Origin of the sequence: Pseudomonas sp. C11 (genome assembly GCF_034683865.1) — a bacterium.
Classification (GTDB): domain Bacteria; phylum Pseudomonadota; class Gammaproteobacteria; order Pseudomonadales; family Pseudomonadaceae; genus Aquipseudomonas.
Window position 1 is genome coordinate 230,687 of record NZ_JAWIIP010000008.1, and the last position, 55,016, is coordinate 285,702.

The 55,016-nt window shown below is 61.7% G+C and carries 65 protein-coding genes and 1 riboswitch (2 of these 66 running past the window's edge); of the genes, 11 read left to right on the top strand and 54 right to left on the bottom strand.

All coding sequences use genetic code 11. From position 1 onward, the window contains the following. Positions 1-2,206, top strand: partial view of a methyl-accepting chemotaxis protein gene (locus tag VC352_RS14800; RefSeq protein WP_322980318.1) — the 3' portion only. The gene continues 20 nt to the left of window position 1, outside the view; only the last 2,206 of its 2,226 coding nucleotides appear in the window; the start codon falls outside the window, past its left edge; its stop codon occupies positions 2,204-2,206. 192 nt (positions 2,207-2,398) lie between these two features. Here VC352_RS14800 and VC352_RS14805 read toward each other — a convergent pair whose 3' ends face one another. The 12 genes from VC352_RS14805 to nrdR all read right to left on the bottom strand — a co-directional run bounded on the left by VC352_RS14805 (position 2,399) and on the right by nrdR (position 11,527). After that, positions 2,399-2,812, bottom strand: coding sequence for an MFS transporter (locus tag VC352_RS14805; RefSeq protein ID WP_322980319.1), 414 nt, complete (start codon positions 2,810-2,812; stop codon positions 2,399-2,401). Beyond that, positions 2,809-3,429, bottom strand: a complete 621-nt coding sequence (gene ribA, locus VC352_RS14810) for a GTP cyclohydrolase II (RefSeq protein WP_322980320.1) — start codon at positions 3,427-3,429, stop codon at positions 2,809-2,811. The genes VC352_RS14805 and ribA overlap by 4 nt, the downstream gene beginning before the upstream one ends. A 110-nt stretch (positions 3,430-3,539) precedes the next feature. After that, entirely contained in the window at positions 3,540-4,181 is a 642-nt protein-coding gene (locus tag VC352_RS14815; RefSeq protein WP_322980321.1) for a TIGR02281 family clan AA aspartic protease, read from the bottom strand. Positions 4,182-4,198: 17 nt separating this feature from the next. Beyond that, a complete protein-coding gene (locus tag VC352_RS14820; RefSeq protein WP_322980322.1) occupies positions 4,199-4,918 on the bottom strand; it encodes an ABC transporter substrate-binding protein in 720 nt (239 codons plus the stop codon). A gap of 3 nt (positions 4,919-4,921) precedes the next feature. Beyond that, the gene (locus VC352_RS14825; protein ID WP_322980323.1) at positions 4,922-5,449 is read right to left on the bottom strand and encodes a phosphatidylglycerophosphatase A; all 528 of its coding nucleotides are present in this window, start codon (positions 5,447-5,449) and stop codon (positions 4,922-4,924) included. 15 nt (positions 5,450-5,464) lie between these two features. Further along, positions 5,465-6,418 carry a thiamine-phosphate kinase gene (thiL, locus tag VC352_RS14830; RefSeq protein ID WP_322980324.1) on the bottom strand — a complete coding sequence of 318 codons (954 nt, stop codon included), beginning with the start codon at positions 6,416-6,418 and terminating at the stop codon, positions 5,465-5,467. A 30-nt stretch (positions 6,419-6,448) separates the two neighbouring features. Further along, positions 6,449-6,928 (bottom strand): transcription antitermination factor NusB, encoded by a 480-nt coding sequence (nusB, locus tag VC352_RS14835; protein WP_322980325.1) that lies wholly within the window; start codon positions 6,926-6,928, stop codon positions 6,449-6,451. Next, positions 6,925-7,401, bottom strand: a complete 477-nt coding sequence (gene ribE / locus VC352_RS14840) for a 6,7-dimethyl-8-ribityllumazine synthase (protein WP_074858119.1) — start codon at positions 7,399-7,401, stop codon at positions 6,925-6,927. Before ribE ends, nusB begins: the two co-directional genes overlap by 4 nt. Before the next feature lie 315 nt (positions 7,402-7,716). Further along, a complete protein-coding gene (ribBA, locus tag VC352_RS14845; protein WP_322980326.1) occupies positions 7,717-8,796 on the bottom strand; it encodes a bifunctional 3,4-dihydroxy-2-butanone-4-phosphate synthase/GTP cyclohydrolase II in 1,080 nt (359 codons plus the stop codon). Between the two features lie 12 nt (positions 8,797-8,808). After that, positions 8,809-9,471, bottom strand: a complete 663-nt coding sequence (locus VC352_RS14850; protein WP_322980327.1) for a riboflavin synthase — start codon at positions 9,469-9,471, stop codon at positions 8,809-8,811. Positions 9,472-9,595: 124 nt separating this feature from the next. Further along, a riboswitch (FMN riboswitch) is annotated at positions 9,596-9,750 on the bottom strand. Positions 9,751-9,944: 194 nt separating this feature from the next. Then, complete coding sequence (ribD, locus tag VC352_RS14855; RefSeq protein WP_322980328.1) at positions 9,945-11,063, bottom strand: bifunctional diaminohydroxyphosphoribosylaminopyrimidine deaminase/5-amino-6-(5-phosphoribosylamino)uracil reductase RibD; 1,119 nt, start codon at positions 11,061-11,063, stop codon at positions 9,945-9,947. Continuing rightward, the gene (gene nrdR, locus VC352_RS14860; RefSeq protein ID WP_003243991.1) at positions 11,060-11,527 is read right to left on the bottom strand and encodes a transcriptional regulator NrdR; all 468 of its coding nucleotides are present in this window, start codon (positions 11,525-11,527) and stop codon (positions 11,060-11,062) included. Before nrdR ends, ribD begins: the two co-directional genes overlap by 4 nt. 259 nt (positions 11,528-11,786) lie before the next feature. Between nrdR and VC352_RS14865 the strand changes: the two genes are divergently transcribed. From VC352_RS14865 to trxA, 3 genes are read left to right on the top strand one after another with little or no spacing between them, the layout of a single operon-like run. Then, the gene (locus tag VC352_RS14865) at positions 11,787-12,212 is read left to right on the top strand and encodes a YbaY family lipoprotein (RefSeq protein WP_322980329.1); all 426 of its coding nucleotides are present in this window, start codon (positions 11,787-11,789) and stop codon (positions 12,210-12,212) included. Further along, complete coding sequence (locus tag VC352_RS14870; protein ID WP_322980330.1) at positions 12,209-12,868, top strand: class I SAM-dependent methyltransferase; 660 nt, start codon at positions 12,209-12,211, stop codon at positions 12,866-12,868. Before VC352_RS14865 ends, VC352_RS14870 begins: the two co-directional genes overlap by 4 nt. Positions 12,869-12,922: 54 nt before the next feature. Then, positions 12,923-13,795, top strand: a complete 873-nt coding sequence (trxA, locus tag VC352_RS14875; RefSeq protein WP_322980331.1) for a thioredoxin — start codon at positions 12,923-12,925, stop codon at positions 13,793-13,795. Between the two features lie 199 nt (positions 13,796-13,994). Here trxA and VC352_RS14880 read toward each other — a convergent pair whose 3' ends face one another. After that, positions 13,995-14,345, bottom strand: a complete 351-nt coding sequence (locus VC352_RS14880) for a hypothetical protein (RefSeq protein ID WP_322980332.1) — start codon at positions 14,343-14,345, stop codon at positions 13,995-13,997. 124 nt (positions 14,346-14,469) lie between these two features. On the opposite strand from VC352_RS14880, the gene VC352_RS14885 reads away from it, so the two are divergent. The 5 genes from VC352_RS14885 to VC352_RS14905 all read left to right on the top strand — a co-directional run bounded on the left by VC352_RS14885 (position 14,470) and on the right by VC352_RS14905 (position 18,566). Continuing rightward, positions 14,470-15,060 carry a DUF2796 domain-containing protein gene (locus VC352_RS14885; RefSeq protein WP_322980333.1) on the top strand — a complete coding sequence of 197 codons (591 nt, stop codon included), beginning with the start codon at positions 14,470-14,472 and terminating at the stop codon, positions 15,058-15,060. Between the two features lie 123 nt (positions 15,061-15,183). Next, positions 15,184-15,891: an ABC transporter ATP-binding protein gene (locus tag VC352_RS14890; protein ID WP_322980334.1), complete on the top strand. Its 708-nt coding sequence runs from the start codon at positions 15,184-15,186 to the stop codon at positions 15,889-15,891. Between the two features lies 1 nt (position 15,892). After that, positions 15,893-17,158: an ABC transporter permease gene (locus tag VC352_RS14895; RefSeq protein ID WP_322980335.1), complete on the top strand. Its 1,266-nt coding sequence runs from the start codon at positions 15,893-15,895 to the stop codon at positions 17,156-17,158. Positions 17,159-17,215: 57 nt separating this feature from the next. Further along, positions 17,216-17,737: a DUF3299 domain-containing protein gene (locus tag VC352_RS14900; protein ID WP_322980336.1), complete on the top strand. Its 522-nt coding sequence runs from the start codon at positions 17,216-17,218 to the stop codon at positions 17,735-17,737. Between the two features lie 136 nt (positions 17,738-17,873). Beyond that, positions 17,874-18,566, top strand: a complete 693-nt coding sequence (locus VC352_RS14905; RefSeq protein WP_322980337.1) for an OmpW/AlkL family protein — start codon at positions 17,874-17,876, stop codon at positions 18,564-18,566. 64 nt (positions 18,567-18,630) lie between these two features. Here the strand turns inward: VC352_RS14905 and VC352_RS14910 are convergent, their stop codons facing one another. From VC352_RS14910 to VC352_RS14920, 3 genes are all read right to left on the bottom strand, one after another. Next, positions 18,631-19,554 carry an NAD-dependent epimerase/dehydratase family protein gene (locus tag VC352_RS14910; protein WP_322980338.1) on the bottom strand — a complete coding sequence of 308 codons (924 nt, stop codon included), beginning with the start codon at positions 19,552-19,554 and terminating at the stop codon, positions 18,631-18,633. After that, positions 19,547-20,431 (bottom strand): sugar nucleotide-binding protein, encoded by an 885-nt coding sequence (locus VC352_RS14915; RefSeq protein WP_322980339.1) that lies wholly within the window; start codon positions 20,429-20,431, stop codon positions 19,547-19,549. Before VC352_RS14915 ends, VC352_RS14910 begins: the two co-directional genes overlap by 8 nt. Positions 20,432-20,516: 85 nt before the next feature. Continuing rightward, positions 20,517-20,930 carry a helix-turn-helix domain-containing protein gene (locus tag VC352_RS14920; protein ID WP_322980340.1) on the bottom strand — a complete coding sequence of 138 codons (414 nt, stop codon included), beginning with the start codon at positions 20,928-20,930 and terminating at the stop codon, positions 20,517-20,519. A gap of 105 nt (positions 20,931-21,035) precedes the next feature. On the opposite strand from VC352_RS14920, the gene gstA reads away from it, so the two are divergent. Then, positions 21,036-21,641 carry a glutathione transferase GstA gene (gene gstA, locus VC352_RS14925; RefSeq protein WP_322980341.1) on the top strand — a complete coding sequence of 202 codons (606 nt, stop codon included), beginning with the start codon at positions 21,036-21,038 and terminating at the stop codon, positions 21,639-21,641. A 53-nt stretch (positions 21,642-21,694) separates the two neighbouring features. Here the strand turns inward: gstA and ssb are convergent, their stop codons facing one another. Together ssb and VC352_RS14935 are read right to left on the bottom strand one after the other, a co-directional pair. Next, a complete protein-coding gene (ssb, locus tag VC352_RS14930; RefSeq protein WP_159973752.1) occupies positions 21,695-22,195 on the bottom strand; it encodes a single-stranded DNA-binding protein in 501 nt (166 codons plus the stop codon). Positions 22,196-22,207: 12 nt separating this feature from the next. Next, positions 22,208-23,602: an MFS transporter gene (locus VC352_RS14935; protein WP_322980342.1), complete on the bottom strand. Its 1,395-nt coding sequence runs from the start codon at positions 23,600-23,602 to the stop codon at positions 22,208-22,210. Positions 23,603-23,893: 291 nt separating this feature from the next. On the opposite strand from VC352_RS14935, the gene uvrA reads away from it, so the two are divergent. Further along, positions 23,894-26,728, top strand: a complete 2,835-nt coding sequence (gene uvrA, locus VC352_RS14940; protein ID WP_322980343.1) for an excinuclease ABC subunit UvrA — start codon at positions 23,894-23,896, stop codon at positions 26,726-26,728. A gap of 46 nt (positions 26,729-26,774) precedes the next feature. Here uvrA and bfr read toward each other — a convergent pair whose 3' ends face one another. The 36 genes from bfr to rpoB all read right to left on the bottom strand — a co-directional run. Beyond that, entirely contained in the window at positions 26,775-27,239 is a 465-nt protein-coding gene (gene bfr, locus VC352_RS14945; protein WP_322980344.1) for a bacterioferritin, read from the bottom strand. 135 nt (positions 27,240-27,374) lie between these two features. Next, complete coding sequence (katG, locus tag VC352_RS14950; protein ID WP_322980345.1) at positions 27,375-29,525, bottom strand: catalase/peroxidase HPI; 2,151 nt, start codon at positions 29,523-29,525, stop codon at positions 27,375-27,377. 250 nt (positions 29,526-29,775) lie between these two features. Beyond that, on the bottom strand, positions 29,776-30,162 hold the full coding sequence (rplQ, locus tag VC352_RS14955) for a 50S ribosomal protein L17 (RefSeq protein WP_003243945.1): 387 nt from the start codon (positions 30,160-30,162) through the stop codon (positions 29,776-29,778). 44 nt (positions 30,163-30,206) lie between these two features. Next, positions 30,207-31,208, bottom strand: coding sequence for a DNA-directed RNA polymerase subunit alpha (locus VC352_RS14960; RefSeq protein ID WP_159973757.1), 1,002 nt, complete (start codon positions 31,206-31,208; stop codon positions 30,207-30,209). Between the two features lie 22 nt (positions 31,209-31,230). After that, complete coding sequence (gene rpsD / locus VC352_RS14965) at positions 31,231-31,851, bottom strand: 30S ribosomal protein S4 (protein WP_322980346.1); 621 nt, start codon at positions 31,849-31,851, stop codon at positions 31,231-31,233. 17 nt (positions 31,852-31,868) lie between these two features. Then, entirely contained in the window at positions 31,869-32,258 is a 390-nt protein-coding gene (gene rpsK / locus VC352_RS14970) for a 30S ribosomal protein S11 (protein WP_003243933.1), read from the bottom strand. Between the two features lie 30 nt (positions 32,259-32,288). Further along, complete coding sequence (gene rpsM / locus VC352_RS14975) at positions 32,289-32,645, bottom strand: 30S ribosomal protein S13 (protein WP_003463275.1); 357 nt, start codon at positions 32,643-32,645, stop codon at positions 32,289-32,291. A 133-nt stretch (positions 32,646-32,778) separates the two neighbouring features. After that, on the bottom strand, positions 32,779-32,895 hold the full coding sequence (rpmJ, locus tag VC352_RS14980; RefSeq protein WP_011531897.1) for a 50S ribosomal protein L36: 117 nt from the start codon (positions 32,893-32,895) through the stop codon (positions 32,779-32,781). A 28-nt stretch (positions 32,896-32,923) separates the two neighbouring features. Then, the gene (gene secY, locus VC352_RS14985; protein WP_322980347.1) at positions 32,924-34,252 is read right to left on the bottom strand and encodes a preprotein translocase subunit SecY; all 1,329 of its coding nucleotides are present in this window, start codon (positions 34,250-34,252) and stop codon (positions 32,924-32,926) included. Next, on the bottom strand, positions 34,253-34,684 hold the full coding sequence (rplO, locus tag VC352_RS14990) for a 50S ribosomal protein L15 (RefSeq protein WP_017675610.1): 432 nt from the start codon (positions 34,682-34,684) through the stop codon (positions 34,253-34,255). A gap of 2 nt (positions 34,685-34,686) precedes the next feature. After that, the gene (gene rpmD, locus VC352_RS14995) at positions 34,687-34,866 is read right to left on the bottom strand and encodes a 50S ribosomal protein L30 (RefSeq protein WP_159973761.1); all 180 of its coding nucleotides are present in this window, start codon (positions 34,864-34,866) and stop codon (positions 34,687-34,689) included. A 2-nt stretch (positions 34,867-34,868) separates the two neighbouring features. Further along, positions 34,869-35,369 (bottom strand): 30S ribosomal protein S5, encoded by a 501-nt coding sequence (rpsE, locus tag VC352_RS15000; protein WP_268181171.1) that lies wholly within the window; start codon positions 35,367-35,369, stop codon positions 34,869-34,871. A gap of 3 nt (positions 35,370-35,372) precedes the next feature. Then, positions 35,373-35,723: a 50S ribosomal protein L18 gene (gene rplR, locus VC352_RS15005; RefSeq protein ID WP_268181169.1), complete on the bottom strand. Its 351-nt coding sequence runs from the start codon at positions 35,721-35,723 to the stop codon at positions 35,373-35,375. Between the two features lie 11 nt (positions 35,724-35,734). Next, positions 35,735-36,268 carry a 50S ribosomal protein L6 gene (gene rplF / locus VC352_RS15010; RefSeq protein ID WP_197855601.1) on the bottom strand — a complete coding sequence of 178 codons (534 nt, stop codon included), beginning with the start codon at positions 36,266-36,268 and terminating at the stop codon, positions 35,735-35,737. 13 nt (positions 36,269-36,281) lie between these two features. Further along, a complete protein-coding gene (gene rpsH / locus VC352_RS15015) occupies positions 36,282-36,674 on the bottom strand; it encodes a 30S ribosomal protein S8 (RefSeq protein ID WP_003243915.1) in 393 nt (130 codons plus the stop codon). A gap of 186 nt (positions 36,675-36,860) precedes the next feature. Continuing rightward, positions 36,861-37,166: a 30S ribosomal protein S14 gene (rpsN, locus tag VC352_RS15020; protein WP_003463288.1), complete on the bottom strand. Its 306-nt coding sequence runs from the start codon at positions 37,164-37,166 to the stop codon at positions 36,861-36,863. Between the two features lie 15 nt (positions 37,167-37,181). Then, positions 37,182-37,721, bottom strand: a complete 540-nt coding sequence (gene rplE, locus VC352_RS15025) for a 50S ribosomal protein L5 (protein ID WP_003243911.1) — start codon at positions 37,719-37,721, stop codon at positions 37,182-37,184. A gap of 19 nt (positions 37,722-37,740) precedes the next feature. Next, the gene (gene rplX, locus VC352_RS15030) at positions 37,741-38,055 is read right to left on the bottom strand and encodes a 50S ribosomal protein L24 (protein ID WP_003463290.1); all 315 of its coding nucleotides are present in this window, start codon (positions 38,053-38,055) and stop codon (positions 37,741-37,743) included. 11 nt (positions 38,056-38,066) lie between these two features. Then, positions 38,067-38,435 carry a 50S ribosomal protein L14 gene (gene rplN, locus VC352_RS15035; RefSeq protein WP_003243907.1) on the bottom strand — a complete coding sequence of 123 codons (369 nt, stop codon included), beginning with the start codon at positions 38,433-38,435 and terminating at the stop codon, positions 38,067-38,069. Between the two features lie 23 nt (positions 38,436-38,458). After that, on the bottom strand, positions 38,459-38,725 hold the full coding sequence (gene rpsQ / locus VC352_RS15040; protein ID WP_159973766.1) for a 30S ribosomal protein S17: 267 nt from the start codon (positions 38,723-38,725) through the stop codon (positions 38,459-38,461). Positions 38,726-38,727: 2 nt separating this feature from the next. Next, positions 38,728-38,919 carry a 50S ribosomal protein L29 gene (gene rpmC, locus VC352_RS15045; RefSeq protein ID WP_003243902.1) on the bottom strand — a complete coding sequence of 64 codons (192 nt, stop codon included), beginning with the start codon at positions 38,917-38,919 and terminating at the stop codon, positions 38,728-38,730. After that, positions 38,919-39,332: a 50S ribosomal protein L16 gene (gene rplP, locus VC352_RS15050; protein ID WP_003243901.1), complete on the bottom strand. Its 414-nt coding sequence runs from the start codon at positions 39,330-39,332 to the stop codon at positions 38,919-38,921. Before rplP ends, rpmC begins: the two co-directional genes overlap by 1 nt. A 12-nt stretch (positions 39,333-39,344) precedes the next feature. Continuing rightward, on the bottom strand, positions 39,345-40,031 hold the full coding sequence (rpsC, locus tag VC352_RS15055; protein WP_322980348.1) for a 30S ribosomal protein S3: 687 nt from the start codon (positions 40,029-40,031) through the stop codon (positions 39,345-39,347). Positions 40,032-40,044: 13 nt separating this feature from the next. Continuing rightward, entirely contained in the window at positions 40,045-40,377 is a 333-nt protein-coding gene (gene rplV, locus VC352_RS15060; protein WP_003103908.1) for a 50S ribosomal protein L22, read from the bottom strand. Between the two features lie 11 nt (positions 40,378-40,388). Further along, positions 40,389-40,664, bottom strand: coding sequence for a 30S ribosomal protein S19 (rpsS, locus tag VC352_RS15065; RefSeq protein ID WP_003243896.1), 276 nt, complete (start codon positions 40,662-40,664; stop codon positions 40,389-40,391). A 16-nt stretch (positions 40,665-40,680) separates the two neighbouring features. Then, entirely contained in the window at positions 40,681-41,505 is an 825-nt protein-coding gene (gene rplB / locus VC352_RS15070) for a 50S ribosomal protein L2 (RefSeq protein WP_322980349.1), read from the bottom strand. A gap of 14 nt (positions 41,506-41,519) precedes the next feature. Next, positions 41,520-41,819 carry a 50S ribosomal protein L23 gene (gene rplW, locus VC352_RS15075; RefSeq protein ID WP_021444331.1) on the bottom strand — a complete coding sequence of 100 codons (300 nt, stop codon included), beginning with the start codon at positions 41,817-41,819 and terminating at the stop codon, positions 41,520-41,522. Next, complete coding sequence (gene rplD / locus VC352_RS15080; RefSeq protein ID WP_159973771.1) at positions 41,816-42,418, bottom strand: 50S ribosomal protein L4; 603 nt, start codon at positions 42,416-42,418, stop codon at positions 41,816-41,818. The genes rplW and rplD overlap by 4 nt, the downstream gene beginning before the upstream one ends. Before the next feature lie 14 nt (positions 42,419-42,432). Next, complete coding sequence (rplC, locus tag VC352_RS15085) at positions 42,433-43,062, bottom strand: 50S ribosomal protein L3 (protein WP_179574589.1); 630 nt, start codon at positions 43,060-43,062, stop codon at positions 42,433-42,435. Positions 43,063-43,145: 83 nt separating this feature from the next. After that, the gene (rpsJ, locus tag VC352_RS15090) at positions 43,146-43,457 is read right to left on the bottom strand and encodes a 30S ribosomal protein S10 (protein WP_003243886.1); all 312 of its coding nucleotides are present in this window, start codon (positions 43,455-43,457) and stop codon (positions 43,146-43,148) included. 155 nt (positions 43,458-43,612) lie between these two features. Further along, a complete protein-coding gene (gene tuf / locus VC352_RS15095) occupies positions 43,613-44,806 on the bottom strand; it encodes an elongation factor Tu (RefSeq protein WP_322980350.1) in 1,194 nt (397 codons plus the stop codon). Between the two features lie 30 nt (positions 44,807-44,836). Continuing rightward, positions 44,837-46,984, bottom strand: coding sequence for an elongation factor G (gene fusA / locus VC352_RS15100; protein ID WP_322980351.1), 2,148 nt, complete (start codon positions 46,982-46,984; stop codon positions 44,837-44,839). A gap of 30 nt (positions 46,985-47,014) precedes the next feature. Then, a complete protein-coding gene (rpsG, locus tag VC352_RS15105) occupies positions 47,015-47,485 on the bottom strand; it encodes a 30S ribosomal protein S7 (protein ID WP_003246741.1) in 471 nt (156 codons plus the stop codon). Between the two features lie 103 nt (positions 47,486-47,588). Then, positions 47,589-47,960: a 30S ribosomal protein S12 gene (gene rpsL, locus VC352_RS15110; protein WP_159973776.1), complete on the bottom strand. Its 372-nt coding sequence runs from the start codon at positions 47,958-47,960 to the stop codon at positions 47,589-47,591. A 154-nt stretch (positions 47,961-48,114) separates the two neighbouring features. Beyond that, complete coding sequence (gene rpoC / locus VC352_RS15115; protein WP_322980352.1) at positions 48,115-52,314, bottom strand: DNA-directed RNA polymerase subunit beta'; 4,200 nt, start codon at positions 52,312-52,314, stop codon at positions 48,115-48,117. 63 nt (positions 52,315-52,377) lie between these two features. Next, positions 52,378-55,016, bottom strand: partial view of a DNA-directed RNA polymerase subunit beta gene (gene rpoB, locus VC352_RS15120; RefSeq protein WP_322980353.1) — the 3' portion only. 1,435 nt of this gene lie beyond the right edge of the window; only the last 2,639 of its 4,074 coding nucleotides appear in the window; the start codon falls outside the window, past its right edge — the gene reads right to left on this strand; its stop codon occupies positions 52,378-52,380.

Here is a 55,016-nt window from a genome sequence, read left to right on the forward strand (position 1 = left end):
GATGAACTTTCACGGCAGCGAACGACGCTGGCTGCCGTGGTTCGGCAAGACCGGCAAGCTGGCCATGCGCTGGTCTTGCCTGCTCAATGCCGGGCAGGCCGCGCAGGTCGAGAAGACCTTCAGCGGCCTGGCCAGAAGCCGCGTCGAACTTCTGGAAAACTGGGCGCGCCAGCACTGGCAGGCCCTGGAGCTGATCGCCGAGGGGCTGGTGGCAAGCTGGCCCAGCGCCAACCCGGAGCACCTCGAGCAGGCACGCCGCCACATGCCGGAAATCGCCGAGCTGTTCGTGGTCGATGCCAGTGGCATCATCCTCGCTTCCACCCATGCGCCACAGCAGGGCAAGCGCCATGACGCCAAGGCGCTCGCCGCCGGCCTGGAAGCACCGTTTCTGCTCGGTCCGTACATCGACCCGCTCACCGCACAATTGCCGCCCACCACCTCGCAGTTCCACGACGCCGTGACGCTCATGTTCCATCAGCCTCTGCAACAGGCCGGCAAGCGCTTGGGTTGCCTCTGTGCGCGCATTCCCAACGACGTGATGAGCGACCTGATCCAGCGTGAAGCCGGCCATGTCTACCGCGACTCCGGCGACAACTACCTGTTCATGGTGGACAGCCGCTACGACCCGCAGATTGCCACCGGCACGGCGTTGTCGCGCTCACGTTTCGAGGACGCCACCTTCAGCGGCGGCGACAACCTGAAACAGGGCATTCGCACCCCGTTCGGCACAGTTAAGGTGCAGAAACACACCGAATTCGAACTGCGCTTCACCGCTCCCGCCACCGGCGAGTTGCACCCGGGCGTGCGCGAGACCATCCGCCAGGGCAGCAATCTGTTCGTGCTCTACCCGGGCTACCCGGACTACCGCCACGTCCCGGTGATCGGTGCCGGCCAGACCCTGCAGATGCCCGGCTCGCCCGACACCTGGGGCCTGATGTGCGAAGGCGATCTGGAAGAGGTCTACCGCCAGCGCAGCCTCAGCTACAGCCTGTTCAGCCACCTGCTGCTGGGCCTGCTGGTACTGCTTGGCTTGCAATGGGAACTGCAGCAATGGCTACCGGCCTATTCCAGCGTGCTAGGGCTGGCCTGCACCGCACTGATGCTGCTGGCCTTCTGGACGTTCAGCCTGCGCCCACGCACGCGCAAGCTGCAGGCACTCTCCGAGTTTTTCCTCGACACCGCCGAATGCGGCGCCCCCCTGAGCAACCGTTTGCCTCTGCAGCGTTTCGCCAACGACGAGACCGGCGCTCTGGCCGGCTGGGTCAACAGCTTCGTCGACAAGATGGATCAGACCATGCAGGGCATCGTCGCGGCCGGCAGCGCCCTGCAACGCACCTCGGACAGCCTCGGAAAGACGTCCATGGCGGCCAGCCAATATGCGGCCCAGGGCCAGGCGGCCGCAGTCACCGCTGCGCGCGCCATGGTCGAGGTAAACCACAACATCGGTGAAGCCACGGAGCACATCCTCGACAGCGAGCGCGCCTCGCGCCTGGCCATGGAGATGACCCAACAGGGCAGCGCGGCGGTGCTGCAGAACGCACAGGATGTCGCGCAACTGGCCGAGCGCATCGAACACTCCAGCGTCGCCCTGCAAGCACTCAACCGGCAGACCGAGGAGGTGCAGCACATCAGCGAATCGATCCGCAGCATCGCCGACCAGACCAACCTGCTGGCCCTCAATGCGGCCATCGAGGCGGCACGGGCCGGCGACAGCGGACGTGGCTTCGCCGTGGTCGCCGATGAAGTACGCAACCTGGCCCAGCGCACGGCTCAGGCCACCCAGGAAATCGCCAGCACGCTCAGTGGCGTGCGTCAGCAGACGCTGGAAACCATGCACAGCATGCAGACCTGCCAGGAGGCCGCCCGCCGCAGCGTTGACCGTTCCGACGAAGCCAATACCGCCCTGGCGCGTATCCACAGTGAAGTGGAGGGGATGCAGCGGCGCCTTGGCCAGCTCAGCCAGAGCATGCAGGCGCAACTGGCGCAGGCCCGCGCAGTGAGCGAACAGGCCCAGGCCATCACCGGCGCCGCCGAGCGCAGCAGCCAGAGCGCCGCCGACACTTTGCAGACGGCCCAGGCGCTGGCGCAACTGGTGCTCGATCTGCACAAGACCGCCAGCCGCCTCAGCCGCCAGGAGCGCCCGCGCGAAAGCCCGGGCGTGCGCATGCGCTCGGCCAACGTACAGCCGGCACTGGTGATGCGTTAGGGCACCTCTAAAAACGTAGGCGAGGTAGCCAGCGCAATACCGATGGCGGCCCCACAAAAACAGGCGAAAAACGCTCGGAGTCGCGTTCGACTTTACGCGCTGTAAATGAGCATTTTGACTGGGCTCGCACGCGAGCCTGTTTCTAACGCAGCGATGGCAACGCAGGTAGTTTTTAGAAGTGCCCGTTAGGGCTTAGGCGAGCTGGCGAGGAATGCGGTAAAGCAGGTGGATGACGACGCTGGAGAAGGTCAGCAGCACCAGCGGTACCGCTTCGAGGCCGGCGAAGACCGCCAGCGCGGCGATCCAGGCCGGAGCGGCGGCGCCGAGCAGCGCGCGCAGGCGCACGCGGTCGAGTTCCAGCCAGGCTGCCGGCTCATCGGCCGTATCGAGCGCCTTGCCCGTGGCGATCAGGGCACGCTTGTAGGCATGGAACAGGGGCAGGCTGATGAACATCGAGGCCATGCCGGCGACGAACAGTGGCATGGCCAGCACACTGCGCTCGCCATCGCCGAACAACAGGTTGAAGACCAGCACCGGGGCCACGGCAACAAGCAGTTGCCGCCACCAGGCCAGAGCCAGGCGGCGCTTGACCTGAGCCCGCGTCACACGGCCTCCTCAGCCTCGCCCTGGTGCAGGTTGCCGAGCATGTGCCCGAGCTTGCCGGCCTTGGTCGCGAGGTATCTGCGATTGTGCGGGTTCTGTCCCACCTGCAAGGGTTTGCGCTCGGCCACACACAGGCCGAAGCCTTCCAGGGCCTTCACCTTGCGCGGATTGTTGGTCATCAGCTTGAGGCTGTTGATGCCCAGGTGCTCGAGCATGGGCAGGCAGATGGCGTAATCACGCTGGTCGGCCCCGAAGCCCAGGCGCTCGTTGGCCTCGACGGTATCGGCGCCACCATCCTGCAGCTCATAGGCGCGGATCTTGTTCAGCAAGCCGATGCCACGGCCCTCCTGGCGCAGGTACAGCAATACCCCACGCCCTTCTTCGGAGATGGCCTGCAACGCGGCTTCGAGCTGCGCACCGCAGTCGCAGCGCAGGCTGAACAGGGCGTCACCGGTCAGGCACTCGGAGTGCAGGCGACCCAGTACCGGCTTGCCATCGGCCACATCGCCGAAGGTCAGGGCGACGTGTTCCTTGCCGGTCGCCTCGTCGAGAAAACCGTGCATGGTGAACACGCCGAAAGGCGTAGGCAGTTGGGAGGCGGCGACGAAGACGACGGACACCGGATGCTCCTGGCAGTGAATACGAAACGGGCCGGCATTGTAGCAGCAGGCCCCGTCGGCGGGTCAGTCAGAATTGCCGATCATCGGCATCGAAACAGCCAATAACGGCCTCAGAGCTTGGACTCCAGCACCAGCATGCCCTGCTCCTCGCGCCAGCCCACGCGACTCATGAAGCTCATGCCGAGGAGGGCTTCGGCGGGCGCACCGCCCTCCAGCACCACGGCCTCGACACCCAGCACCTCGATATCGCCGATCTTCACCCGATCCAGGCTGACCCGCCAGCCACGCGCATTACCGCTGGCCGTGCTCACCGTCAGCGGTTGCCCTTTGACGCGAAAGTCGATGCCCAGGCGACGCGCCTGGCCTTCATTGAGGGCAACCGACGTGGCACCGGTATCGACCAGGAACGGTACGCTCTGGCCGTTGATCGAACCAGTGATCCAGTAGTGACCGCCCGGCCCCTTGGCAATGCTCAGGCGTTTCTTCACCGGTTCGGCAAAGCCGCTGCTGTACTCACGGCTGAGGGGATAAAGACGCTCGACGCCATCGACACGCAGGATCGCGCCCTGCTTGTCGACCCGTACGACCATGACATCACCGGGGCCGCTCTGGCCCTCGCGAACCAGCTTGCGCTGGCCGTCGACATTGATCACGGCCGCCCCCGGGAACAACCCGACGACCTGCACCTGAGAGGCCGGACATGCGGCCGCTACGCCCAGCAGAGAAAGGGCGAGGATGGCACGACGCAACATGGACACAGCCTCCTGACTCAGAACGGATAGGGTTGTTGCCAGCGCTCGAAGATCGGCCGCAGCTCGCCACTGGCGACCAGCAGCTCCATGCGCTGGTCGAAGGTCGCAGCCAGTTGACGGCCGCGCGAGGTTGCGGAGAAGCCAAGGAACAGCGGCAGATCGGTCAGCCGGGTCACGTGATAGCGCTCGGGCTGCTGAGCATCACCCAGTACATCAGTGACCTCGGTCATCGAGTCGACATAGAAGTCGGCATAGCCGAGATCGAGCATACCGAGGATACCGCCTCGCCGCCGCACTTCCCGGTAATCGCGCACACCGGGCAGATATTCCTGAAATCCGTAACCGTGTATCCAGGCCAGGCGATAGCGGCCGAGCGTATCCAGGGTCGGTTCAGGCTTGCTCTTGAGCCCCAGCGCGACGATATGGTCGTTGTCGTAGTGCCACTTGGGGTAGATCACGTTATCCACTTCGTCACGGTAGGAGCCAACCCAGGCGTCGGCCTCGCCGCGCTGCACCAAACCGATCGAACGGGTGTAGGGCTCGCTCTGAATGCGCAGGCGCACACCAGCAGGCTCGAACACCTTGCGCAGCACATCCCAGGCCAGACCACTGCCATCGGCGTTGCTGTAATCGCGCCAGGTCTCGCTTACGAGGTGGATATCCTTCGGCGGCTCACTCGTGTGCGCCAGGGGCGCCAGGCAGAGGCACAGCAGCGGGATCAGCCAGCGACGCTTCATGACCTAGAACCCCAGCAAAGAACCATAGCGGGCCCAGCCCCAGACCAGCCCCTGCATGGCCAGCCAGGCGAACACACCGGCGATCACGTCATCGAGCATGATGCCGACACCGCCATGCACATGCCGGTCGATCCAGCGAATCGGCCAGGGTTTGACGATGTCGAACAGGCGGAACATGAGGAAACCGGCCAATAGCCAGCCCCAGCCCTCGGGCACCAGCCACAGGGTGATCCACATGCCGACCATCTCGTCCCAGACGATGCCCTCGTGGTCGTGCACGCGCAGGTCATCGGCGACCTTGCCGCACAGCCAGAAGCCGAACAGCATGGTCACGCCGAGCATCAGCCAGTAGCCCCAGTCCGGCAGCATCTGCCACAGCGGCACGAAGGGCAGCGCCACCAGCGAGCCCCAGGTACCTGGCGCCTTGGGCAGAGTGCCCGAGCCGAAGCCGAAGGCAAGAAAATGCCAGGGGTTGCGCCATACCGAGGGCGGTACGTATTCGGCGGGAACCTGGTTGGGGTGATCGGTCACACGCACTCCGCTCTGTCAGAAATGTTGGTAGCCGCCACGCGGCGCTTCGATGGCCAGCCCCGCCGCGTCCAGCAGCTGCACACCTTGCCCGGCCAGCACCTGGCCGATCATACGCACTTCGGGCCACTGTGCCTGAACGGCAGACAAGCGTTCGGGCGGCACGGTAAAGGCTAGACGGTAGTCGTCGCCACCGGACAAGGCGCAGGCTAACGCGTGTTCATGACCGGCCAGCGCACACAGGGCGGCAGACAGCGGAACACGGGCGGCCTCGATCTGCAGGGCGACGCCGGAGGCCTTGGCGATATGCCCGCAATCGGCCAACAGGCCATCGGAAATATCCAGAGCCGCCGTTGCCAGACCACGCAATGCCTGGCCCAGCGCCAGTTGCGGCCTGGGCGACCAATAACGCGCGAGCAAGGGCTCGGCAATCTCGGCAACTGCCTGGCGCTGGCTCAGCACCAGCGGCAAGGCGCCAGCGGCATCGCCCAGTTCCCCCCCCACGCAAAGCAGATCGCCCACTCGGGCGCCGGCACGGGTCAGCGCCTGCCCAGCCGGAACCCGGCCGAATACCGTAAGGGTCATGCTCAGCGGGCCGCGGGTGGTATCGCCACCGACCAGCGCCAACGTGCAGGCTGCTGCCATCTGCTGCAGGCCCTTGGCAAAGGCCTCCAGCCAGGCGGCATTGGCCTGGTCGAGGGTCAGCGCGAGGGTGAAGGCCATCGGCGTCGCACCCATGGCAGCCAGATCACTGGCGGAAACTGCCAGGGCCCGCTGGCCCAGCAGAAAGGGATCGCAAACGGCAGGAAAATGCACCCCCGCCACCAGGGTGTCGGTAGACACCGCCAGTTGCTCAGCGGGCGGCAACGCCAGCAGTGCACAATCGTCACCGATGCCCCGCACCACGCCGTCGCCACCCTGCGCGCAGGGGGCAACGGCGAAGTAACGCTGGATCAGCTCGAACTCACCCACGGGCCATGCCTGTCGCCTGGAGTGCCGGACTCAACGCTTGTTGGCGCCGACTTCCGCTGCACGCAGCTTGGGCGCCAGCTTGTCCAGTACGCCGTTGACGAACTTGTGCCCGTCGGTCGCGCCGAACACCTTGGCCAGCTCGATGCCCTCGTTGATCACCACCTTGTAAGGCACGTCGACACGGTTCATCAGCTCATAGGTGGACAGGCGCAGGATCGACAGCTCGACCGGATCCATGTCTTCCAGCGGACGATCGAGCAGGGGCGCGAAGGCTGCGTCCAGCTCGGTCTTGTTGCGCGGCACGCCGTGCAGGATCTCGTGGAAGTAGGCCCCGTCGACCTTGCTGAAATCGTTGTCGACGCGGAACTGCGCTTCGATCTCGTTCAGCGGCTGCCCGGCAATATGCCAGGAGTACAGGGCCTGCATGGCCAGGGTACGGGCTTCGCGACGAGCGAGAATCTTGCCGCTGGGGCCTTTCTTGGCCGGCTGGCCGTTGCCGGAATTGCTCACTTGGCCTCCAACTGCGCCAGCAGGCTGACCATTTCCAGAGCAGACAGCGCCGCTTCGGCACCCTTGTTACCCGCCTTGGTGCCGGAACGTTCGATGGCTTGCTCGATGGAGTCGACGGTCAGTACGCCGAAGGCGACCGGTACGCCGTATTCCATGGAGACCTGGGCCAGGCCCTTGGTGCACTCGCCGGCCACGTACTCGAAGTGCGGAGTGCCGCCACGGATGACCGCGCCGAGGGCGATGATCGCCGCGTACTCGCCACGCTGAGCGACCTTCTGGGTAACCAGCGGAATTTCGAAGGCACCCGGCGCGCGGATGATGGTGATGTCGCTTTCCTGCACGCCGTGGCGCACCAGGGCGTCGATGGCGCCGCTGACCAGGCTCTCGACGACGAAGCTGTTGAAACGGCCTACCACCAGGGCGTATTTGCCCTGCGGGGCGATGAAGGTACCTTCGATGGTCTTCAGGGTCATGACGGGTCTCACATGGGTTAAAGAGCCGGGGCGGTTTGGCCCCGAAAAATAAATTCATTCGGTCACGTAGCCCGGATGCAATCCGGGGCCACTGTGCCGATCTTCCCGGATTGCATCCGGGCTACATACTTTTGCTCCCCTCTCCCATTTATGGCAGAGGGGCCGAGGGAGAGGGTTCGGCGTAGGCCATAACACCCTCTCCCGCCCTTCGGGCACCCTCGGCTTTGGCATCCTGCGTCGCCCTACCTCCTGCATCCATGCAGTCGTCTCCCACACGCGGGAGAGGGTCATCAGCTTTGGCCCTTCGGGCCGCTTTTAGTCAGCCGGCAGGTATTCTACAACCTCGAGATCGAAGCCGGATATCGCGTTGAACTTCATCGGCGAACTCATCAGGCGCATCTTGCGCACACCTAGGTCACGCAGAATCTGCGAACCAGCACCCACCGTACTGTAGGTGGCTGGCGTGCTCGGCTGCTGACGCCCCAGCAGGGACAGCAACTCCGGCCCTGTCAGCGGGTTGCCGAGCAGCAGCACCACGCCGCTGCCGGCCTTGGCCACCTCGGCCATGGCCGCGCGCATGCTCCAGCGCCCCGGCTGGTTGACCAGGAACAGATCGCGCAGCGGATCCATGTTGTGCACCCGCACCAGGGTCGGTTCTTCGGCGCAGAGCGTGCCCAGGGTCAGCGCCATGTGCGCGGTGTCCTCCACCGCGTCGCGGTAGGTCACCAGGTTGAATTGACCCAGCTCGGTATCCAGCGGCTGCTCGCTGATGCGCTCGACGGTGCGCTCGTGGATCAGGCGGTAGTGGATCAGGTCGGCGATGGTGCCGATCTTCAACCCATGCTGTTCGGCGAATTTCTCCAGCTCCGGGCGGCGGGCCATGGTGCCGTCGTCGTTCATGATCTCGCAGATCACCCCGCTCGGCTCGAAACCGCCCATGCGCGCCAGGTCGCAGGCTGCTTCGGTATGGCCGGCACGCGCCAGCACGCCGCCCGGCTGCGCCATCAACGGGAAGATATGGCCCGGGCTGACGATGTCGGCGGCCACGGCATTACGCGCCACGGCGGCCTGCACGGTGCGCGCGCGGTCGGCGGCAGAGATGCCGGTGGTCACGCCCTCGGCGGCCTCGATGGAGACGGTGAACTTGGTGCCAAAACCGGAACCGTTGCGCGGCGCCATCAGCGGCAGGTTGAGCAGCTCGCAGCGCTCGCGGGTCATCGGCATGCAGATCAGGCCACGGGCGAAGCGGGCCATGAAGTTGATGTGCTCGGCGGTGACGCACTCGGAGGCGATGATGATGTCGCCTTCGTTCTCGCGATCCTCGTCATCCATGAGGATGACCATCTTGCCGGCGCGGATGTCTTCGATCAGTTCTTCAGCGGTGTTGAGCGCCATCGGGGCGTCTCCTCAATTCTTCAGGTAGCCGTGTTCGGCGAGAAAGCTTTCGGTGAGGCCCGAGGCCTTGGGCTCGGCGGCCTTGTCACCTAGCAGCAGGCGCTCCAGGTAACGCGCCAGCAGGTCGACCTCGAGGTTGACCTTACGCCCGGCCTGGTAGTCGACCATGATGGTCTCGGCCAGGGTGTGCGGCACGATGGTCAGCTCGAACTCGGCGCCATCGATGGCGTTGACCGTCAGGCTGGTGCCGTCGACGGTGATCGAACCCTTGTGCGCGATGTACTTGGCCAGCTCACGCGGGGCGCGCACCTTGAATTGCACGGCACGAGCGTTGTCGGCGCGCGAGACGATCTCGCCGACGCCATCGACGTGGCCGCTGACCAGGTGCCCGCCAAGGCGACTGGTGGGCGTCAGGGCTTTCTCCAGATTCACGGCACTGCCGGGCTTGAGGTCGACGAAGGCGGTACGCGCCAGCGTTTCGCGGCTGACATCGGCCCAGAAGCCGTCGCCAGGCAGCTCAACGGCCGTCAGGCACACGCCGTTGACGGCAATGCTGTCGCCGAGTTTGACGTCGCCCAGATCGAGTTTGCCGGTGGCCACGTAGACACGTACGTCGCCGCCCTTGGGCGTCATGGCGCGGATGCTGCCGATGGCTTCGATTATGCCGGTGAACATGCGTCCTCCGAACCTCGCTTGAAGATGATGCACAGCATGGATGAACTCCTGTTTTGGTCAAAAACAGGGCAAATGCCGATCGATAGGGATTTCACGGGCAGGCACAGGCCACCCGAGGAGGGAATCCCGCTCTCTCTTTATCCGGACTATACCGTCGGCCCCGGAATCGCACCGGGTCTGCTTGACCTCGCGCGGCAGGTGCCGTGGCGAGCGCTCGCGGGCTAGGCAGAAGCTGCCATCACCGCCGGTGGGGAATCGCACCCCGCCCTGAGAACGTTGCGGCCAATCGATTGGCCGCGTGGCGTTTTACCATATTTATCGCTGTGGCGCATGGTGCCAGCAGCGGCTACTCGCGGCGATGTCGCGCATGCCCATGCGCTTGCCGGATCTCGGGCGGTGTTGCGCTTTATTCGCGATCCTGGGGGTGCCGACGTCAGCCCTCTTCGCGGACAAATCCGCTCCCACCAATAGAGCTAGCTGCGCGTCTTGGGCACCGCGGTGATTTGCCAATCCTCGCCCACCGCGCGGATATCGAGAATCTGCAGCTCGGGCGCTTCGGCCATGCGGTTGAGCGGCAGGTCGAGCAAGGGGCGCGCGCTGGAGCCAAGCAGTTTCGGCGCCATGAAGATACGGAACTCGTCGACCAACCCGGCGCGCGCGAAGGCGCCGGCCAGGCGCGGCCCGGCCTCGACCAGCACCTCGTTGGCGCCACGCCCGGCCAGTTCGCGCAGCAGCTTGCGCAGGTCGACATGGCCATTGCTGCCCGGCACGGCCAGCAACTCATGGCCGTCGGCAAGATAGCGGTCACGTGCAGCCGCCGCCGCACAGGTCGCCACCAGCGCCGGGCCGGCCTGGAAGAAGGCTTTATCCAACGGCACGCGCAAACGTCCGTCGACCAATACGCGCAGTGGCGGGCGGCGCTGCGCCAGGGCGGTCAGCTCGGCGCCAAGGCCCAGCTCGTCCGGGCGCACGGTCAAGCGCGCATCATCGGCCAGTACCGTGTCGGCGCCGCTCAGCACCACGCTGGCGCGGGCGCGCAGGCGCTGCACCTCGGCACGTGCGGCCGGACCGGTGATCCACTGACTCTCGCCGCTGGCCATGGCAGTGCGCCCGTCCAGGCTCATGGCCAGCTTGACCCGCACGAACGGCAGCCCCTGCTCCATGCGCTTGATGAAGCCGGCATTGAGCGCACGCGCCTCGCTTTCCAGCACGCCGCTGCTGACCTCGATGCCAGCCTCCCTCAGGCGCTGCAGGCCGTTGCCAGCCACCTGTGGGTTGGGATCCTGCATGGCCGCGACCACACGGCTGACACCGGCTGCGATCAGGCCATCGGCGCAAGGCGGCGTGCGCCCATGATGGCTGCAGGGCTCCAGGGTGACGTAGGCCGTGGCGCCGCGCGCCTTGTCGCCGGCCTGGCGCAGCGCGTGCACTTCTGCATGCGGCTCACCAGCACGGGCATGCCAGCCTTCGCCGACGATCTGTCCATCACGGACGATGACGCAGCCGACACGCGGATTGGGATGGGTGGAATACAGGCCTTTGCGCGCCAGCTTGAGGGCGCGCGCCATATACAGCTGATCGCGCTCGCTCATCGGCTTTTCGACGGCTCGCGCGCCAGACGCTCGATCTCTTCACGGAACTCGTTGAGATCCTGAAAGCGCCGGTAGACCGAAGCGAAGCGGATATAGGCCACCTCATCGAGCTTGCTCAGTTCGGTCATCACCAACTCGCCGAGCACCAGCGACTTCACCTCGCGCTCACCGGTGGCGCGCAGTTGCTGCTTGATACGGGCGATGGCCTCTTCCAGGCGCTCGACACTCACCGGACGTTTTTCCAGCGCACGCTGCATACCAGCGCGCAGCTTCTCCTCGTCGAAGGGCTGGCGGCTGCCGTCCTGCTTGATCAGGCGCGGCATGACCAGCTCGGCGGTTTCGAAGGTGGTGAAACGCTCACCGCAGGCCACGCACTCGCGGCGGCGGCGTACCTGATCGCCCTCGGCAACCAGGCGCGAATCGATGACTTTGGTGTCGTTGGCGGCGCAGAACGGACAGTGCATGGGAAAATGCTGGCAAATGGCGGCAAAGGCGCCATGGTAGCGCATAGCAGGCCGTTGAAAAACGTAGGCGAGGCAGCCAGTGCAAGGCAAAAACAGCCGAGAAAGCGCAGTTTACGTGTTGTAAATGAGCATTTTGACTGGGCTCGCACGCGAGGCTGTTTTTAACGCAGCAATGGCAACGCAGGTAGTTTTTCAACAGCCTGCTAGAAGCGGCAAGACAAATTAAGCTATACCCGCACACCCCAGAGCCGAAAACGCCATGATTCGATACCTGCCCGCCCTCCTTCTCCCTCTGCTTGGCGCCTGCTCCAGCGCCCCTGAGACGCCTCCAGCTGCAGCAGCGGCGCCAGCAACGACCCTACAGACGCCGGTTGCACAGCAGCCTGGCCTGCACGGGCAACTGCTCGGCGTGGCCAGCGGCGCCGATGTCGATCTGGCGCTGCTGGCCGTCGATCTGCGTGGCCGCCCCCAGCAACTGCTGGGCCAGGTACGCCTGAGAGGTGACGGCGAACCGCTGCCGTTCCACCTGCCCTTCGTCAGCGACATGCCACCTGCCGGCCAGCGTCTCGAACTGCGTGGCCGCGTCAGCCAGTCCGGGCGCCTGGTGCAGCGCCTGCCCGCGCGCACCATCGCCAACCTGAACGACCAGGATCTCGGCCAACTGCAACTGGTACCGGCACCATGAATGCACCGCAGCACCTGCAGGACGCCTTGAGCGAACTGCTTGGCGATGCCCGCCTGGTCGCCGAACCCCTTCCGGATACTGATATCGCTCTGTGGCTGATCGACGCCAGCAACATGGATCGTGCGTTCAACCCCGAGGAAACCCGGCGCATCCTCGAAGAACCGCCGTACTGGTGCTTCTGCTGGGCCAGCGGCCTGGTGCTGGCGCGCTGGCTGGCCGAGCGCCCGGAGTGGGTACGCGGCAAACGCGTACTGGATTTTGGCGCAGGCTCAGGCGTGGCCGCCATCGCTGCCGCCAAGGCGGGCGCGGCAGAAGTGGTGGCCTGCGACCTCGATCCGCTGGCCCTGGAGGCTTGCCGCGCCAATGCCGAGCTGAACGGAGTGACGCTGAACTACTCGGCGGACTTCTTCGCCGAGGCTGATCGTTTCGACCTGATCCTGGTGGCCGATGTGCTCTACGACCGCGCCAACCTGCCGCTGCTGGATCATTTTCTCAGCCGTGGCCGCGAGGCGCTGGTGGCCGACTCGCGGGTCAAGGACTTCCAGCATCCCCTGTACCAGCGCCTGGCCCTGCTCGATGGCTGCACCTGGCCGGATCTGGCAGAGCCCGCGGAATTCCGCGAAGTCAGCCTGTATCACGCCGTGCGCCCCTTGTAACCGCGCGACACTGCCCGCATTAATAGACCATTGCCCTGCCTTTCGAGACCGACCATGAGCGACTCTCCCTACATCTTCGATATCTCCGGCGCCGCCAACTTCGAGCAACTGGTGATCGAGAACTCCTTCCACAAGCCGGTGCTGGTGGACTTCTGGGCCGAATGGTGCGCGCCGTGCAAGGCGCTGATGCCGATGCTGGCGAAGATCACCGAGGAATACGCCGGCGAGTTGCTGCTGGCCAAGGTCAACTGCGATATCGAGCAGGACATCGTCATGCGCTTCGGCATTCGCAGCCTGCCGACCGTGGTGCTGTTCAAGGACGGCCAGCCGGTGGACGGTTTCGCCGGTGCTCAGCCGGAAGCGGCGATTCGCGAGATGCTCAAGCCACATGTCGCCGAGCCGGCGCCAGCCGCTGCCGACCCGATGGAAGCCGCCCAGGAGCTGTTCGCTGAAGGTCGCTTCGCCGACGCCGAAGCGCTGCTCAAGCAAATCCTGACCGAAGACAACGAGAATGGTGCGGCGCTGATCCTTTACGCCCGCTGCCTGGCCGAGCGCGGGGAACTGGGCGAAGCCCAGGTGGTGCTCGATGCGGTCAAGGGCGACGAACACAAGCAGGCCCTGGCCGGCGCCAAGGCGCAACTGACCTTCCTGCGCCAGGCCGCCGACCTGCCCGACGCGGCCACCCTGAAGAGCCGCCTGGCACAGAATGCCGAGGACGACGAAGCGGTTTACCAACTGGCCGTGCAGCAACTGGCGCGCCAGCAGTACGAAGCCGCGCTGGACGCCCTGCTCAAACTGTTCGTGCGCAACCGCAGCTACCAGGAAGGCCTACCGCACAAGACCCTGCTGCAGATCTTCGACCTGCTCGGCAACGACCACCCCCTGGTCACCACCTACCGCCGCAAGCTGTATCAGGCGATCTATTAAGAGCGGCTACAGGCTGCAAGCAAGAGCAGAAGGAACACTCAGACGTAGGGCGGACTCAGGAGCGCCAGCGAACAGTCCGCCGGGCCATACCAAGTTCTGCACCGCAACTCACGCCCAACACGCCCTTCAACGGCGTACTGCTTCCGAGCGGCTCGAACTCCGGCACGCTCTAGGATATGAAGCCCTCTTAGCCTGCGGCCTATGGCTGCCCCTGCCAGTGATAGATCGGCGCATCCACGCCGGTCTCCATACGGATCTGTTCGCAATGCCGCAAGCGCACCAGCAGACGCTTGCCGGCCGCGTCACCGCCAGCCAGAGCGGACAATTGCGTCAACAGCCTCGGGCCTTCGATCTGCCCGGCATCACGCACCAGTTGTAGCGCGGTCTGCCACAGGCCATCACTCGCAACCGCCGGCGCGGCCACTGTAGCGACGTCACCGGACTGCGGCGCGCTCTGCAGCGCTTGCGCCAGCTGTGCCCAATCCTCGCGCTCCAGCTTCAGCGTCAGGTCGACAGGCCAGTCGCCTATGCGTCCACGTATTCGCACCATGATTGCCCTCCAGTCGTGGCGCGCATGCTCCCACGAGCTGAACGAAGCGCCAAGTCGCACTGGTCAGCCGCACAAAAAAGTTGTTATAACGTAACGCTCAACTTCAACCGTCACGGAGCCACTCATGCGCCGCCTACTGCTCGCCCTCCCCTTCGCCCTGCTGCCCCTGGCCGTCGCCCAGGCTCATGACGATCACGACCATGAACACGGCAGCCTCGGCGCGCACGAGCATGGCGTGGCCAGCCTCAACGTAGCCCTCGACGGTCAGAACCTGGAACTGCAGGTCGACAGCCCGGCGATGAACTTCGTCGGCTTCGAGCATGCCGCCAAGAGCGATGCGGACAAGGCCAAGGTCGCCGCTGCCAAGGCAGAACTGGAGAAACCCATCGAGCTGTTCGGCCTGGCCGCCGGCGCCTGCCAGGTAACCAAGCAGGATCTGGAAAGCCCGCTGTTCGGTGGCCAGGCTCATCACGACGATGATGCCGATGAACACGAGCATGAGCATGCCGACGGTGACGAGCACGAGCACGAGCACAGCGATATCGAAGCCAGCTACCAGCTCTCCTGCAAGCAGGTCGACGCCCTCAAGCAACTGGATCTGAGCGAGCTGTTCAAGCGCTTCCCCGCGACTCACAAGGTCAACGTGCAACTGATCGGCCCGAGCGGCCAGCAAGGCGCCGAACTCAGCGCCGCGCAACCTCGCCTGAGCTTCTGACGCCTACCGCCCCTGGCACGCCTGCGTGCCAGGGCTGCGGGACGCGGTTTCGCGCTGAATAACTGCGTAATATCCCTGCACCTGTCAGATGCAGCGCCATCCAAGACGTCCAACGAGTGTGCAATGAGTTCAGCCCTGATCGAACTGTCCGACCTCGGTTTCGCCTGGCCTGGCCAGCCCGAGTTACTCGACATCCCCGCTTTCACCCTGGGACAGGGTGAAACCCTGTTCCTCAAAGGCCCCAGCGGTAGCGGCAAGACCACCCTGCTGGGGCTGCTCGGCGGCGTGCAGAAGGCACAGCGCGGCCATATCCGCCTGCTCGGCCAGGATCTGGCGGCGCTCTCGGCCAGCGCCCGTGATCGCTTTCGCGTCGACCACACCGGCTACATCTTCCAGCAGTTCAACCTGCTGCCCTTTCTCTCGGTGCGCGAGAACGTCGAGCTGCCCTGCCGCTTCTCGCAGGCACGTGCGCAGCGGGCGATCCAGCGCCACGGCAGCGTCGATGCGGCCGCCACCGGCCTGCTCGCGCACCTGGGCCTGCGCGCCGACTTGCTCGAACGCCGCGCCGACAGCCTGTCCATCGGCCAGCAACAGCGCGTTGCCGCTGCCCGCGCACTGATCGGCCAGCCGGAACTGGTGATCGCCGACGAGCCCACCTCGGCGCTGGATGCAGACGCCCGCGAGGCATTCCTGCAATTGCTGTTCGCTGAATGCCGCGGTGCCGGCGCCAGCCTGCTGTTCGTCAGCCACGACCAGAGCCTGGCTACCCTGTTCGACCGCAGCCTGTCGCTGGCCGAACTCAACCGCGCCGCCAAGCCTGTCGAGGTCTGAGATGCACCTTCTGCGTATCGCCCTGGCCAGCCTGGCTAACCGTCGTTTCACCGCGCTGCTCACGGTGTTCGCCATCGCCCTGTCGGTCTGCCTGCTGCTGGCCGTCGAGCGCGTGCGCACCGAGGCGCGCGCCAGCTTCGCCAACACCATCAGCGGCACCGACCTGATCGTCGGCGCCCGCTCCGGCAGCGTGAACCTGCTGCTGTACTCGGTGTTCCGCATCGGCAACGCCACCAACAACATCCGCTGGGACAGCTTCGAGCACTTCGCCAATCACCGGCAGGTGAAGTGGGCCATCCCCATCTCCCTCGGCGACTCACATCGTGGCTACCGGGTGATGGGCACCAGCACCGCCTATTTCGAGCATTACCGCTACGCCCGCACCCAGGCGCTGAAGCTGGCCCAGGGCCGGCCGTTCGCCGACGATCCGTTCGAGGTGGTGCTCGGCGCCGAAGTCGCCAGCGCCCTGGGCTATGGCCTGGGGCAGAAGATCGTCCTGGCTCATGGCGTGTCCACCATCAGCCTGGTGCAGCACGACGACAAACCCTTCACCGTGGTCGGCATCCTCGAACGCACCGGCACACCGGTGGATCGCACCCTGCACATCTCCCTGGCCGGTATGGAGGCGTTGCACATCGACTGGCAGAACGGCATGCCAGCCCGAGGCGATGCGCGCGTCAGCGCCGATCAGGCCCGCGCCATGGATCTGCAGCCCAAGCAGATCACCGCCTTCATGCTCGGTCTCAACAGCAAGATCGCCACCTTCAGCCTGCAGCGCGAGATCAACGAGTTCCGTGGCGAACCGCTGCTGGCGATCCTGCCCGGCGTGGCCCTGCAGGAGCTGTGGAGCCTGATGGGTACGGCCGAGCAGGCGCTGTTCGTGGTCTCCCTGTTCGTCGTGCTGACCGGCCTGATCGGCATGCTCACGGCGATTCTTACCAGCCTCAACGAACGCCGCCGGGAAATGGCCATCCTGCGTTCGGTGGGCGCACGCCCCTGGCATATCGCCAGCCTGCTGGTGCTGGAAGCCTTCGCCCTGGCAATGGCCGGCGTGGCCTTCGGCCTGGCCTTGCTGTATCTGGGCATCGCCGGCGCACAGGGCTTCGTGCAGGCCAACTACGGCCTGTATCTGGCGCTGAGCGCACCGACCCGCTATGAATGGACGCTGCTCGGCGGCATCCTGCTGGCCGCCCTGCTGATGGGCAGCGTGCCGGCCTGGCGTGCCTACCGACAGTCGCTGGCCGACGGCCTGTCGATCCGCCTGTAAAGCAAGAACGGAGCGCCTCGCGTAGACTGCGCGGGCGCTCCTGCAACGAGGTATTCCATGTCCCGCCGCCTGCTCGCCACCCTGCTGCTGACGCTGTGCCTGCCGCTGTCCGCCGCCGAGGTGCGTGAACTGAACTGGTCCGATCTGATTCCCCCGGACGCCCCGCCAGAGAAGGTCGATCCGACGCCCATCCACGATCTCTCGCAACTGGCCAACACCCTCTCCGAGTCTGGCCCTGCGGCCACTCAGCAATCACCCGCCGCGCCCGTGGTCAAGGCACTCAATGGTCAGCACATCAAGCTGCCCGGCTACATCGTGCCGCTGGACGTGACCGACGAAGGCCGCGTCACCGAGTTTCTCCTGGTGCCCTACTTCGGCGCCTGCATCCACGTACCGCCACCGCCGTCCAACCAGATCGTGCACGTCACCAGCGAGCTGGGCGTGATGCTCGATGCGCTGTACCAGCCGTTCTGGGTCGAAGGTGTGGTGAAGGTAGAACACATGAGCAGCGAACTGGCGGAGGTCGGCTACCAGATGGAAGCGGACAAGATCTACGTCTACGAACTGCCCGACAGTTGAATCTTGCCGCGACCGACAGTGACTGACAAAACGCCACACCCCTCCACGCCGATCTATTGAGCCAGGTCAAAAAGCGAATTGTTGCGTGGCTTAGCATTGAACTCAGCCAAGACACTCGACTCGACTGGAGTTCGCTATGTACAAGTCACTGTTCACTGCCTCACTGCTCGCCCTCGCTGTCGCCGCTCCCGTGGCACAGGCTCACCAGGCCGGCGACATCCTCATCCGTGCCGGTGCCATCACCGTCAATCCGGACGCTGATTCCTCCAGCGTCAAGGTCGACCGCGGCGGCCTGGCCGGCACCAACCTGGGCGGCAAGGCAACCATGAGCAGCGACACACAGCTGGGCCTGAACTTCGCCTACATGATGACCGATCACCTGGGCATCGAACTGCTCGCCGCCACGCCGTTCGAGCATGACGTGAAGATCAAGGACACTGTGCTGGGCGCCGCCAACGGCAAGCTGGGCAGCCTCAAGCACCTGCCGCCGACCCTGAGCCTGGTGTACTACCCGCTCGATGCCAAATCGGCCTTCCAGCCGTACGTGGGCGCCGGCATCAACTACACCTGGATCTATGACGAGCACGTCGGCAGCGCTGCCAGCGCCAACGGCTTCGACAACTTCCGCGCCAAGAACTCCTGGGGCCTGGCCTGGCAGGTCGGTGCCGACTACATGCTGACTGACAACCTGCTGATCAACGCCCAGGTTCGCTACATCGACATCGACACCACCGCCTATGTCGACAACACCGCCCTCGGCGTACGCGCCAAGGTGGACGTGGATGTCGACCCGTACGTGTACATGGTCGGCCTGGGCTACAAGTTCTAAGCCCTCCGAAAACCAAGAAGCCGGCAATCGCCGGCTTCTTGCATTCTGGGTGCAGGCTTTGGTCTCAAAGGCCTAGCAGACGCGCCAGCCCTTCGCGCAGCGGCGTCTGCGGCGGCAAGCGATATTGCGCGCTGAGCCGGGTGATATCGGCACGCGAATGACGAATATCCCCGGCACGCGGCGGCAGATGCGTCACAGCCGGCAACCCACCACACAACGCACCGATCTCGGCCAGCAACTGGCTTAGGCTGACCGCCTGGCTCCAGCCGACATTCACCGGCAACGGTTCGACCTGCTCGGCGGTCAGTGCCTGCAGCAAGAGCGCCACCAGATCGCCGACGTAGAAGAAGTCGCGGGTCTGCTCGCCATCGCCGAACACGTTGATCGGTAGGCCTTGCTGCGCGCGCTGAGTGAAGATGCTGATGACGCCGGAGTACGGCGAAGAGGGATCCTGGCGCGGCCCGAAGATATTGAAGAAGCGGAACACCGCCGGCTCCAGACCATGCTGGCGGCGATAGAAGTCCAGATAGTGCTCGCAGGCCAGCTTGTCCGCCGCGTAGGGCGTCAGCGGCGCCTTGGCAGTGTCCTCATCGATGGCGCAGCCTTCTCCATTGTTGCCGTACACGGCGGCGCTGGAGGCGAACAGCACGCGGCGTACGCCGTGGCGGCGCATCGCCTCACAGACATTCAGGGTGCCGATGAAATTGCTCTGGTGCGTCGCCACCGGGTCATCCACCGAGGCCTGCACCGAAGCGATCGCCGCCAGATGCGCCACGGCATCGCAGCCGGCCATGGCCTGCGCGACCTGTTCGGCATCTGCCACGTCACCTTCGATGAACTGCAGATGCGGGTTGGCCAGCGGCAGATTCTCGCGCTTGCCCATGGACAGGTTGTCCAGCACACGCACGCGATTGCCGGCGGCCAGCAAGGCATCGACCAGATGCGAACCGATGAAGCCGGCACCGCCGGTTACGAGAATTTCAGCCATGGCGGTAATAGTGATCCAGCAAGCTCGGCAGGCCGGAACGCCAGGCGCGCGGCTTGATACCGAAGGTATGGAAGATTTTCTTGCAGGCGAGCACGGCATGCTGCGGCTCGTCAGCGGCGTCCGGGCGAGCCGCATGCGCCTGCGCCAGCACTTCGCCGACGAGGTTGTTGCGGTAGTGGCGCGCTTCGCTGAGCACGGCCTGGCCAAGACTCAGCGAGGTGCTGGCCTCATGCCCGCCGTAGTGATAAGTGCCCCATAGCGGCGACTCGCAATCGAGCTGCTTGAGCACGGCCAGGATGATCCGCGCCGCATCGTCCACGGGTGTCGGGTTGCCCCGCCGATCATCGGCCAGGCACAGCGCCTCGCCTTGCTCGGCGCGCTGCAGAAAGCGTCCGAGCAGGCCCTCACGGCTGTCGTCGAGCAGCCAGCCGAAGCGCAGCAGCACGTGTCGCGGGCAGATCGCCCGGACGCTCTGCTCCAGACGCCACAACGCCTGGCCACGCAGACCAAGCGGTACGGGTTCTTCCTTCTCGCTATAGGCAGTGGCGCGAGCGCCGTCGAACACGCGGTAGCTGGAGGGTTGCAGCAGCAGGATGCCGTGATGCTGGCAGAGCTCTGCCAGACGTTCGACCGCACGCTCCTGGGTCTGCAGGCGCTGCTCAGCCACCGACTCGGCCTGGAACCAGTCGAAGTAGTAAGCCAGGTTGACCAGCGCATCCGGCCGGGTGTCGTCGAGCAGCTCGGTGAGGTTGGCGGCGTTCCAGCCGCCTTCCGGCGGACGAGGCGCCAGGAAGCCGATGTCTTCCTCGGCACCGAGACGGATCAGCGCTTGCCCCAGGGCACTACCGCCGCCCAGCAGCATCAGGCGCATACGCATGGTGGTTCGGGTGACTCCAGAATTGTTCTGCCGGCCGGTGTGGCGGCGATGATGGTCGATATTCTGCTGGTTTTACCGGGTGGCGTCACCCTGCAATCGCGCGTTGCCCTGGATCGACGGCAGCTTCGCCGGCCTGATCGAAGGCCTGCTGCGCCTGAGCTATCCTGGCGACGTTGCACTCGATCCAGTGGTCGATGGCGCGAATCGGCTCGCTGAGCGAATGGCCCAGCGGCGTCAGCGAATATTCCACCCGTGGCGGCACTTCAGCGTAAGCCTGTCTGGAAACCAGGCCGAAACGTTCGAGGCGGCGAATCGTCTGGATCAGCATCTTTTCCGAAATGCCCTCGACACGGCGGCGCAACTCGGCGGTGCGCAAGGTGCCCCCATGCGCCAACGCGTGAATCAGCAGCAGCGACCACTTGTCGGCAATCACCGCGAGAATATGGCGCGCAGGGCAAACGCCGCTGAATACATTGCCAGGGCAAGCGTCATCGGACATCGAAACGGCTCCAATACTTACCAAAAGGTGGGTACTTGTCGAAATGAAAGCAAAGAGTAAGCTCTTTCGCGTCCATCCTCCACCCACGCACTCAAGGAATCTCGCATGAAGCTGTACTACAAAGCCGGCGCCTGCTCGCTCTCGCCGCATATCGCCCTGCGCGAAGCCGGAATCGAATTCGAGATGGAAGCCGTCGATCTGCAGACCAAGCGTACCGCCTCGGGCGCCGACTTCACCCAGATCAACGGCAAGGGCTATATCCCTGCGCTGGTACTGGACAACGGCAAGGTGCTGACCGAAGGCGCGGCCATCGTCCAATACATCGCCGACCTCAAGCCCGAGAGCGGCCTGGCCCCGGCCAATGGCAGCGAGGCCCGCTACGAACTGCAAAGCTTGCTGAGCTATATCTCCAGCGAACTGCACAAACCCATGGGCAGCCTGTTCAACCCGGCGCAGAGCCAGGACTGGAAAGCGGCGGCGCAGGCCCTGCTGAGCAAGCGCCTGGACTGGCTGGTTGGTGAACTCGGCGAGCGCGAGTACCTGCTTGGTGATCGCTTCAGCGTGGCCGATGGCTACCTGTTCACCGTGCTTGGCTGGGCCGGCCTGGTCGGTTTCTCCCTCGACCCGTGGCCGAGCCTGCAGGCATACCGAGCCCGCATTGGCGCCCGCCCGAAAGTGGTCGAAGCACTGAAGGCCGAAGGCCTGATCTGAGGCTAAAAAGAAAACCCCGAGCTAGCTCGGGGTTTTCGTATCGGCTCGATCGCTTAGAACGGAATATCGTCGTCGAAGCTGTCGTAGTCCGGTGCCGGCTGCTGAGATTGTTGCGGCGCCGGGCGCTCCTGACGCGGGGCCGACTGTTGCGGCTCACGCTGCGGCGCCGGACGCGACTGACGCGGCGCACCGCCTTCATCGCCCCCCGGACGGCCACCGAGCAGTTGCATCTGGCCGTTGATGTCCACCACGATCTCGGTGGTGTAACGATCCTGACCATCCTGGCCCTGCCACTTGCGCGTGCGCAGGCTGCCTTCGACATACACCTGCGAGCCCTTGCGCAGGTATTCACCGGCGATTTCCGCCAGACGCCCGAAGAACACCACGCGGTGCCATTCGGTACGTTCCTGCTGCTGACCGGTCTGCTTGTCCTTCCAGCTCTCGGAGGTGGCCAGGGTGATGTTGGTCACGGCGTTGCCGTTGGGCATGTAGCGAGTTTCCGGGTCGCCACCGACGTTACCCACCAGAATGACTTTGTTAACCCCACGGGCCATAACGTTCTCCTACTAGGCTTGGCACGCCGCCGGTGCTGCCGTGATCAGGCGCTCCAGGGACGTGCGATCCAATTGTTGGGTATCCACTTTGATATAGATGGCCGCTTCATCGACCACCACGATGGCGTCCGCCACACCCGGCGTCGCCTTCAGGCGTTCGACCAGTCCGACATCGGCCAGTGCCGCAGCATCGAGCGGCAGGCGCAGGCTGGTGACATACGGCGGTTCGCGCATAGTAACAGCAATGGCCAGCCAAATCGCACAGAGCAGGGCGCAACCGATGAACACACCGTTCAGACCGACATGCTGGTACAACCAGCCGCCAAGGATGCCACCCAAAGCGGCGCCGAGGAACTGGCTGGTGGAGTAGACGCCCATCGCCGTGCCCTTGCCACCGGCCGGCGCCACCTTGCTGACCAGCGACGGCAGCGAGGCTTCGAGCAGGTTGAAGGCAGTGAAGAACACCACGATGCCCACCACCAGCATCCGCAGACTGTGGCCCAGCATGACGAAATACAGCTCGCAAGCCAGCAGCACCGCCACCGCCCCCTGCAGCACGCGCTTCATCTGGCGTTTCTTCTCGCCGTAGATGATGAACGGCACCATGCCGAAGAAGCCTACCAGCAGCGCGGTGAGATAGACCCACCAATGCTGCTCCTTGGGCAGACCGCCCTGCTCCACCAGCGCCAGTGGCAAGGCCACGAAACTGGCCATGAGCACGGCGTGCAGCGCCAGGATGGCGAAATCCAGGCGTAGCAGGTCGGCATGCCGCAGAGTCGGCCACAGCGCCTGCGCCGCCACACCGGATTCGCGGTGCTGCAGAGGGCCGTCACTGCGCGGCACGATGCCTGCGACGATGAGGATACCGAGCAATGCCATACCGGCTGTGGCCCAGAACAGGCCCGAGAGGCCAAACGCGCGCGTCAGCAGCGGGCCGACCACCATGGCCACGGCGAACGACAGGCCAATGCTCATGCCGATCATGGCCATGGCCTTGGTGCGGTGCTGTTCACGGGTCAGATCCGACAGCAGCGCCATCACGGCCGCTGAGATGGCACCGGCGCCCTGCAACACCCGCCCGGCGATCACGCCCCAGATCGAGTCGGCATTGGCCGCCAGCACGCTGCCGGCGACGAAGATCAGCAGCCCGACATAGATTACCGGTCGTCGGCCGATGCGGTCGCTGATGATGCCGAAGGGAATCTGCAGCACGGCCTGGGTCAGGCCGTAGGCGCCGATGGCCAGACCGATCAGTGCCGGGGTGCTGCCGGCCAGATCCATGCCATAGGTGGCCAGTACCGGCAACACCATGAACATGCCCAGCATGCGGAAGGCGAACACCAAGGCCAGACCACCGGCAGCGCGCGTCTCGCTGCCACTCATGCGGTCGCTATGGGAATCGTGCATGAAAAATGCCCCATGAAAATCAGCCGCGGATTCTAGCAGCCCTCACAGCGCCGATACAGGCACGCACTTTGCCGCAGGGCGCCACCTACCTCTATACTCGACCGTTTTCCGCTCGCCGGGCGCAGCCAAGGCTCGCAGCCTGAACATTCTGGCGAGACCGTCGAAGCAAGCAGCGCATGCTCACGCGACGGCCTCAGGCCGCTGCTCCAGAGCAACGCAGAAACACTCAAGGACGACGCCCAGACTTGCAGCGAAGCGACGGCAATGCAAACCGCTTTTAGAGGTTTTTCCGTGGACAAGATTCTGATTCGTGGCGCCCGCACCCATAACCTCAAGAACATCGACCTGACCCTGCCACGCGACAAGCTGATCGTGATCACCGGCCTGTCCGGCTCCGGCAAGTCGTCGCTGGCCTTCGACACGCTCTATGCAGAAGGACAGCGCCGTTACGTCGAATCGCTGTCGGCCTATGCCCGGCAGTTTCTGTCGATGATGGAAAAGCCCGACGTCGACACCATCGAGGGGCTTTCCCCAGCGATTTCCATCGAACAGAAATCCACCTCGCACAACCCGCGCTCGACCGTCGGCACCATCACCGAGATCTACGACTACCTGCGCCTGCTCTATGCCCGCGTCGGCACACCGCGCTGCCCGGATCACGACGTGCCACTGGAAGCGCAGACCGTCAGCCAGATGGTCGATCAGGTGCTGGCCCTGCCGGAAGGGCGCAAGCTGATGCTGCTCGCCCCGGTCATCCGCGAGCGCAAGGGCGAGCACCTGTCGGTGTTCGAGGAGCTGCGCGCGCAGGGCTTCGTCCGCGCTCGGGTCAACGGCAAGCTGTATGAGCTGGACGAGCTGCCCAAGCTGGACAAGCAGAAGAAGCACAGCATCGATGTGGTGGTGGATCGCTTCAAGGTGCGCGAAGACCTGCAGCAGCGCCTGGCCGAGTCCTTCGAGACCGCCCTCAGCCTGGCCGACGGTATCGCCCTGGTGGCGCCGATGGACGATGAGGAAGGCAACGAGATCATCTTCTCCGCGCGCTTCGCCTGCCCGCACTGCGGCCACTCGATCAGCGAGCTGGAGCCCAAGCTGTTCTCCTTCAACAACCCGGCCGGCGCCTGCCCGACCTGCGACGGCCTGGGCGTGAAGCAGTTCTTCGACGTCAAGCGCCTGGTCAACGGCGAACTGACCCTGGCCGAGGGAGCCATTCGCGGCTGGGATCGACGCAACGTCTACTACTTCCAGATGCTCGGCTCACTGGCCAGCCACTATGGCTTCAGCCTGGAAGTGCCGTTCGACGAGCTGGCCGCCGAGCACCAGAAGGTCATCCTGTTCGGCAGCGGCACGCAGAACGTCGACTTCAAGTACCTCAATGATCGTGGCGACATCGTCAAACGCTCGCACCCGTTCGAGGGCATCGTGCCCAATCTCGAGCGTCGCTACCGCGAAACCGAGTCGACCAGCGTGCGCGAGGAACTGGCCAAGTTCCTCAGCACGCAGCCCTGCCCCGATTGCCGTGGCACCCGCCTGCGCCGTGAAGCACGGCACGTCTGGGTCGGCGAGAAGACCCTGCCGGCGGTCACCGGCCTGCCGGTGGGCGATGCCTGCGACTACTTCGGCGAACTGCACCTGACCGGCCGGCGCGGCGAGATTGCCGAGAAGATCCTCAAGGAAATTCGCGAGCGCTTGCAGTTCCTGGTCAACGTCGGCCTCGACTACCTGACCCTCGACCGCAGCGCCGACACCCTGTCCGGCGGTGAGGCGCAGCGCATCCGTCTGGCCAGCCAGATCGGGGCTGGCCTGGTTGGCGTCATGTACATCCTCGACGAGCCATCCATCGGCCTGCATCAGCGCGACAACGAGCGCCTGCTGGGCACCCTCACCCACCTGCGCAACCTGGGCAACACGGTGATCGTGGTCGAGCATGACGAGGACGCCATTCGCCTGGCCGACTATGTGGTGGATATCGGTCCCGGCGCTGGCGTACACGGCGGGCAGATCGTCTCCCAGGGCACACCGGACGAGGTGATGGCCGACCCGCAGTCCTTGACCGGCAGCTACCTGTCCGGGCGCAAGAAGATCCAGTACCCGGCCACACGCACTCCGCGCGACAAGAAGAAGTCGCTGAAGCTCAAAGGTGCGCGCGGCAATAACCTGCGCAATGTCGACCTGGAGATCCCGGTCGGTCTGCTTACCTGCATCACCGGCGTCTCCGGCTCGGGCAAGTCGACGCTGATCAACAACACCCTGTTCCCGATCACCGCCACCGCGCTCAACGGTGCCACCACCCTGGAAGCGGCAGCGCACGACTCGTTCGACGGCCTGCAGCACCTGGACAAGGTGGTGGACATCGATCAAAGCCCGATCGGCCGCACGCCACGCTCCAACCCGGCCACCTACACCGGCCTGTTCACGCCGATCCGCGAGCTGTTCGCCGGCGTGCCGGAGTCTCGCTCGCGCGGCTACGGGCCGGGCCGTTTCAGCTTCAACGTCAAGGGCGGACGCTGCGAGGCCTGCCAGGGCGACGGCGTGATCAAGGTCGAGATGCACTTTTTGCCGGACATCTACGTGCCCTGCGATGTGTGCAAGGGCAAGCGCTACAACCGCGAAACCCTGGAAGTGAAGTACAAGGGCAAGAGCATCACCGAGGTGCTCGACATGACCATCGAAGACGCCCGCGCCTTCTTCGATGCCGTGCCGGCCATCGCGCGCAAACTGCAGACGCTGATGGATGTCGGCCTGTCCTATATCAAGCTGGGGCAGAGCGCGACGACGTTGTCCGGCGGTGAGGCGCAGCGCGTCAAGCTCAGTCGCGAGCTGAGCAAGCGCGACACCGGCAAGACCCTGTACATCCTCGATGAACCAACCACTGGCCTGCACTTCGCCGATATCCAGCAACTGCTCGACGTGCTGCACCGCCTGCGCGACCACGGCAACACCGTGGTGGTGATCGAGCACAACCTGGACGTGATCAAAACCGCCGACTGGCTGGTGGATCTTGGCCCGGAAGGCGGCTCCAAGGGCGGCATGATCATCGCCACCGGTACGCCGGAAGAGGTGGCGGCCAACCCGGCGTCGCACACCGGGCACTTCCTCAAGCCGTTGCTGGAACGCGACCGCGCCTGAAACGAAAGAGCCCCGCACATGCGGGGCTCTTTTTTGGCAGGTCAGCTCACATCTGACTCTGCAGGTACTTCTCCAGCCCCAGCTTGTCGATCAGCTGCAACTGAATCTCCAGCCAGTAGGCGTGGTCTTCCTCGGTATCCTTCAACTGAGCGAGGAGGATGTCACGGCTCTGGTAGTCCTGATGCTTCTCGCAGAGCTCGATGCCCTTGCTCAGGGCCGCGCGCACTTCGTACTCCAGCGCCAGATCCAGCTTCAGCGCCTCGGGCACGGTCTGGCCGAATTTGAAGGCATTGGGCGCCATGTCCGGCACGCCTTCGAGGAAGATGATGCGCTTGAGCAACGCATCGGCGTGCTCGGTTTCTTCTTCCATCTCGTGATTGATGCGCTCGTAGAGCTTGCTGAAGCCCCAATCCTCATAGAGCCGCGAGTGGATGAAATACTGGTCGCGGGCGGCCAGTTCACCCTTGAGCAGGTGTTTGAGGTAATCGATGACTTCGGTATGGCCTTTCATGCCGGCGATCCTTGTTGCATTCATGAGCAGGCTGTAATGCTCCGCCTCACGCCGGAATCGGTCAAGCAAAAGCACAACGCCTCCACGAAGGAGGCGTTGCGGTTCACTGACGCACCCGAGGTGCGCGGCTCAGTTTCAGGCCAGATCGAAACGATCCAGGTTCATCACCTTGTCCCAGGCGGCGACGAAGTCCTTGACCAGCTTTTCCTTGCCATCAGCACTGGCATATACCTCGGCATAGGCACGCAGGATCGCGTTGGAGCCGAATACCAGGTCGTTGCGCGTCGCGGTGTGCTTCACTGCGCCAGTCTTGCGGTCACGCCCTTCGAACAACTCGCTGGAGCTATCGGTAGCCTTCCACTCGGTTCCCATATCCAGCAGGTTGACGAAGAAGTCGTTGGACAGCACGCCGACCTGGCTGGTGAACACGCCATGCTGGCTGCCATCATGGTTGGCGCCCAGCACACGCAGACCACCCACCAGCGCGGTCAGCTCTGGCGCAGTCAGGGTCAGCATCTGCGCCTTGTCGACCAGCATCGCTTCGGTCGGCACGCCCAGGTTGCCCTTGCTGTAGTTGCGGAAGCCATCGGCAACCGGCTCCAGCACATCGAAGGACTCCACGTCGGTCTGATCCTGACGTGCATCGACGCGGCCAGCAGCGAACGGCACGTCCACCGCCACACCAGCAGCTTTGGCTGCCAGTTCGACACCGACATTACCGGCCAACACGATCACATCGGCCAGCGACGCCTTGCCGGAGGCCTGCTGGATCGCCACCAACGTCGGCAGCACCTTGATCGCCCGTTGGTTGACGGCCCAATCCTTCTGCGGCGCCAGAGCCAGACGCGCACCGTTGGCACCACCACGCTTGTCACCACCACGGAAGGTGGAGGCCGAAGCCCAGGCCACTGACACCAGATCACCGACAGACAAGCCGGAAGCGGCGATCTTCGCCTTCAGGTCAGCGATATCGGCAGCACTCGGATTGTGCGTAGCCGCCGGCAACGGGTCTTGCCAGATCAGGTCTTCTTGCGGCACTTCCGGGCCCAGGTAACGCGCCTTCGGCCCCATATCGCGATGCGTCAGCTTGTACCAGGCGCGAGCGAATGCATCGGCAAAGGCCTGCGGATCATCATGGAAGCGTTTGGAGATTTTGCCGAACTCCGGATCGAAGCGCATGGTCAGGTCAGTGGTGAGCATGGTCGGCTTGTGGAATTTGCCCGGCACATGGGCGTCCGGAATGATATCCGGCGCATCTTTGGCCACCCACTGCTTGGCACCGGCCGGGGACTTGGTCAGCTCCCACTCGAAACCGAACAGGTTCTCGAAGAAGTTGTTGCTCCACTGTGCCGGCGTCTTCGTCCAGGTCACTTCCAGACCACTGGAGACAGTGTCCTTGCCAAAGCCACTACCAAAGTTGCTGTTCCACCCCAGGCCCTGCGCTTCGATCGGCGCGGCTTCAGGTTCCGGGCCCTTGTGCGATTCTGGCGCTGCACCATGCGCCTTGCCAAAGGTGTGGCCACCGGCGATCAGCGCGACGATTTCCTCGTCGTCCATGGCCATACGGTAAAAGGTGGCGCGAATGTCCTTAGCCGCCTCCATGTAGTCACCACTGGCATTCGGGCCTTCCGGGTTTACATAGATAAGGCCCATGTGAGTGGCACCGAAAGGCGCGGACAGCTCTCGCTTGTCGTCCACACGCTTGGGATCGACACCCAGCCAGGCGACTTCGGCACCCCAGTTGACGTCCTGATCCGGTTCCCACACGTCCTCACGGCCACCCGCGAAACCGAAGGTACGGAAGCCCATGGACTCCAGCGCAACGTTACCGGCGAGAATGTACAGGTCAGCCCAGGAGATCGACTGGCCATACTTCTGCTTGATCGGCCACAGCAGGCGACGCGACTTATCGATATTGACGTTATCCGGCCAGGAGTTGAGCGGCGCGAAGCGCTGCTGGCCACGACCACCACCGCCACGGCCATCAGTGGTGCGATAGGTGCCGGCGGAGTGCCAGGCCATACGGATGAACTGCGGGCCGTAGTGGCCGAAGTCTGCCGGCCACCAGTCCTGGCTATCGGTCATCAGCTTGACCAGGTCGGCCTTGAGCGCCTTGTAGTCGAGCTTCTTGAAGGCTTCGGCGTAGTTGAACTTCTCGCCCAACGGATTGGATCGATCCGAGTGCTGATTGAGCAAATCGACACGCAACTGATTCGGCCACCAATCCTTGTTGGTCGTACCGCCACCCGCGACGTGATTGAACGGACATTTACCTTGGTTCGACATGCTTCTCTCCTTCTCCTCATCGGGTCAGTCGCAGCTTGTGCGACCAACGATGGGACAAGCCTAGACGCGCTTCGCTTAGCGAACCAATTCATCAAGCGTAACGGCTCGATAGTAAATTTCTTTCGTGAGCCCAGACTTCATGCCGAAGCCAGAGCCTGCCGGCATATACACCGGCAGCAGCAATCGCATCGGCAAATTTCAGGCAACAAAAAACCGGGCACTAGGCCCGGTTCTTCGTACAACCAGCAACTTACTCGGCAGCTTCTACCGAACCGCCGACCGGACGGTCGACCAGTTCAACGTAAGCCATCGGAGCGTTGTCGCCAGCGCGGAAACCGCACTTGAGGATGCGCAGGTAGCCGCCGTTACGGGTGGCGTAGCGCTTGCCCAGATCGTTGAACAGTTTGCCAACGATGGCTTTCGAACGGGTACGGTCGAAGGCCAGACGACGGTTAGCAACGCTGTCTTCCTTGGCCAGGGTGATCAGCGGCTCGGCAACGCGACGCAGTTCCTTGGCTTTCGGCAGGGTAGTTTTGATCAGCTCGTGCTCGAACAGCGAGACCGCCATGTTCTGGAACATGGCCTTGCGGTGAGCGCTGGTGCGGCTGAGGTGACGGCCACTTTTACGATGACGCATGGTTCAATTCCTTACCAAACTTGTTCGTTCGGTGATGATGACGATCAGGCAGTCGCCTTGTCGTCTTTCTTCAGACTTGCCGGCGGCCAGTTATCGAGGCGCATACCGAGGGACAGACCACGAGAAGCCAGAACGTCCTTGATTTCGGTCAGGGACTTCTTGCCCAGGTTCGGAGTTTTCAACAGCTCTACTTCGGTGCGCTGAATCAGATCGCCGATGTAGTAGATGTTCTCCGCCTTCAGGCAGTTGGCCGAACGAACAGTCAGCTCCAGGTCATCGACCGGGCGCAGCAGGATCGGATCGATCTCGTCTTCCTGCTCGACCACGACCGGCTCGCTGTCACCTTTGAGATCCACGAACGCGGCCAGCTGCTGTTGCAGGATGGTCGCGGCACGACGGATGGCCTCTTCAGGATCGAGGGTGCCATTGGTCTCCAGATCGAGAACCAGCTTGTCCAGGTTGGTACGCTGCTCGACGCGGGCGTTCTCCACCACGTAGGCAACCCGGCGAACTGGGCTGAACGAAGCATCGAGCTGCAAGCGACCAATGCTGCGGCTCTCGTCTTCGTCGCTCTGACGCGCATCAGCCGGCTCATAGCCGCGGCCACGGGCCACGGTGAGCTTCATGTTGAGCGCGCCATTGTCGGCCAGGTTGGCGATTACGTGGTCGCCGTTGACGATTTCGACATCGTGATCCAGCTGAATATCGGCAGCGGTAACGACGCCCGGGCCCTTCTTGGACAGAGTCAGGGTCACTTCGTCACGACCGTGCAGCTTGATGGCCAGACCTTTCAGGTTCAGGAGGATCTCGATGACATCTTCCTGAACACCTTCGATCGCGGAGTACTCATGGAGTACGCCATCGATCTCGGCCTCGACTACTGCACAGCCAGGCATGGAGGACAACAGGATGCGACGCAGCGCGTTGCCCAGGGTATGGCCGAAACCACGCTCGAGAGGCTCGAGGGTGATCTTGGCGCGGGTCGGACTGACCTCCTGCACATCAATGTGGCGGGGGGTCAGGAACTCATTTACCGAAATCTGCATGGATGCACCTATTTTCTAGCCCTTACTTGGAGTAGAGCTCGACAATCAGGCTCTCGTTGATGTCAGCGGACAGATCGCTACGAGCCGGGACGTTCTTGAACACACCCGACTTCTTCTCGGCGTCTACTTCTACCCACTCAACGCGGCCGCGCTGGGCGCAAAGCTCGAGAGCCTGAGCGATGCGCAGCTGGTTGCGCGACTTCTCGCGAACAGCAACGACGTCGCCAGCCTTAACCTGGTAGGACGGTACGTTTACGGTCTGACCGTTGACGCTGATGGCTTTGTGCGAAACCAGCTGACGGGATTCGGCACGAGTGGCACCAAAGCCCATACGGTAAACCACGTTATCCAGACGGCACTCCAGCAGTTGCAGCAGGTTTTCGCCGGTGGCGCCCTTCTGGCTGGCAGCTTGCTTGTAGTAACCGCTGAACTGACGCTCCAGAACGCCGTAGATACGACGAACTTTCTGCTTCTCACGCAGCTGGGTGCCGTAGTCGGATTGACGACCGCGACGCTGACCGTGGATGCCGGGAGCGGATTCGATGTTGCACTTGGATTCCAGCGCGCGAGCACCACTCTTCAGGAAGAGATCGGTGCCTTCACGGCGAGACAGTTTGCACTTGGGACCAATGTAACGAGCCATTTCTCACTGTCTCCTGTTTACACGCGACGCTTCTTCGGCGGACGGCACCCGTTGTGCGGGATAGGCGTCACGTCGGTGATGCTGGCGATTTTGTAGCCGCAGGCGTTCAGAGCACGCACAGCGGATTCGCGACCAGGACCCGGGCCCTTGACGTTCACGTCGAGGTTCTTCAGGCCATACTCCAGAGCGGCTTGACCAGCGCGCTCAGCGGCGATCTGGGCAGCGAACGGAGTGGACTTACGCGAGCCGCGGAAGCCCGAACCACCAGAGGTAGCCCAGGACAGAGCATTGCCCTGACGGTCGGTAATGGTCACGATGGTGTTGTTGAAAGACGCGTGGATGTGGGCGATACCGTCCACCACCGTCTTTTTGACTTTTTTACGAGTACGAGCAGCAGGTTTTGCCATGACTAAATTCCTGTCGATTCGCGAATGCGATTACTTGCGGATCGGCTTACGCGGGCCCTTACGGGTGCGAGCGTTGGTCTTGGTGCGCTGACCGCGAACCGGCAGACCTTTACGATGACGCAGGCCACGGTAGCAGCCCAGATCCATCAAGCGTTTGATCTTCATATTCACTTCACGACGCAGGTCGCCTTCGGTATTCACCTTGGCTACTTCGCCACGCAGTTGCTCGATCTGCTCGTCAGTCAGATCCTTGATTTTCGCAGCCGGGTTTACACCGGTAGCGGCACAGATTTTCTGTGCAGTAGTGCGACCAACACCGAAGATGTAGGTCAACGAGATAACAGTGTGCTTGTTATCCGGAATGTTAACGCCTGCAATACGGGCCATTCAGTGGAACTCCAATTGACAGCTACCTACGCCCCGGAAGCCAAGAAATAGGGCGCGAGATATTAACGCTGTAAAAACAAATAATCAACCCGGCAGCGCACTAGCTGCCGGGCTTATCACGCGTGGTTCACACTCAGCCTTGGCGCTGCTTGTGACGCGGCTCTGCGCTGCAGATCACCCGCACGATACCTTCGCGACGGATAATTTTGCAGTTACGGCACAGCTTTTTCACCGATGCACGAACTTTCATTACCAACTCCTCGAACCTTACGGGTGGATCAGCGGAGCATGCCGCTGCCATAGCCCTTCAGGTTGGCTTTCTTCATCAGGGAATCGTACTGGTGAGATACGAGGTGCGATTGCACTTGGGACATGAAGTCCATGACAACCACGACCACGATCAGCAACGAGGTCCCGCCAAGGTAGAACGGAACGTTGGCCGCCACCACCAGGAACTGGGGCAACAGGCACACGGCCGTCATGTACAGAGCACCGAACATGGTCAAGCGGGTCAGTACGCCATCGATATAGCGCGCCGACTGCTCGCCCGGACGGATACCCGGAATAAAGGCACCGGACTTCTTCAGGTTTTCCGCTACGTCTTTCGGGTTGAACATCAGCGCCGTGTAGAAGAAGCAGAAGAAAATGATCCCTGCACTAAACAGCAAGATATTCAACGGCTGACCGGGAGCGATCGCCTGCGCAATGTCCTGCAGCCAGCCCAGACCTTCGGACTGACCGAACCAGGAACCCAGCGAGGCCGGGAACAGCAGAAGGCTGCTGGCGAAAATGGCCGGAATGACGCCCGCCATGTTCACCTTCAACGGCAAGTGGCTGGTCTGCGCAGCGAAGACCTTGCGGCCCTGCTGACGCTTGGCGTAGTGCACCGCAATGCGACGCTGACCACGCTCAATGAACACCACGAAACCGATGATCGCTACCGCCAGCAAACCGATGGCAACCAGAGCAAAGATGTTGATATCGCCCTGACGAGCAGACTCGAAAGACTGCCCAATCGCCCTCGGCAGACCGGCCACGATGCCAGCAAAAATCAGCATCGAGATACCGTTGCCGACACCACGCTCAGTGATCTGCTCGCCCAACCACATCATGAACATCGCGCCCGCCACGAAAGTGGTGACCGCCACGAAGTGGAAACCGAAACCGACCGAGAACGCGACGCCCTGACTGGCCAGACCCACGGACATGCCGGTGGCCTGAACCAATGCCAGGACGAGAGTGCCGTAGCGGGTGTACTGGCTGATCTTGCGACGGCCAGCTTCACCTTCCTTCTTCAACTGCTCCAGCTGCGGGCTGACGGCGGTCATCAGCTGCATGATGATCGATGCCGAGATGTACGGCATGATCCCCAGTGCAAAGATGCTCATCCGCTCCAGCGCGCCGCCGGAAAACATGTTGAACAAGCTAAGAATGGTCCCCTCATTCTGGCGGAACAAGTCCGCCAGGCGGTCCGGGTTGATGCCGGGCACCGGGATGTGTGCGCCTATCCGATAGACGATGATCGCCAGGAACAGAAAACGCAGACGAGCCCAGAGTTCGGACAACCCGCCACCTGCCAACGCAGAGAGAGCACCTTGCTTAGCCATTTAGTCCTCGAACTTACCGCCAGCTGCTTCGATAGCCGCACGCGCACCTTTGGTGGCTGCGATACCTTTCAGGGTGACCGCACGGGTAACCTCGCCGGACAGCATGACTTTCACACGCTGTACGTGATGGCCAACCAGATTGGCATCCTTCAGAGCCTGCAGAGTTACGACGCCTTCGACCTTGTTCAGCTCGGAGGTGCGAACTTCCGCACGATCCATAGCTTTCAGGGAAACGAAGCCGAACTTCGGCAGACGGCGGTGCAACGGCTGTTGACCACCCTCGAAGCCCGGAGCGATGGAGCCACCGGAGCGGGAGGTCTGACCCTTGTGGCCACGGCCACCGGTCTTGCCCAGACCGCTACCGATGCCACGGCCCGGACGGTGCTTTTCGCGACGGGCACCCGGCGCGGAACGCAGATCGTTCAGTTGCATGATTAACCCTCCACCTTCAGCAGGTAGTAAGCCTTGTTGATCATGCCGCGGTTTTCAGGAGTGTCCTGAACTTCGACGGTGTGACCAATGCGACGCAGGCCCAGGCCCTTGACGCAAGCTTTGTGATTGGCCAGACGGCCATTGGTGCTCTTGATCAGAGTCACTTTGACGGTGTTAGCCATGGTTAGAGAATCTCCTCGACGCTCTTGCCACGCTTGGCCGCAACGGACGCAGGGGACTGCATGGCCTTCAGACCTTCGAAAGTGGCATGCACCACGTTCACCGGGTTAGTGGAGCCGTAGCACTTGGCCAGAACGTTCTGCACGCCAGCCACTTCCAGCACGGCACGCATGGCGCCGCCGGCGATGATGCCGGTACCTTCGGATGCCGGCTGCATGTACACCTTGGAGGCGCCATGAGCGGACTTGACCGGGTACTGCAGAGTGGTGCCGTTCAGATCAACCTGGATCATGTTGCGACGAGCAGCTTCCATCGCCTTCTGGATGGCAGCCGGTACTTCACGGGACTTGCCACGGCCGAAACCGACGCGACCCTTGCCATCACCTACCACGGTCAGCGCGGTGAAGGTGAAGATACGGCCGCCTTTAACGGTCTTGGCAACGCGGTTCACCTGAACCAGCTTCTCGATGTAGCCTTCGTCGCGCTTTTGGTCGTTATTTGCCATAACTTAGAACTCCAGCCCGCCTTCACGAGCAGCATCGGCCAGCGCCTTGACGCGACCGTGGTACTTGAAGCCAGAACGGTCGAATGCAACCTGGGTCACACCAGCGGCTTTCGCACGCTCGGCTACCAGCTGACCAACTTTCTTGGCGGCGTCGACGTTGCCAGTGGCGCCGTCGCGCAGTGCTTTGTCCAAAGTCGAGGCGCTGGCCAGGACCTTGCTGCCGTCGGCCGAGATGACCTGGGCATAGATGTGCTGCGAGGAGCGGTACACGCACAGACGCACAGCTTCGAGCTCGTGCATTTTCAGGCGTGCTTTGCGAGCGCGACGCAGACGAGTAACTTTTTTCTCGTTCATATCTCAGCCCCTTACTTCTTCTTGGCTTCTTTACGACGGACAACTTCGTCCGCGTAACGAACACCCTTGCCCTTGTACGGCTCAGGACGACGGAAATCACGGATTTCCGCAGCCACCTGACCCACCAGCTGCTTGTCGATCCCTTTGATCAGGATCTCAGTCTGGTTCGGGGTTTCGGCCACGACGCCTTCCGGCAGTTCGTAGTCGATCGGGTGGGAGAAGCCCAGCGCGAGGTTCAGCACCTGACCTTTGGCCTGAGCTTTGTAGCCCACGCCGACCAGTTGCAGTTTACGCTCGAAGCCTTGGCTAACACCGATGACCATGTTGTTGACCAGGGCACGAGTAGTACCGGCCATGGCGCGGTTCTGCTGATCGCCATTGCGAGCAGCGAAACGCAGCTCGGAGCCTTCCTGGATCACTTCCACGGACGAGTGAACGTTCAGTTCCAGAGCGCCCTTGGCACCCTTCACCGAAAGCTGCTGACCGGCGAGCTTGACCTCGACACCGGCAGGCAGCACAACGGGGTTCTTAGCAACGCGAGACATGCTTATCCCCCCCTTAGAACACGGTGCAGAGCACTTCGCCGCCGACACCGGCAGCGCGCGCAGCGCGATCCGTCATCACACCTTTGTTGGTGGAGACGATGGAAACACCGAGACCGCCGCGAACCTTCGGCAGGTCATCGACGGATTTGTATTGACGAAGGCCGGGACGGCTCACGCGCTTGACTTCCTCGATGACCGGACGGCCTTCGAAGTACTTCAGCTCGATGGACAACTGCGGCTTGGCTTCGCCATTGACTTCGTAACCCGCAATGTAACCTTCGTCCTTCAGAACCTTGGCTACAGCCACCTTCAGAGTGGAAGACGGCATGCTTACGACGGACTTTTCAGCCATCTGGGCATTACGGATACGAGTTAGCATGTCCGCTAACGGGTCCTGCATACTCATGGGCTAGACGCTCCTGATACAAATAAAACAGCCCGAAGGCTGTGGGATCTTCCAAAAGCTCGACACCAAAATGCCAGGCTCAGGAGAGCCGGCCATTCTAGAGACCGATCAAAAATGAATCAAGCCCCAAAAGGGGCTTGTTCAGGAAAAGACAAAGCCGGCACTAGGCCGGCTTCGCTTTGCTTCTTACCAGCTGGCTTTCACCAGGCCCGGTACGTCACCGCGCATGGCGGCTTCGCGCAGCTTGTTACGCGACAGACCGAACTTGCGGTAAACGCCGTGCGGACGGCCGGTGATGCGGCAACGGTTACGCAGGCGCGAAGCGCTGGCGTCACGTGGTTGCTTCTGCAGAGCGACCTGGGCTTCCCAACGCGCTTCCGGACTGGTGTTCGGATTAGCGATGGTGGCTTTCAGCTCGGCACGCTTCTTGGCGTACTTGGCAACCGTTTGCTGACGCTTCAGCTCACGGTTCTTCATGCTTGTCTTGGCCATTGTCCAGGACTCCGATCAGTTGCGGAACGGGAAGTTGAAAGCACGCAGCAGAGCGCGGCCTTCATCATCGTTACGGGCAGTGGTAGTCAGGGTGATGTCCAGACCACGCAGTGCATCGATTTTGTCGTAATCGATTTCCGGGAAGATGATCTGCTCTTTCACGCCCATGCTGTAGTTGCCACGACCGTCGAAGGACTTGGCATTCAGGCCGCGGAAGTCACGCACGCGCGGCAGGGAGATGGACAGCAGACGATCCAGGAACTCGTACATACGCTCGCGACGCAGAGTGACCTTGACGCCAATCGGCCAACCTTCACGAACCTTGAAACCAGCGATCGACTTGCGGGCATGAGTCACGACGACTTTCTGACCGGTGATCTTCTCGAGGTCGGCAACAGCGTTCTCGATGACTTTCTTGTCACCGATCGCTTCGCCCAGGCCCATGTTCAGGGTGATTTTGGTGATGCGCGGAACTTCCATCACGTTCGCCAGCTTCAGTTCTTCCTTCAGCTTGGGCGCGATTTCCTTCCGGTAAATCTCTTTCAGTCGTGCCATGGTGTTCTACCTATGATTCTCAAGCGCCAACCGGCTTTTGGGTGGACTTGAAGACACGAATTTTCTTGCCGTCTTCGACCTTGAAGCCAACGCGGTCAGCCTTGTTGGTTTCAGAGTTGAAGATGGCAACGTTGGAAGCGTGCAGCGGCGCTTCTTTCTCGACGATACCGCCTTGAACGCCCGACATCGGGTTCGGCTTGGTATGACGCTTGACCAGGTTGATGCCACCGACGACCAGACGGTCGTCAGCGAGAACCTTGAGCACCTTACCGCGCTTACCTTTGTCTTTACCGGCGATCACGATGATCTCGTCGTCACGACGAATCTTTTGCATGTCGGATCTCCTTAAAGCACTTCAGGGGCGAGCGAGACGATCTTCATGAACTTCTCGGAACGAAGTTCACGGGTCACCGGGCCAAAAATACGAGTCCCGATCGGCTCTTGCTTGTTGTTCAGCAGAACAGCAGCGTTGCCGTCGAAGCGGATGATCGAACCGTCGGCACGGCGAACGCCGTGACGGGTACGAACGACCACTGCGGTCATGACCTGACCTTTCTTCACTTTGCCGCGCGGAATTGCTTCCTTGACGGTGACCTTGATGATGTCGCCGATGCCGGCGTAGCGACGATGCGAGCCGCCCAGCACCTTGATGCACATCACGCGACGTGCACCACTGTTGTCAGCCACATCGAGCATGGATTGAGTCTGAATCATAAAATTTCTCCGACCCCTAGCCCTTAGACTTCGACTGCGCGTTCAACGACTTCAACCAGGGCCCAGGACTTGGTCTTGGACTGCGGGCGGGTCTCGCGAATGGAGACGAAGTCGCCGATCTTGCACTGATTGTTTTCGTCGTGAGCGTGCAGCTTGGTCGAACGCTTGACGTATTTACCGTAGATCGGGTGCTTGACGCGACGCTCGATCAGAACGGTGATGGTCTTGTCCATCTTGTCGCTGACAACACGGCCGGTCAGCGTACGGACTGCTTTTTCAACTTCGGCCATGATCACTTACCTGCCTGCTGGCTGAGGACAGTCTTGACGCGAGCGATGTCGCGCTTCACTTGCGAGAGCAGGTGAGACTGCCCCAGCTGGCCAGTCGCCTTCTGCATACGCAGATTGAACTGGTCGCGCAGCAGCTCGAGCAGTTGCTCGTTCAGCTGCTGTGCGCTTTTTTCACGAAGTTCGGTCGCTTTCATCACATCACCGTCCGCTTAACAAAGGTGGTGGCGAGCGGCAGCTTTGCAGCAGCCAGGGCGAAAGCCTCGCGCGCCAGCTCTTCGGATACGCCTTCGATCTCGTACAGGACTTTGCCTGGCTGGATCTGGGCTACCCAGTATTCAACGCCACCCTTACCTTTACCCATACGCACCTCGAGAGGCTTCTTGGTAACCGGCTTGTCCGGGAAGACGCGGATCCAGATCTTGCCGCCACGCTTAACGTGACGGGTCAGAGCACGACGAGCGGACTCGATCTGACGAGCGGTGAGACGACCGCGGGCAACAGACTTCAGCGCGAACTCGCCGAAGCTGACTTTACTACCGCGCTGAGCCAGACCACGGTTGTGGCCGGTCATCTGCTTGCGGAACTTCGTACGCTTTGGTTGCAACATGATGCGTACTCCTTATTTCTTAGCAGCTTTACGAGGAGCGGGCGCTTGCGGCTTCAGCTCTTCAGCGCGGCCACCAATGACCTCACCCTTGAAGATCCAAACCTTGACGCCGATCACACCGTAAGTGGTGTGCGCTTCGTAGGTGGCGTAATCGATATCGGCACGCAGGGTGTGCAGGGGCACACGACCTTCGCGATACCACTCGGTACGGGCAATTTCAGCGCCGCCAAGACGACCGCTCACCTGGATCTTGATGCCTTTGGCACCAATGCGCATGGCGTTCTGTACAGCGCGCTTCATGGCGCGACGGAACATAACGCGACGCTCCAGCTGCTGAGCTACGCTCTGCGCAACCAGCATACCGTCGAGCTCCGGCTTGCGGATCTCTTCGATGTTGATGTGCACCGGCACACCCATTTGCTTGGTCAGGTCCTGACGCAGCTTCTCAACATCTTCACCTTTCTTGCCGATCACAATGCCGGGACGAGCGGTGTGGATGGTGATGCGTGCGGTTTGAGCCGGACGAGCGATGTCGATACGGCTAACGGACGCGCTTTTTAGTTTGTCTTGCAGGTATGCACGAACCTTCAGGTCGGCGTTCAGGTAGTCGGCGTAATTGCGACCATCTGCGTACCAGACCGAAGTGTGATCCTTGACGATTCCCAGGCGGATGCCAACGGGATGTACTTTCTGACCCATCTGATCGACTCCGTTACTTGTCCGCAACCTTGACAGTGATATGGCAAGACCGCTTGACGATGCGATCAGCACGGCCTTTGGCACGCGGCATGATGCGCTTAAGCGAACGCCCTTCGTTGACGAAAACGGTGCTGACCTTCAGGTCATCAACGTCCGCGCCTTCGTTGTGCTCGGCGTTGGCAACGGCCGACTCCAGCACTTTCTTCATGATCTCGGCGGCTTTCTTGCTGCTGAAAGCCAGCAGGTTGAGCGCTTCGCCCACCTTCTTCCCGCGGATCTGGTCGGCGACCAGGCGAGCTTTCTGGGCGGAGATGCGAGCGCCCGACAACTTAGCGGCTACTTCCATTTCCAAACCCCTTAACGCTTGCCTTTCTTGTCGGCAACGTGACCACGATAGGTACGAGTGCCGGCAAATTCGCCCAGTTTGTGGCCGACCATGTCTTCGTTCACGAGAACTGGGACATGCTGACGACCGTTATGCACAGCGATGGTCAGACCGACCATCTGCGGCAGGATCATGGAGCGACGCGACCAGGTTTTAACCGGCTTGCGATCGTTCTTTTCCACCGCCGCTTCGACCTTCTTCAGTAGGTGAAGATCGATAAAAGGACCTTTTTTCAGAGAACGTGGCACTGTCGTATCCCTCTATTTACTTGCGACGACGGACGATCATGTTGTCGGTGCGCTTGTTAGCACGGGTCTTCGCGCCCTTGGTCGGGAAGCCCCATGGCGACACCGGATGACGACCACCGGAGGTACGACCTTCACCACCACCGTGCGGGTGATCAACCGGGTTCATGGCAACACCACGAACGGTCGGGCGAACGCCACGCCAGCGTTTGGCACCGGCTTTACCCAGCGAACGCAGGCTGTGCTCGGAGTTCGAGACTTCGCCCAGGGTCGCACGGCACTCGGCCAGGACTTTACGCATCTCGCCGGAGCGCAGACGCAGGGTCACGTAGGCACCTTCACGAGCGATCAGCTGAGCGGAAGCACCAGCGGAACGAGCGATCTGAGCACCCTTGCCCGGCTTCAGCTCGATACCGTGAACGGTCGAACCCACCGGAATGTTGCGCAGCTGCAGGCTGTTGCCCGGCTTGATCGGAGCCATGATGCCCGCGATCAGCTGATCACCAGCTACCACACCTTTCGGCGCGATGATGTAGCGACGCTCACCGTCGGCGTACTTCAGCAGAGCGATGTGCGCAGTACGGTTCGGATCGTATTCCACGCGCTCGACAGTGGCAGGGATGCCATCTTTGTCGTTACGACGGAAGTCGACCAGACGGTAATGCTGCTTGTGACCACCACCGATATGACGGGTAGTGATACGGCCGTTGTTGTTACGACCACCGGACTTCGACTTCTTCTCGAGCAGCGGAGCGTACGGAGCGCCTTTGTGCAGCTCCTGATTGACCACCTTGACCACAAAACGGCGGCCAGCGGAAGTCGGTTTGCATTTAACGATTGCCATGATGCACCCCTTCCTTACTCAGCACTGCTGGTGAAATCGAGATCTTGGCCCGGCTGAAGGGAGATAACTGCCTTCTTCCAGTCGTTACGCTTGCCCAGACCGCGAGCAGTGCGCTTGCTCTTACCCAGAACGTTCTGAGTAGTCACGCGCTCAACCTTCACGCTGAACAGGCTTTCGACGGCCTTCTTGATTTCCAGCTTGGTCGCATCGGTAGCGACCTTGAAAACGAACTGACCTTGCTTGTCAGCCAGAACCGTGGCCTTCTCGGAGATGTGCGGGCCAAGCAGCACTTTGAATACGCGTTCCTGGTTCATCCCAGCAGCTCCTCGAATTTCTTCACGGCCGAAACAGTGACCAGCACTTTTTCGTACGCGATCAGGCTGACCGGATCGGAACCCTGGACGTCACGAACATCAACGTGCGGCAGGTTACGGGCAGCCAGGTACAGGTTCTCGTCGACCGCATCGGATACGATCAGTACATCGTTCAGACCCAGACCGTTCAGCTTGGACAGCAGAGCCTTGGTTTTCGGAGCTTCGACAGCGAAGTCTTCGACCACGACCAGACGGTCAGTACGAACCAGCTCAGCAAGGATGGAGCGCAGAGCTGCGCGATACATCTTCTTGTTCAGCTTCTGGTCATGATTGCGGGTGGACGCTGCGAAGGTCACACCACCGCCACGCCAGATCGGACCACGAGTGGTACCAGCACGAGCACGACCGGTGCCCTTCTGACGCCACGGGCGCTTGCCGCCACCGGAAACGTCGGAACGGGACTTCTGGCCTTTGGTGCCCTGACGGCCGCCAGCCATGTAGGCTACGACTGCTTGGTGAACCAGGGTCTCGTTGAACTCGCCACCGAAGGTCGCATCGGACACTTCGATCGCCTGAGCGCCATTTACATTCAATTGCATCTCAGATTCTCCCCTTACGCCTTGACAGCCGGACGAACGATAACGTCGCCGCCAGTAGCGCCAGGAACGGCACCCTTGACCAGCAGCAGGTTACGCTCGGCGTCTACGCGTACGACTTCCAGGGACTGAACGGTAACGCGCTCGGCACCCAGGTGACCGGACATCTTCTTGCCCTTGAATACGCGACCCGGGGTCTGGCACTGGCCAATGGAACCCGGAACACGGTGGGACACGGAGTTGCCGTGAGTATTGTCTTGGCCGCGGAAGTTCCAACGCTTAATGGTACCGGCGAAGCCTTTACCTTTGGACTGACCGGTGACATCCACCAGTTGACCAGCTTGGAAAATTTCAGCGTTGATCAGATCGCCAGCCTGGTAGTCGCCATCTTCAAGACGGAACTCCAGAACGGTACGACCTGCCGCGACGTTCGCCTTGGCGAAGTGACCGGCCTGAGCCTTGCTTACGCGAGAGGCACGACGCTCACCTACAGTGACCTGCACTGCACGGTAGCCATCGGACTCCTCGTTTTTGAACTGGGTGACGCGATTCGGCTCGATCTCAATGACCGTGACCGGAATGGAGACACCTTCTTCGGTGAAAATGCGGGTCATGCCGCACTTACGACCGACTACACCAATAGTCATGTTGTAAACCTCATGAGTGTACGGGGCTTTCACCCGCTATGGCCGCCCATTTCAGAGCGTTACACGACTAAAACCGCCAGGTTTTAGCCGAGGCTGATCTGCACTTCCACGCCTGCCGCAAGGTCGAGCTTCATCAGCGCATCAACGGTTTTATCCGTCGGCTGGACGATGTCCAGAACACGCTTATGAGTGCGGATTTCGTACTGATCGCGCGCGTCTTTGTTGACGTGCGGAGAGATCAGAACGGTGTACCGCTCCTTACGAGTAGGCAGAGGAATCGGACCACGCACCTGAGCACCAGTACGTTTCGCGGTTTCCACGATTTCCTGGGTAGATTGATCGATCAGGCGATGGTCAAAAGCCTTCAACCGAATACGGATTTGTTGGTTTTGCATTTTGACCTCAGATTCCAAGCTGCTAATCCCCACAGACGGACTACGCCCGCTCAAGGGAGGCGCAATTGTACGGATGCCCCCTGGGGGTGTCAACTTTTAACCAGTTCAAAAGAAAAGGGCCCCGAAGGGCCCCTTTCTTTGCAGCAGATCAGCGATTACTCGACGATCTTGGCAACCACGCCAGCGCCAACGGTACGACCGCCTTCGCGAATTGCGAAGCGCAGGCCGTCTTCCATGGCGATCGGCTTGATCAGGGTGACAACCATTTTGATGTTGTCGCCCGGCATTACCATCTCAACGCCTTCCGGCAGTTCGCACGAACCGGTCACGTCAGTGGTACGGAAGTAGAACTGCGGACGGTAGCCCTTGAAGAACGGGGTGTGACGACCACCTTCTTCTTTGGACAGAACGTACACTTCAGCTTCGAACTTGGTGTGCGGCTTGATGGTGCCCGGCTTGGCCAGAACCTGACCACGCTCGACTTCATCACGCTTGGTGCCGCGCAGCAGCACGCCGCAGTTCTCGCCAGCACGACCTTCGTCCAGCAGCTTGCGGAACATCTCAACGCCGGTGCAGGTGGTCTTGGTGGTCGGACGCAGACCAACGATTTCGATTTCTTCCTGGATCTTGACGATACCGCGCTCTACACGACCGGTAACTACAGTACCGCGGCCGGAGATCGAGAATACGTCTTCGATCGGCATCAGGAACGGACGATCGATGGCACGAACCGGCTCAGGGATGTAGGTATCCAGAGTCTCGACGAGTTTCTTGACGGCAGTGGTGCCCATCTCGTTGTCGTCTTGGCCGTTCAGAGCCATCAGCGCGGAGCCGATGATGATCGGAGTGTCGTCACCCGGGAAATCGTAGGTGCTCAGCAGGTCGCGAACTTCCATCTCGACCAGTTCCAGCAGTTCAGCGTCGTCAACCATGTCAGCCTTGTTCAGGAAGACAACGATGTACGGTACGCCAACCTGACGGGACAGCAGGATGTGCTCACGGGTTTGCGGCATCGGGCCGTCGGCAGCCGAGCAGACCAGGATCGCGCCGTCCATCTGGGCAGCACCGGTGATCATGTTCTTCACGTAGTCGGCGTGACCCGGGCAGTCAACGTGCGCGTAGTGACGAATGTTGGAATCGTACTCTACGTGGGCAGTGTTGATGGTGATACCACGAGCCTTCTCTTCCGGTGCGCTGTCGATCTTGTCGAAGTCAACGCGAGCGGAACCGAATACTTCGGAGCAGACGCGAGTCAGAGCAGCGGTCAGAGTGGTTTTACCGTGGTCAACGTGACCGATGGTGCCAACGTTGACGTGCGGTTTGTTACGTTCGAATTTTTCCTTAGCCACGACAGTAAACCTCTTACTTAAAGGGCGGGATTAGCCTTGTTTTTTAACCAGAGCTTCGACGATGTTCGACGGAGCTTCTGCGTACTTGGAGAATTCCATGGAGTAGCTGGCGCGACCCTGGGACATGGAACGGACGTCGGTAGCGTAACCAAACATCTCGCCCAGCGGAACTTCGGCACGAATTACCTTACCGGATACCGAATCTTCCATACCCTGGATCAGACCACGACGACGGTTCAGGTCACCCATCACGTCACCCATGTAGTCCTCAGGAGTTACCACCTCCACCTTCATGATCGGCTCGAGCACCTTACCGCCGCCCTTCTGGGCCAGCTGCTTGGTCGCCATGGAGGCAGCGATCTTGAACGCCATCTCGTTGGAGTCGACGTCGTGGTAGGAACCATCGAATACGGTCGCCTTCAGGCCGATCAGCGGATAGCCGGCAACGACGCCGTTCTTCATCTGCTCTTCGATACCCTTCTGGATCGCCGGGATGTATTCCTTCGGAACCACACCACCTACGACTTCGTTGGTGAACACCAGACCTTCGGTGATGTTGCCCTTGTCGTCCACGTCCGGAGTCGAGAAGCGAATCCAGCAGTGACCGAACTGACCGCGACCACCGGACTGACGAACGAACTTGCCTTCGATCTCGACATTGTCCTTGGAGATGGTTTCACGGTAGGAAACCTGCGGCTTGCCGATGTTAGCCTCGACGTTGAACTCGCGCTTCATGCGGTCAACGAGGATGTCCAAGTGCAGCTCACCCATACCGGAGATGATGGTCTGACCGGTTTCTTCGTCAGTCTTGACGCGGAACGACGGGTCTTCCTGAGCCAGCTTGCCCAGCGCGATACCCATCTTCTCCTGGTCAGCCTTGGTCTTCGGCTCAACAGCTACCGAAATAACCGGCTCCGGGAAGTCCATACGCTCGAGGATGATCGGCTTGTCCGGATCGCACAGGGTTTCACCGGTGGTGACATCCTTCATGCCGATCAGAGCCGCGATGTCACCAGCGCGCACTTCTTTGATCTCGTCACGCTGGTTGGCATGCATCTGCACCATACGACCAACGCGCTCCTTCTTGCCTTTCACGGAGTTGATGACCGACTGGCCAGACTCCAGAACGCCCGAGTAAACACGAACGAAGGTCAGCGTACCAACGAAGGGGTCGGTCGCGATCTTGAACGCCAGAGCGGAGAACGGCGCGGCGTCATCAGCATGGCGCTCGTCGTAATCACCTTCAGCGATCTCTTCTTTCGGTTTGTCAGCCAGATCCGGGTGGATACCCTTGATCGCCGGAATCTCGGTCGGAGCAGGCAGGAAGTCGATAACAGCGTCGAGAACCAGGGGAACACCCTTGTTCTTGAACGAAGAACCGCAGACAGCCGGGACGATCTCGCTCGCCAGAGTACGGGCGCGCAGACCAGCCTTGATGTCTTCGGCGGACAAGTCACCCTCTTCCAGGTACTTGTTCATCAGCTCTTCGTTGGCTTCGGCAGCAGCCTCAACCATGTTCGAACGCCACTCATTGGCCAGGTCGACCAGCTCCGCCGGAATCTCTTCCTCGCGGTAAGTGGTGCCCTTGTCGTCATCGTTCCAGTAGATAGCCTTCATCTTGATCAGGTCGACCTGACCTTCGAAGTTATCTTCTGCACCGATTGCGATTTGGATCGGAACCGGGGTGTGACCCAGACGGTTCTTGATCTGACCTACGACGCGCAGGAAGTTGGCACCGGCGCGGTCCATCTTGTTCACGTAAACGATACGCGGAACGCCGTACTTGTTGGCCTGACGCCATACGGTTTCGGACTGCGGCTCAACGCCAGAGGTACCGCAGAACACAACGACAGCGCCGTCGAGTACGCGCAGGGAGCGCTCTACTTCGATGGTGAAGTCAACGTGACCGGGGGTATCAATGACGTTTACGCGGTACTTGTCATACTGACGACGAGAACCTTCCCAGAAGGTGGTAATCGCAGCAGAAGTAATGGTGATACCACGCTCCTGCTCCTGAACCATCCAGTCGGTGGTCGCGGCGCCATCATGCACCTCGCCCATCTTGTGGCTCAGGCCTGTGTAGAACAGGATCCGCTCTGTAGTGGTCGTCTTGCCCGCATCGACGTGCGCGCAGATACCGATGTTACGGTAGCGGTTAATTGCTGTAGTACGAGCCATAAAGCCCTCGCAAAGTTAGTGGAGCCGGAATTAGAAGCGGTAGTGCGAGAAAGCCTTGTTGGCCTCAGCCATACGGTGCACGTCTTCACGCTTCTTGACAGCAGCGCCTTTGCCTTCAGCAGCATCCAGCAGCTCACCAGCCAGACGCAGAGCCATGGACTTCTCACCGCGCTTGCGCGCGTAGTCCACCAGCCAGCGCATAGCCAGAGCATTACGACGGGACGGACGAACTTCGACCGGAACCTGGTAGGTAGCACCGCCTACACGGCGGGACTTGACTTCGACCAGCGGAGCGATGGCGTCGAGAGCTTTCTCGAAGATCTCCAGGGGATCGCTGTTCTTGCGTGCTTTGACAGTGTCCAGGGCACCGTAAACGATGCGCTCGGCCACGGCCTTCTTGCCGCTTTCCATCACGTGGTTCATGAATTTGGCGAGGATCTGGCTTCCGTATTTCGGATCGTCCAGGATCTCACGCTTTGCTGCTACACGACGTCTTGGCATTGATAAGCCCTCAAACGGTCTTCAGGTTAGCTCGGGACTCACAGCCTTGGCCGGCCCGACCTTACTCTTATCGACTCAACTAGATAAAAAGGATCAAGCGGCCTTATTTCGGACGCTTGGTACCGTACTTGGAACGACCCTGCTTACGGTCTTTGACGCCGGAGGTATCCAGCGAACCACGCACGGTGTGGTAGCGCACACCCGGAAGGTCTTTTACACGACCGCCACGGATCAGCACGACGCTGTGCTCTTGCAGGTTGTGGCCTTCACCGCCGATGTACGAAGACACTTCGTAGCCGTTGGTCAGACGCACGCGGCACACTTTACGCAGTGCCGAGTTAGGTTTCTTCGGCGTGGTGGTGTACACGCGAGTGCACACGCCACGGCGCTGCGGGCAGTTCTGCAGCGCAGGTACGTCGGACTTGTCGACGATACGCTTGCGCGGCTGACGTACCAGCTGGTTGATAGTTGCCATCTACTAGCTCCACTGTTGTCTTTCGACGCTATTTACAACACAAATAAAGATGGCAGAGCCGATCGCCCTGCCAAATTTAAGGGTGCATGAGTCTAAAGAGACCCACGCCCCCAGTCAAGGCAAAGCCCCGCTAGTGAACTAGCAGGGCTTCGACTCAATTTCCGCTGGAGTTCAGCGCTTCGGTCAGTGCGGCTTCCACCTCACTGGCGCTGACACGTACCGGCTTGTCGGCATCACGCTTGCGCTTGCGCTCGCTGTGATAGGCCAGACCGGTACCAGCCGGGATCAGACGACCCACGACCACGTTCTCTTTCAGACCGCGCAGGTAGTCGCGCTTGCCAGTAACCGCTGCCTCGGTGAGGACGCGAGTGGTTTCCTGGAAGGACGCCGCGGAGATGAACGACTCGGTGGACAGCGACGCCTTGGTGATACCCAGCAGTACGCGGGTGTACTTGGCGACGAACTTGTCCTCTTCGGCCAGGCGCTCGTTCTCGCCCAGAACCTGGGTGAGCTCCATCTGATCGCCTTTGATGAAGGACGAATCGCCGGACTCGCTGATCTCGACCTTGCGCAGCATCTGACGCAGGATGGTCTCGATGTGCTTGTCGTTGATCTTCACGCCCTGCAGACGGTATACGTCCTGGATCTCGTTGACGATGTACTTGGCCAGCGCGCTCACACCCAGCAGACGCAGGATGTCATGCGGATCGCTCGGGCCGTCGGAGATAACTTCACCCTTGTTCACCTGTTCACCTTCGAACACGTTCAGGTGACGCCATTTCGGGATCAGCTCTTCGTACGGATCACTGCCATCGGTCGGAGTAATGACCAGACGGCGCTTGCCTTTGGTCTCTTTACCGAACGAGATGGTGCCGCTGATTTCCGCCAGGATCGAAGCTTCTTTCGGACGACGCGCTTCGAACAGGTCGGCAACGCGCGGCAGACCACCGGTGATGTCGCGGGTCTTCGAGGTTTCCTGCGGGATACGGGCGATAACGTCACCGACCGCGATCTGCGCACCGTCCGCCACACCGACCAGGGCGTTGGCAGGCAGGAAGTACTGAGCGGGAACATCGGTACCCGGCAGCAGCAGCTCCTTGCCGTTGGCGTCGACCATCTTGATGGCTGGACGAATGTCCTTGCCAGCAGCCGGACGATCCTTCGGATCGAGAACCTCGATGTTGGTCAGACCGGTCAGTTCGTCGGTCTGGCGCTTGATGGTGATGCCCTCCTCCATGCCGACGAAGGTCACGGTACCCTTCATTTCGGTCACGATCGGGTGGGTGTGCGGATCCCACTTGGCGACGATGGCGCCAGCGTCGACCTTGTCGCCTTCCTTGACGGAAATCACGGCACCGTACGGCAGCTTGTAGCGCTCGCGCTCGCGACCGAACTCGTCGGCAACAGCCAGCTCGCCGGAACGGGAAACCGCTACCAGGTTGCCGTCAACACGCTCGACGTGCTTGAGGTTGTGCAGACGCACCACGCCACCGTTCTTCACCTGGACGCTGTCGGCAGCCGAGGTACGGCTTGCAGCACCACCGATGTGGAAGGTACGCATGGTCAGCTGGGTACCCGGCTCACCGATGGACTGAGCAGCGATAACGCCGACCGCCTCACCGATGTTGACGCGGTGACCACGAGCCAGGTCGCGACCGTAGCACTTGGCGCAGATGCCGTAGCGGGTTTCGCAGGTGATCGGCGAACGCACGACCACTTCGTCGACGCTGTTCAGCTCGATGAACTCGACCCACTGCTCGTCGATCAGGGTACCGGCCGGGACGATGATCTCGTCAGTGCCTGGCTTCGGCACATCACGGGCGATAACACGACCCAGAACACGCTCACCCAGCGGCTCGACCACGTCGCCGCCTTCGATGTGCGGAGTCATCAACAGGCCCTGCTCGGTGCCGCAATCGATCTCGGTCACCACCAGATCCTGGGCCACGTCGACCAGACGACGGGTTAGGTAACCGGAGTTCGCGGTCTTCAGTGCGGTATCCGCCAGACCTTTACGAGCACCGTGGGTGGAGATGAAGTACTGCAGAACCGACAGACCTTCGCGGAAGTTCGCGGTGATCGGCGTTTCGATGATGGAGCCGTCCGGCTTGGCCATCAGACCACGCATACCGGCCAGCTGGCGAATCTGGGCAGCGGAACCCCGCGCACCGGAGTCGGCCATCATGTACATGGAGTTGAAGGACTCCTGCTCGACGGTCTTGCCTTCGCGATCGACTACCGGCTCTTTCGAGAGGTTGGCCATCATCGCCTTGGAGACTTCATCGTTGGCCTTGGACCAAAGGTCGATCACCTTGTTGTACTTCTCGCCCTGGGTTACCAGGCCGGAGGCGTACTGCGATTCGATTTCCTTCACTTCCTCGGTAGCGGCATCGATGATGCGCGCTTTTTCGTCCGGGATGACGAAGTCGTTCACGCCGATCGACACACCGGAGATGGTCGAGTAAGCGAAACCGGTGTACATCAGCTGGTCGGCGAAGATGACGGTGTCCTTCAGACCCACGGTGCGGTAGCACTGGTTGATCAGTTTGGAGATCGCCTTCTTCTTCATCGGCTGGTTGACCACGTCGTAGGACAGGCCGGCCGGTACCACCTGGAACAGCAGCGCACGGCCGACAGTGGTGTCGACGATGCGGGTGTTCTTGCTGATCGAACCGTCTTTCTCTTTGACGGTTTCGTTGATACGCACTTTCACGCGGGCGTGCAGGGACGCTTCGCCGGCGCGGAATACGCGGTCGACTTCCTGCAGGTCAGCGAACACACGACCCTCGCCCTTGGCGTTAACGGCTTCACGAGTCATGTAGTACAGACCCAGAACCACGTCCTGCGACGGAACGATGATCGGCTCGCCGTTGGCAGGCGAGAGGATGTTGTTGGTCGACATCATCAGCGCGCGCGCTTCGAGCTGGGCTTCCAGCGTCAGCGGCACGTGAACGGCCATCTGGTCACCGTCGAAGTCGGCGTTGTACGCGGCGCAGACCAGAGGGTGCAGCTGGATCGCCTTACCTTCGATCAGTACCGGCTCGAACGCCTGGATGCCCAGACGGTGCAGGGTCGGCGCGCGGTTGAGCAGTACGGGGTGTTCGCGGATGACTTCGGCGAGAACGTCCCAAACCTCGGGCAGCTCGCGCTCGACCATCTTCTTGGCAGCCTTGATGGTGGTCGCCAGACCACGGGCTTCCAGCTTGCCGAAAATGAACGGCTTGAACAGCTCGAGGGCCATCTTCTTCGGCAGACCGCACTGGTGCAGGCGCAGGGTCGGGCCCACGGTAATTACGGAACGACCGGAGTAGTCAACGCGCTTACCGAGCAGGTTCTGACGGAAGCGACCTTGTTTACCCTTGATCATGTCGGCCAGCGACTTCAGCGGACGCTTGTTCGAGCCAGTGATGGCGCGACCGCGACGGCCGTTGTCGAGCAAGGCGTCGACCGCTTCCTGCAGCATGCGCTTTTCGTTGCGCACGATGATGTCCGGCGCCGACAGATCGAGCAGGCGCTTCAGACGGTTGTTACGGTTGATCACGCGACGGTACAGGTCGTTCAGGTCGGACGTGGCGAAACGACCACCATCCAGCGGAACGAGCGGGCGCAGATCCGGCGGCAAAACCGGCAGAACGGTCAGCACCATCCACTCCGGCAGGTTGCCGGAGTCCTTGAAAGCTTCCATCAGCTTCAGGCGCTTGGACAGCTTCTTGATCTTGGTCTCGGAGTTGGTCTGCGGAATCTCTTCACGCAGGCGGCCGATCTCGTGATCCAGGTCGATGGCGTGCAGCAGCTCGCGAACAGCCTCGGCGCCCATGCGCGCGTCGAAGTCGTCACCGAACTCTTCGAGGGCTTCGAAGTACTGCTCGTCGTTCAGCAGCTGGCCCTTCTCGAGGGTGGTCATGCCCGGGTCGATCACGACGTAGCTCTCGAAATAGAGCACACGTTCGATATCACGCAGGGTCATGTCCATCAGCAGGCCGATACGGGATGGCAGCGACTTCAGGAACCAGATGTGGGCGACCGGCGAGGCCAGTTCGATGTGCGCCATGCGCTCACGACGAACCTTGGCCAGGGCCACTTCAACACCGCACTTCTCGCAGATCACGCCGCGGTGCTTGAGGCGCTTGTACTTGCCGCACAGGCACTCGTAGTCCTTGACCGGGCCAAAGATCTTGGCGCAGAACAGGCCATCGCGCTCTGGCTTGAAGGTACGGTAGTTGATGGTTTCCGGCTTTTTAACTTCACCGAACGACCACGAACGGATCATCTCAGGCGAGGCCAATCCGATACGGATGGCGTCGAACTCTTCGATCTGACCCTGGTTTTTCAGCAAATTCAGTAGGTCTTTCAAGGCCTTTCCTCCTGGCGGAGCGGGCAGCGAGCTGAGTTAGCCCCGCTGCCGATTCACGTCGTGTTATTCGGTTTCCAGATCGATGTCGATGCCGAGCGAACGGATCTCTTTGATCAGTACGTTGAAGGACTCGGGCATGCCCGGCTCCATACGGTGATCGCCATCCACGATGTTCTTGTACATCTTGGTACGGCCGTTCACGTCGTCCGACTTCACGGTCAGCATTTCCTGCAGGGTGTAGGCGGCACCATAGGCTTCCAGCGCCCAGACCTCCATCTCCCCGAAGCGCTGACCACCGAACTGCGCCTTACCACCCAGCGGCTGCTGGGTAACCAGGCTGTAGGAACCCGTGGAACGCGCGTGCATCTTGTCGTCCACCAGGTGGTTCAGTTTCAGCATGTACATGTAGCCGACAGTGGTCGGGCGCTCGAACTGGTTACCGGTACGACCGTCGAACAGGCGCATCTGGCCGCTCTCCGGCAGATCAGCCAGCTTCAGCATGGCCTTGATCTCGGTTTCCTTGGCACCGTCGAACACGGCAGTCGCCATCGGTACGCCGCCTTTGAGGTTCTTCGCCAGCTCGAGGATCTCGGTATCGGAGAACTCGTCGAGGTTTTCCTGACGACCGCCGATCTCGTTGTAGATCTCGGCGAGGAACTTGCGCAGCTCGGCGATCTTGCGCTGCTCTTCGAGCATGCGGTTGATCTTCTCGCCCAGGCCCTTGGCCGCGAGGCCCAGGTGGGTTTCGAGGATCTGACCGACGTTCATACGCGACGGTACGCCCAGCGGGTTGAGGACGATGTCGACCGGAGTACCGTTGGCATCGTGCGGCATGTCTTCGACCGGCATGATCACCGAGACCACACCCTTGTTACCGTGACGACCGGCCATCTTGTCACCCGGCTGGATGCGACGGCGAATGGCCAGATAGACCTTGACGATCTTCAGTACGCCCGGCGCCAGGTCATCGCCCTGCTGCAGCTTGCGCTTCTTGTCTTCGAACTTGTCGTCGAGCATCTGACGGCGGTCGGAGATGTAGGCCTGAGCCTTCTCCAGCTGCTCGTTCAGGGCGTCGTCGGCCATGCGCAGTTTGAACCACTGGCCACGCTCCAGACCGTCGAGGAACTCGTCGGTGATCGCGGTGCCTTTCTTCAGACCAGCGCCGCCTTCGGCGATGGCGCCAACCAGAGCGGAACGCAGACGTTCGAAGGTCGCGCCTTCAACGATGCGGAACTCTTCGTTCAGATCCTTGCGGATCTCGTCGAGTTGCTGCTTCTCGATGGCCAGCGCACGGCTGTCGCGCTCGACGCCGTCACGGGTGAAGACCTGTACGTCGATGACGGTACCCTTGGTGCCAGTCGGCACACGCAGGGAGGTATCCTTCACGTCGGACGCCTTCTCACCGAAAATCGCACGCAGCAGTTTTTCTTCCGGCGTCAGCTGGGTCTCGCCTTTCGGAGTGACCTTGCCGACCAGGATGTCACCCGGGCCGACTTCGGCGCCGACGTAGACGATACCGGCTTCGTCCAGCTTGTTCAGAGCAGCTTCACCGACGTTCGGGATGTCAGAGGAGATTTCCTCTGGGCCGAGCTTGGTGTCACGCGCCACACAGGTCAGTTCCTGAATGTGGATGGTGGTGAAGCGGTCTTCCTGAACCACGCGCTCAGACAGGCAGATGGAGTCTTCGAAGTTGAAGCCGTTCCACGGCATGAACGCCACGCGCATGTTCTGACCCAGCGCCAGTTCACCCATGTCGGTGGACGGGCCGTCAGCCATGATGTCGCTGCGTGCAACCTTGTCACCTTTACGCACCAGCGGACGCTGGTTGATGCAGGTGTTCTGGTTGGAACGGGTGTATTTGGTCAGGTTGTAGATGTCGACACCGGCTTCGCCAGTTTCGACTTCGTCATCATTGACGCGAACCACGATACGGCTGGCGTCGACCGAGTCGATCACACCACCACGACGTGCCACGACGCAGACACCGGAGTCACGGGCGACGTTGCGCTCCATGCCGGTACCGACCAGCGGCTTGTCGGCGCGCAGGGTCGGTACAGCCTGACGCTGCATGTTCGAACCCATGAGTGCACGGTTGGCGTCGTCGTGCTCGAGGAACGGAATCAGCGAGGCGGCAACCGAGACTACCTGCTTCGGCGAAACGTCCATCAGGGTGACGTCTTCCGGCGCCTTGACGGTGAATTCGTTCAGGTGACGCACGGCAACCAGCTCGTCGATCAGCTGACCTTTGTCGTTCAGGGTCGCGGACGCCTGAGCGATAACATGGTCGGCTTCTTCGATGGCGGACAGGAACACGATCTCGTCGGTGACCTGACCTTCCTTGACCACGCGGTACGGGCTTTCCAGGAAGCCGTACTGGTTGGTGCGGGCATAGGCCGCCAGGGAGTTGATCAGACCGATGTTCGGACCTTCCGGCGTTTCGATCGGGCACACGCGGCCATAGTGGGTCGGGTGTACGTCGCGGACTTCGAAGCCTGCGCGCTCACGGGTCAGACCGCCCGGGCCGAGTGCAGAAACACGGCGCTTGTGGGTGATCTCGGAGAGCGGGTTGTTCTGGTCCATGAACTGCGAGAGCTGGCTGGAACCGAAGAACTCTTTCACCGCCGCCGCAACCGGCTTGGCGTTGATCAGGTCTTGCGGCATCAGGCCTTCGCTTTCGGCCATCGACAGACGTTCCTTGACCG

What these genes read in the sequence shown, in the direction of transcription:
- VC352_RS14815 (WP_322980321.1), bottom strand. Translation starts at nt 4,181, where the DNA reads ATGTTGCGTCGTGCCATCCTCGCCCTTTCTCTGCTGGGCGTAGCGGCC.
- VC352_RS14820 (WP_322980322.1), bottom strand. Translation starts at nt 4,918, where the DNA reads ATGAAGCGTCGCTGGCTGATCCCGCTGCTGTGCCTCTGCCTGGCGCCC.
- ribE (WP_074858119.1), bottom strand. Translation starts at nt 7,401, where the DNA reads ATGACCCTGAAGACCATCGAAGGTACCTTCATCGCCCCGCAGGGCAAA.
- ribBA (WP_322980326.1), bottom strand. Translation starts at nt 8,796, where the DNA reads ATGGCGCTCAACACCGCTGAAGAACTGATCGAAGACATCCGCGCCGGC.
- VC352_RS14850 (WP_322980327.1), bottom strand. Translation starts at nt 9,471, where the DNA reads ATGTTCACCGGCATAATCGAAGCCATCGGCAGCATCCGCGCCATGACG.
- ribD (WP_322980328.1), bottom strand. Translation starts at nt 11,063, where the DNA reads ATGAGCGAGCGCGATCAGCTGTATATGGCGCGCGCCCTCAAGCTGGCG.
- nrdR (WP_003243991.1), bottom strand. Translation starts at nt 11,527, where the DNA reads ATGCACTGTCCGTTCTGCGCCGCCAACGACACCAAAGTCATCGATTCG.
- VC352_RS14865 (WP_322980329.1), top strand. Translation starts at nt 11,787, where the DNA reads ATGATTCGATACCTGCCCGCCCTCCTTCTCCCTCTGCTTGGCGCCTGC.
- VC352_RS14870 (WP_322980330.1), top strand. Translation starts at nt 12,209, where the DNA reads ATGAATGCACCGCAGCACCTGCAGGACGCCTTGAGCGAACTGCTTGGC.
- trxA (WP_322980331.1), top strand. Translation starts at nt 12,923, where the DNA reads ATGAGCGACTCTCCCTACATCTTCGATATCTCCGGCGCCGCCAACTTC.
- VC352_RS14880 (WP_322980332.1), bottom strand. Translation starts at nt 14,345, where the DNA reads ATGGTGCGAATACGTGGACGCATAGGCGACTGGCCTGTCGACCTGACG.
- VC352_RS14885 (WP_322980333.1), top strand. Translation starts at nt 14,470, where the DNA reads ATGCGCCGCCTACTGCTCGCCCTCCCCTTCGCCCTGCTGCCCCTGGCC.
- VC352_RS14890 (WP_322980334.1), top strand. Translation starts at nt 15,184, where the DNA reads ATGAGTTCAGCCCTGATCGAACTGTCCGACCTCGGTTTCGCCTGGCCT.
- VC352_RS14895 (WP_322980335.1), top strand. Translation starts at nt 15,893, where the DNA reads ATGCACCTTCTGCGTATCGCCCTGGCCAGCCTGGCTAACCGTCGTTTC.
- VC352_RS14900 (WP_322980336.1), top strand. Translation starts at nt 17,216, where the DNA reads ATGTCCCGCCGCCTGCTCGCCACCCTGCTGCTGACGCTGTGCCTGCCG.
- VC352_RS14905 (WP_322980337.1), top strand. Translation starts at nt 17,874, where the DNA reads ATGTACAAGTCACTGTTCACTGCCTCACTGCTCGCCCTCGCTGTCGCC.
- VC352_RS14910 (WP_322980338.1), bottom strand. Translation starts at nt 19,554, where the DNA reads ATGGCTGAAATTCTCGTAACCGGCGGTGCCGGCTTCATCGGTTCGCAT.
- VC352_RS14915 (WP_322980339.1), bottom strand. Translation starts at nt 20,431, where the DNA reads ATGCGTATGCGCCTGATGCTGCTGGGCGGCGGTAGTGCCCTGGGGCAA.
- VC352_RS14920 (WP_322980340.1), bottom strand. Translation starts at nt 20,930, where the DNA reads ATGTCCGATGACGCTTGCCCTGGCAATGTATTCAGCGGCGTTTGCCCT.
- gstA (WP_322980341.1), top strand. Translation starts at nt 21,036, where the DNA reads ATGAAGCTGTACTACAAAGCCGGCGCCTGCTCGCTCTCGCCGCATATC.
- ssb (WP_159973752.1), bottom strand. Translation starts at nt 22,195, where the DNA reads ATGGCCCGTGGGGTTAACAAAGTCATTCTGGTGGGTAACGTCGGTGGC.
- VC352_RS14935 (WP_322980342.1), bottom strand. Translation starts at nt 23,602, where the DNA reads ATGCACGATTCCCATAGCGACCGCATGAGTGGCAGCGAGACGCGCGCT.
- bfr (WP_322980344.1), bottom strand. Translation starts at nt 27,239, where the DNA reads ATGAAAGGCCATACCGAAGTCATCGATTACCTCAAACACCTGCTCAAG.
- katG (WP_322980345.1), bottom strand. Translation starts at nt 29,525, where the DNA reads ATGTCGAACCAAGGTAAATGTCCGTTCAATCACGTCGCGGGTGGCGGT.
- rplQ (WP_003243945.1), bottom strand. Translation starts at nt 30,162, where the DNA reads ATGCGTCATCGTAAAAGTGGCCGTCACCTCAGCCGCACCAGCGCTCAC.
- VC352_RS14960 (WP_159973757.1), bottom strand. Translation starts at nt 31,208, where the DNA reads ATGCAGATTTCGGTAAATGAGTTCCTGACCCCCCGCCACATTGATGTG.
- rpsD (WP_322980346.1), bottom strand. Translation starts at nt 31,851, where the DNA reads ATGGCTCGTTACATTGGTCCCAAGTGCAAACTGTCTCGCCGTGAAGGC.
- rpsK (WP_003243933.1), bottom strand. Translation starts at nt 32,258, where the DNA reads ATGGCAAAACCTGCTGCTCGTACTCGTAAAAAAGTCAAAAAGACGGTG.
- rpsM (WP_003463275.1), bottom strand. Translation starts at nt 32,645, where the DNA reads ATGGCCCGTATTGCAGGCGTTAACATTCCGGATAACAAGCACACTGTT.
- rpmJ (WP_011531897.1), bottom strand. Translation starts at nt 32,895, where the DNA reads ATGAAAGTTCGTGCATCGGTGAAAAAGCTGTGCCGTAACTGCAAAATT.
- secY (WP_322980347.1), bottom strand. Translation starts at nt 34,252, where the DNA reads ATGGCTAAGCAAGGTGCTCTCTCTGCGTTGGCAGGTGGCGGGTTGTCC.
- rplO (WP_017675610.1), bottom strand. Translation starts at nt 34,684, where the DNA reads ATGCAACTGAACGATCTGCGTTCCGCGCCGGGTGCCCGTCGCGAAAAG.
- rpmD (WP_159973761.1), bottom strand. Translation starts at nt 34,866, where the DNA reads ATGGCTAACACCGTCAAAGTGACTCTGATCAAGAGCACCAATGGCCGT.
- rpsE (WP_268181171.1), bottom strand. Translation starts at nt 35,369, where the DNA reads ATGGCAAATAACGACCAAAAGCGCGACGAAGGCTACATCGAGAAGCTG.
- rplR (WP_268181169.1), bottom strand. Translation starts at nt 35,723, where the DNA reads ATGAACGAGAAAAAAGTTACTCGTCTGCGTCGCGCTCGCAAAGCACGC.
- rplF (WP_197855601.1), bottom strand. Translation starts at nt 36,268, where the DNA reads ATGTCTCGCGTTGCTAAGAACCCCGTTGTGCTGCCTGCCGGTGTCGAG.
- rpsH (WP_003243915.1), bottom strand. Translation starts at nt 36,674, where the DNA reads ATGAGTATGCAGGACCCGTTAGCGGACATGCTAACTCGTATCCGTAAT.
- rpsN (WP_003463288.1), bottom strand. Translation starts at nt 37,166, where the DNA reads ATGGCCAAGACAAGCATGAAGAACCGTGAGCTGAAGCGTCAGCAAACG.
- rplE (WP_003243911.1), bottom strand. Translation starts at nt 37,721, where the DNA reads ATGGCACGACTGAAAGAGATTTACCGGAAGGAAATCGCGCCCAAGCTG.
- rplX (WP_003463290.1), bottom strand. Translation starts at nt 38,055, where the DNA reads ATGCAAAAGATTCGTCGTGACGACGAGATCATCGTGATCGCCGGTAAA.
- rplN (WP_003243907.1), bottom strand. Translation starts at nt 38,435, where the DNA reads ATGATTCAGACTCAATCCATGCTCGATGTGGCTGACAACAGTGGTGCA.
- rpsQ (WP_159973766.1), bottom strand. Translation starts at nt 38,725, where the DNA reads ATGGCCGAAGTTGAAAAAGCAGTCCGTACGCTGACCGGCCGTGTTGTC.
- rpmC (WP_003243902.1), bottom strand. Translation starts at nt 38,919, where the DNA reads ATGAAAGCGACCGAACTTCGTGAAAAAAGCGCACAGCAGCTGAACGAG.
- rplP (WP_003243901.1), bottom strand. Translation starts at nt 39,332, where the DNA reads ATGTTGCAACCAAAGCGTACGAAGTTCCGCAAGCAGATGACCGGCCAC.
- rpsC (WP_322980348.1), bottom strand. Translation starts at nt 40,031, where the DNA reads ATGGGTCAGAAAGTACATCCCGTTGGCATCCGCCTGGGAATCGTCAAG.
- rplV (WP_003103908.1), bottom strand. Translation starts at nt 40,377, where the DNA reads ATGGAAGTAGCCGCTAAGTTGTCGGGCGCTCGCATCTCCGCCCAGAAA.
- rplB (WP_322980349.1), bottom strand. Translation starts at nt 41,505, where the DNA reads ATGGCAATCGTTAAATGCAAACCGACTTCCGCTGGCCGCCGTTTTGTG.
- rplW (WP_021444331.1), bottom strand. Translation starts at nt 41,819, where the DNA reads ATGAACCAGGAACGCGTATTCAAAGTGCTGCTTGGCCCGCACATCTCC.
- rplD (WP_159973771.1), bottom strand. Translation starts at nt 42,418, where the DNA reads ATGCAATTGAATGTAAATGGCGCTCAGGCGATCGAAGTGTCCGATGCG.
- rplC (WP_179574589.1), bottom strand. Translation starts at nt 43,062, where the DNA reads ATGACTATTGGTGTAGTCGGTCGTAAGTGCGGCATGACCCGCATTTTC.
- rpsJ (WP_003243886.1), bottom strand. Translation starts at nt 43,457, where the DNA reads ATGCAAAACCAACAAATCCGTATTCGGTTGAAGGCTTTTGACCATCGC.
- fusA (WP_322980351.1), bottom strand. Translation starts at nt 46,984, where the DNA reads ATGGCTCGTACTACAGCAATTAACCGCTACCGTAACATCGGTATCTGC.
- rpsG (WP_003246741.1), bottom strand. Translation starts at nt 47,485, where the DNA reads ATGCCAAGACGTCGTGTAGCAGCAAAGCGTGAGATCCTGGACGATCCG.
- rpsL (WP_159973776.1), bottom strand. Translation starts at nt 47,960, where the DNA reads ATGGCAACTATCAACCAGCTGGTACGTCAGCCGCGCAAGCGTATCGTC.